The sequence below is a fragment of the Actinomadura citrea genome, assembly GCF_013409045.1.
Taxonomy (GTDB): Bacteria; Actinomycetota; Actinomycetes; order Streptosporangiales; family Streptosporangiaceae; genus Spirillospora; species Spirillospora citrea.
This window is the reverse complement of the sequence record NZ_JACCBT010000001.1, coordinates 6438359-6494653: the sequence shown is the minus strand read 5'-3', so window position 1 is coordinate 6494653 and position 56295 is coordinate 6438359. Positions and strand designations below refer to the sequence as shown.

Below are 56295 nucleotides of genomic sequence, written 5' to 3'. Positions count from 1 at the left end.
GACGCCGGAGGACGTCACCCGGTACCGGATCGGATCGGTCCTGTCGAGCGGAGGGTCGGCGCCCAGCCCGAACACGCCGGAGAGCTGGGCGGACATGTACGACGGTCTCCAGCGGGCCGCGCTCGCCGCGCCGCTGCGCGTCCCGATGATGTACGGGGTGGACGCGGTGCACGGCCACGGCAACGTGGTCGGTGCGACGATCTTCCCGCACGACATCGGGCTCGGCGCGGCCCGCGACCCGGCCCTCGTCCGCAGGATCGGCGCGGCGACCGCGGCGGAGATGACGGGGACGGGAGTGGACTGGAACTTCGCGCCCTGCCTTTGCGTGGCCCGCGACGACCGCTGGGGCCGGACGTACGAGTCGTTCGGCGAGGTGCCCGAGCTGCCCGCGACCATGACGACGCTCATCGACGGACTGCAGGGGGACGAGCTGGGCGGCCCCACGTCCGTCCTGGCCACGGCGAAGCACTACCTCGGGGACGGCGGCACGGAGCGCGGCGACGACCGCGGCGACACCAAGGTCTCGGAGAAGGAGCTGCGCGCGGTCCACCTGCCGCCGTTCCGGGAGGCCGTGAGGCGCGGCGTCGGCGCGGTGATGGTCTCCTACAGCTCGTGGAACGGGCTGAAGATGCATCAGAACACCTACCTGATCAGCGACGTCCTCAAGCGTGAGCTGGGCTTCACCGGCTTCGTCGTGTCCGACTACAACGGCATCGACCAGATCGACGGCGAGCGGGGGTTCACCAAGGACGAGGTCGCGGCCGCGGTCAACGCCGGGATCGACATGGTCATGGTGCCGACCGAGTGGCGCCGGTTCATCGACCACCTGCGCGACGCGGTGAAGGACGGCGCCGTCCCGATGTCCCGCGTCGACGACGCGAACCGCCGCATCCTGACCAGGAAGTTCCAGCTGGGCCTGTTCGAGCGGCCGATGGCCGACCGTACGTACCTGAGGACGGTCGGGAGCGCCGAGCACCGCGCGCTCGCCCGGCGCGCGGCCGCCGAGTCGCAGGTGCTGCTGAAGAACGCGGACGGCGTCCTGCCGCTGGACGGCGGCGACAAGGTCTTCGTCGCGGGCCGCAGCGCCGACGACATAGGCATGCAGTCCGGCGGCTGGACGATCAGCTGGCAGGGCGCGCCGGGCCCGACCACGAAGGGCACCACGATCCTGCAGGGCATCCGCAAGGCCGCGGAGCCGTCCGCGACCGTCACCTACGACAGGGACGGGACGGGCATCGACAGGTCCTACGACGCGGCGATCGCGGTCGTCGGCGAAAAGCCGTACGCCGAGTACCACGGCGACCTCACCGGTGACATGGGCCTCGACGAGGCCGACCTGAAGACCATCGAGCGGTTGCGGGCGTCCCGGGTCCCGGTGGTGGTGGTGCTGGTGTCGGGACGGCCGCTGGACATCGCCTCGGAGCTGCCCGGGTGGAGCGCGCTCGTCGAGGCGTGGCTGCCGGGCAGCGAGGGGGCGGGCGTCGCCGACGTCCTGTACGGGGCCACCGCCCCCACCGGCAGGCTCCCGGTGACGTGGATGCGCTCGGCCTCCCAGCAGCCCATCAACAGGGGTGACGGCAAGAAGCCGCTGTTCCCCTTCGGATACGGCCTCACCTACGAGTGAGCGGCCTCCCGGAGAGCCTTCAGTCGGCCAGCGCCGCCAGCGCTTTCTGGAGGTCCTCGGCCGCGCGGTCCACCGGCTTCCTCCCGGTTAGCGCCGCAGTGACGTGCTCCTGCACTGCGGCGCTGACCTCGTTGTACCGCACGACAACGGGGCGCGGCCGCGCCTTGTCCATGCCCTGCCTGAGCACCGGCAGGTAGGGGTACCGCTTGATCATTTCAGGGTCGCCGTAGAGGGCGGCGAGGGACAGCGGGAACGACTGTGCGCGGCCGTACTCGTGCTGGACGGCCGGGCCGACGATGTGGGCGATGAAGTCGCGGGCGGTGGCCTGGTGCTTGGAGAACGCCGACACGGCCAGGTTGTTTCCGCCGAGGGTGCCGGAGCCCGGCCCTCCCTCGCCCGGGATCGGCGCGACGCCGAACTTCCCGGCCACCTTCGAGCCGTCCTTCTCGGCGGCGAGCGCGTAGGCATAGGCCCAGTTGCGGTGGAAGACGAGGTGCCCCTCCTGGAAGGCGCGGCGGCCCTCCTCCTCCTTGAACGTGATGGCCTTCTGCGGGATGGTGCCGTTCTCGAACGCGTCCACGAGGAACCTGAGCCCGGCCTTGGCCTGCGGGGTGTTCACCCGCGGCCTGCCCGAGGAGTCGAAGACCTCGCCGCCCGCGGACTGGACGGCCTCGGAGTAGTTGACCGTGAGCCCCTCGTACTTGCCGTACTGGCCCGCGTAGCAGTCGACGCCCTCGCCGTCCGCTGTCCGGCGGACCTTCGCGCAGGCGTCGCGCAGCTCGGCCCACGTCTTCGGCGGGCTCTTCACCCCGGCCTTGGCGAGGAGGTCCTCGCGGTAGTAGAGGACGCCGGTCCCGGTCAGCCACGGCGCCGCGTACAGCCTGCCGCGGTACTTGCCGGTCTCCAGGGCCGCCGGGACGAACGAGGAGGCGTCCACCAGCCCGTCCGGCAGCGGCAGGATCCAGCGGCGCGCGGCGAACTCCGCCGTCCACACCGCGTCCAGCCGGACGACGTCGTAGGCGTCCGACTTGATCTGCATGTTCTGGACGAGCTGCTGCCGCGCCTGGTCGCCGTCCTCGGGCAGCTCGACGAGCCGGACCCTCTCCTTCGGATGGCCGTCGTTCCACGCGGCGACGAGCCGCTGCACGGTCTGGGTGAGGTCCTTGCCGGTGGCGACGGTGACGGGCCCCCGGCCGTCGTTGCCGGCGGGCGACGACGGCCCGCCGGACGAGTCGCCGCAGGCGGCCGACGCGAGGAGCAGGGACAGCGCGGCGGCGGCCGGCAGGAGTCTGATGGTCACGGGCGCACCGTGCCTTTCGCCAGAAGTGACTGCGGGTCCAGGTCGATGACGGTGCCGTCCAGCCGGGCCCGTTCGGCGGCCCACACGACGCGGTGCGAGGCCAGGCTCTCCCTGGGGCCGGAGCTGAGCGGGGCGGGGTCGCCCGCGGCAAGCGCAGCGACGAAGGCGTCGGCCAGCGCGTCGTCGGCGTGGTCGTGGCGACCGTCGGACGCGCCCCCGGGAGGGACGGCGCCGGGCTCGACGGTCTCGGTCTCGCCGGTGACGAAGTCGCGGACCGTGATGCGGACGCCGTCGCCCTCCAGGCAGCCCGACGTCCCGAAGACGCGCGTCTGGCGCGGGGCGGCCGCCGCGAACGCGGTCATGGTGAACACGCCGGTCGCGCCGGACGGGAACTCCATGTTCACGACCTGGTGGTCGACCACGTCGTTGTCGCACGCGTAGACGCAGCGGCCGTACGGACCCTCGCGCAGCGCCCGCAGGACGCCCGCCTCGGTGCGGTCGTCGGTGACCGCGCCGAGCGGCCACCTCTCGCGGCCGGGATCGCCGAGGCACGACAGGTACAGCCGGGTCGCGGAGTAGGGGCAGCGGGCCTCCACGGCGCAGTCGACGCAGCGGTCGGCGGCGCCGGGCGGCCGCTCCTGCGGGCGGAAGTGCGACAGCCGCCCGAACGAGGACACCCGCGCGGGGGCCTCGCCCATCACGTGGATCAGCCAGTCGACGTCGTGGCACGACTTCGTCATCAGCATCGGGCCGGACTCGTCCGCCCGCCGCCAGTTGCCGCGCACGTAGGAATGGGCGTGGTGCCACCAGCCGACCGGTTCGAGGTGCTGGACGCTGACCGGCGCGCCGATCCGGCCGTCCTCGATCAGCCTCCGGAAAGCGCGGGTGTACTCGGTGTAGCGCATCACATGGCAGACGGCGAGCATCACCCCGGCCCGCTCGACGGCGTCCACGATGCGCAGCGCGTCCGCCTCGGACGTCGCCATCGGCTTCTCCAGCAGGATGTGGCAGCCGAGGCCGGCGAACCGGACCGCGGGCTCGGCGTGCTCGGCGTCCTGCGTCGCGATGATCACCCCGTCGGCGGGGCGGCCCCGCGCGGCCATCTCGCGCCAGCCGGAGAACGTCCGCTCCGGCGGAAGGCCGTGCTCGGCCGCGAACCGGGCGCGCCGCGCCGGGTCGGGCTCGGCGACCGCGACGATCCGGCCGGCCCCGGCCTCCCGGATCCGCGCGGCGTAGCCCCGACCGCGCAGCCCCGCCCCGGCCACGGCGATCGTTGGCCCCGTCCGCTGCATCGCGCACCCTTCCGACCTGGCCGTCCGCCCCGCCCCGGAACCGGCGGCCGATTTATGCAAGGTGTTTTCATAAGTAGTCTGGCAATAATGTCGTCCGTCCGCCGAACGCTGTCAAGGGGTACCCGTGCCGCACCACTCTCTCCACGGAGGCGACCCCTCGGTGCTCCGCCGGCTCAACTCCGCCGCGACGCTGCGCGCACTGCGCGACGGCGGCGAGGCCACGCTGTCGGAGCTGGCCCGGCGCGTCGGGCTGTCCCGGCCCACCACCGAGGGCGTGCTGGGCGAGCTGATCGACCGCGGCCTGGCCGCCGAGGACGCGCCGCGCCCTGGCGGCGGGCTCGGCCGGCCCGCACGCCGCTACCGGTTCCGCGCGGAGGCCGGCCACGCCCTCGGCATCGACGTCGACGCGCACCGGGTGAGGCTGCTCGTCGCCGACCTCGCCGGCGAGGTCGTCGGCGGGCACCGCGCCGCCCTCGCCGGCCGCGCCGCCCCCGGCGAGCGGATCACGGCGGTGCGCGCCGCGGTCAGGGCGTGCCTGGCCGGGGCGGGCGTCGTCCGGCGGTCGCTGCGGGCCGTCGCGGCCGGCACCCCCGGCGTCGTCGCCCCGGACGGGACGGTCACGTCCTGCACGGTCGTGCCCGGGTGGGAGGGCGTCCATCTGGCGCGCGAGCTGGGCCGCTCGTTCTCCTGCCCCGTCCTCGTCGAGAACGACGCCAACCTCGCCGCCATGGCCGAGCGGTGGCGCGGCGCCGCCCGCGACGCCGACGACGTCGTCTGCGTCCACGCCGCCCTGCACACCGGCATGGGCGCGATCATCGGCGGCCGCCTGCACCGGGGCCGCTGGGGGGCCGCGGGCGAGATCGGCATGCTGGACGAGCTGGGCCTGCGGGACACGACCGCCTCCCTGGTGCCGGAGGCCGGTTCCGGCCCCCTCTTCGAGGAGGCGGAACGCGTCCTGGACGCGGCCGGGCGCGGGTCCGCCGAGGCGCGGGACCGGGTGGAGCGGCTCGCCGCCCGGATGGCGCGCGGCGTCGCGGCGATGGCCCTCGCCCTCGACCCGGAGATGATCGTGGTCGGCGGCCCCCTGGTCGGGAGCGGCGCGCCGCTGGTCGCCGCGCTGCGCGAACACGTCGCGCCGCTGTCCCTGAGCCCCGTCCGGATCGAGGGATCCGAACTCGGAGAGGAGTCGGTCGCCCTCGGCGCCGTGCGGCTCGCCCTCGACCGGATCGACGAGGACCTGTTCCGCCTCGACCAGCCGGCCGGGCGCCCGCTCCTCACCGGGCCGGCCGAGCAGCATCGAGGACGCCCGCCCGCATCGGCTTGAAGCCTCACATTCTCAGCTCGCTGGCGCGGGTGAAATGGGGACACGCCCGACCCTGTCCGAAGGCCAATCCGTCGCGGAACGCACTTGTGCCTTCACAAGGCCTTTGTGGCCCCTGGTCCGGAGGTCATCAATACGCTGCGTGCCGCCAAATGGCCCTCTGTGCTGTCTGTGGGGCCCGGTATGGTCTCGTTGCACGGACGAGAGGGGACCGAACCAGACGGACGGGAGCGACATGAGCGCACAACCGCTAGAACCACTCCTCCCGGGGCAGGTCCACCGGGTCCCAAGGACGATCAAGGGCATCGCCGACTGGCTGACGGAGGAGAAGCGCACCAGGTTCCTCGAAGAGGTCATGGCGGCCAAGGAAGAGGACGACTACAGGCGGGTCATGGACGACTGGTGGGCCGAGGCCCATCTGGCCCAGATCCCCGACCGCGCGGAGCGACGTGCCAGGGCGCGCAGGGCGGACCGGAGCGAGCTGGTCTCGCTCGAAGAGCTCAAACGGCGGTTCCTGTCGGAGGAAGACGCGGAGAAGTGACCGCGGGCCGGAGCGGCTGGACGGTCTTCTGCGAGAAAGAGGCCTCCGACGTGATCGAGGCCATGCCCCCGGCGCTGAAGAACTCGGTGATCCGCTTCTTCTGCGACTTCGCGGTGGCGGGCGGGCTGGCCATCGACACCGGAGGCGGTCCCCCCGGAAGGCCTTTGGATGACGCCGATCTCGAATTTCGTCTGGTGGTCGACGGCACCTCGATGTTCTTCGACTACCTCGTCCTTGCCGACATCAAGGAGTTCCGCGTGACGAACATGATCTGGCTGGGCTGACCCGGGCGGCCGGGGCTAGGGGGTCAGCGGGGTGCTGAAGTGCCAGCCCTCGGCCAGCAGGGCGTCGGTCGCCTCGACGGCGGCGGCCAGGCGCCGCTCGTGGGGGCCCGTCACGGTGAGGTGCGGAAGACCCTGCTTCTCCAGTTCCTCCCGGAAGCGTCCCGACATCCACGACCTGATCAGCTCGCCGTCGCGCCAGCCGTCCTGCTCGAAGGGGACGCCCTCGGGATCGGTCAGGATCCACAGATGGTGCGGGGTCCGCCCGTGGACGGCCTCGACCTCGGGGGCCGGTGCGCCGAGGTAGCGCTCGTGCCAGATCGCCGTGGCGAACGCGTCGGTGTCGCAGACCAGCAGCGGCGAGCCCGAGCGGGCCGCCGCGTCCTCCAGCGCCGCGTGGCGTTCGGCGATCTCGGTGAACTCGGCCGACTCCCACACCAGGTCGTCCAGCCACAGGGACGGGTCGCCCGCCCGCCGCCGCGCGGCGGCCAGCTTCTCCTCGGTGAACGTCCGCCCGTACTCCGGGACCCACCGGGTCGCCTCCCACACTCCGGCCCGCCGGGCGTAGTGGGCGGCGAGCGCGCGGGCCAGCGTGGTCGTGCCGGTCGACTCGGCGCCGACGACCACGACTCGTCGCGCCAGGTACGCCCGAACGGGCGGCGAGAGGTGCTCCCAGTTCCCCACGGGGTCCTCGCGCACGGCGGTGCCGCTCACCGGGAAGCGCTCGCGCGGCGGGTCGACCGGGACGTGCACGGCCGAGAAGCGCTCCGCCAGCTCCGGCCCGTACGCCTCCGAGCTGAACACCGCGTCCACCGGCGGGACGGACGCGCCGAGCCCCGACCGCATCGCCAGGCCCGCCCGGAACGCCGCGACGTGCGCCGACCAGACCTCGTCGGACTCGTAGTCGATCTCCACGTCGTCCACCACCGGGACGATCTCCACGTGCGGCTGCCGGTGCGCCTCGCGCAGCCACGCCGTCCGCAGCGCGAGCGGGATGCTCTCCGCGGTGGACGCCGCGACGACGACGCTCACCCGGGCGCAGGACGCGGCGGCCGTGTCGATCAGATGGCGGTGCCCGGCGTGCGGCGGATAGAACTTGCCGATGACCAGGCCGTGCTCGTGCGTCATACGGCCGCCGCCGGGGCGAGGGGCCGCGCGCGCAGATCGCGGCGCCAGGCCAGCAGCCCGGACACGCACAGCGCCAGGAAGACGAGGTAGAGGGCGCTGGTGAGCTTGAGGTCCTTGGCGAAGTACAGCGGGATGTAGACGAGGTCGGCGGTGATCCACAGCCACCACGACTCCAGCAGCTTGCGCGACTGCCCGTAGGTCGCCATGAGGGAAAGCGCGGTGGTGAGGGCGTCCCAGAACGGCACGGTCGAGTCCGTCCACGCCGACAGCGCCCAGGTCAGCAGGGCGGTGCCGGCGGCGCCCGCGGTGATCAGGGCCGCCCACTCGGCGCCCCGCGTGCGCCGCACCGGGAGTCGGTCGCGGCCGTCCCCGCCGTACAGCCACACCCACCAGCCGTAGAGCTGGAGCGCGACGTAGACGACCTGGAGTCCGGCGTCGGCGTAGAGGCCGCCGTCCAGGAACACCAGGCCGAGCAGGATCACGTTCGCGATGCCGATCGGCCAGTTGGCGATGTTCTGCCGGACGACGAGCCACACGTTGACCGCGCCGGTCGCGAAGCCGAGCAGCTCCGCCCACGTGGTGGGGACCGACCCGAGATGGAAGGCGGGGTCGAGCAGCGGGCCGAGCGGGACGTTCACCGACATGCCCGCAATGATCACATATCGTCAGTCAGACGACAAGTGGATCAGGTGACGTCCAGCAGGACGAGCGGCGACGTCGTCGGACGCGCGGACCCGCCGGCGGGCTCCACGGTCACGCCGACCTTGTCCCGCGGCCGCCACGTCCCGGCGACGACCGGGCGATCCGGGTCGCCGGGCAGCAGGCCCGCCGAGCGGGGGCCGTCCGCGCCGATCAGCCACAGCTGGTAGGCCTTCGAGGACGGCAGCGCCCGCAGCCCGGACGAGGCCACGACCACCCCGCCGCGCGACGCGGACACGACGATCGTGACCGTCCCGCCGCCCGCGGCGCGCCCCGTCGCTGAGCGCGCGTCCGGCGCCGACAGTACCGACGCCACGTCCCGGTAGGCGGTCTCCGCGCGCTCCACGCGCTGCCGTTCGTGGACGGCCACTCCGACGGAGGCGGCCGTCACGAGGCACGCGGCCGCGGCAAGCCCTGCCGCGGCGGCGCGCCGCCACCGCCTCGGCCGGATCGGCCGCACGTCCGCGTCCCGGCCCGGGGGCGCGGGCGGCAGCTGCCGGACGTTCCGGACGTCGGCCAGCACCCGGGCGCGCAGCCGCGGCGGCGGGGCCTCGGCGACCGCCATGCCCAGCCGGGCCGTCGTCGCCCGGAACTCGCGCAGCTCGGTCGCGCACGTCTCGCACCCCGCCAGATGCTCTTCGAACGACCGCCGCTCCCCGGCGTCGTCGATCGCGTCCAGCGCGTACGCGCCGGCGAGGGCGTGCAGATCGTTCGTCACCGTTCCACCCCCAGGCAGTCGCGCAGCCGGATGATGCCGTCGCGCATCCGGGTCCGCACCGTGTTCGGCGGCGCGCCCACCAGCGCGGCCACCTCACGATAGGAGTGCCCGCCGTAGTAGGCGAGCGTCACCGACTCGTGCTGCAGGTGCGTGAGCGTCCCGAGGCAGCGCCGCACCCGCTCGTGCTCCAGCCGGGCCTCGACCCGCTCGCCCACCGGGTCGTGCGCGCCGCCCGCCCCGGGGTGGACGGTTCTCGCCTCGCGCTCGCCCGCGGCCTGCTCGCGCCGGACGCGGTCCACGGCCCGGCGGTGCGCGATCGTCAGGATCCACGCCATCGCGCCGCCGCGGCCCGGGTCGTAGCGGGCGGCGGACCGCCACACCTCGATCATCACCTCCTGCGTCACCTCCTCCGCCATCGCCGGATCGCGGACGACCCGTCGCACCAGCCCGTGCACGGGCGCCGCGGTCACGTCGTACAGCAGCTCGAACGCGCGCTCGTCGCCGCGCGCCGTCCGGCCGAGCAGCGCGTCCGCGTCATGCCCGGACACCGTGCCGCCGTGCGGCGGTCCCGTCTCTGCCGGCATGCCGCGCTCCCCTCCGTGGGCCGTCCATACGGCACTACGCATCCGGGAGCGCCCAGGGTCGGAACTCACAGGACCAGGCTCCGCAACGTGAGCCCCAGCCCGAGGGCGACCACCGTCGCGGACGTCCCTATCGGCATCATTCCGCCGGGAAGCCGGATCCGCATGGCCGGAATGCGCCGCGCCAGGGCGCGCGCGGAGCCGGCGACGAGGAGGCCGGCCGCCATGAGCGCGGCGGCGAGGCCGAGCCCGTAGGCCAGGACGAGCACGACCCCGAACCAGGCACGGCCGATCGCCGCGCCCCCGACCAGCACCACGACCGCCGACGGGCTCGGCACCATGCCGCCCGCCAGCCCCATCAGCACGACCCCGCCGCGCCGCGAACGCACGGGCCCGTGTCCGTCTCCGTGCCCGTGGCCGTGGCCGTGCCCGTGCCCGTGCCCGTGGCCGTGACCGTGGTGCCGGTTGCGCAGGGCGCGCCGCAGCAGCAGCGCCCCCGCCGCCGTCACGAGGACGCCGCCCGCCGCGCCGAGCCAGGGGAACAGCGCCTCGGGCGCCAGCAGGGCCCCGGACGTCACGAGGAGGCCGAGGGCCAGGACGCCGGCCGTGTGGGTGAGGGTGACCGTCAGGCCGAGCGCGAGGACGTCCCGCGTCCGGCGCCGCGCGTCCCCCATCGCGTGCGCCGCCATGATCGTCTTGCCGTGGCCGGGGGCGAGCGCGTGCAGGGCGCCGAGCAGCAGCGCGATCAGGAACGCCAGGGCCGCGAAGCCGGGAGTGAGGTCGTGCCGCGCGACCAGCGACGTGAACTTCTGCGTCAGCCCGTCGGCGCCGCGCGGCAGCAGCGCTCCGGGCCCGCCGACGGGCGCGGGGGCCGCGAGCGGCGGCCCGCCCGCCCGCACGTCGAGGGACGCCGACCGCTGGTCGAGCGGGGAGGCGAGCATGTCCGCCGGGTAGGCGGTGAGGCGGCGGCTGCGCGACGACCCGGGCACGTCGGACGCGGCGAGCGTCATCCGGTCGCCCCGCGCGCTGACCTCCCGCCAGCCGATCCGGCCGTCGGCGTCGCCGGCCCGGAAGGAGACGCTCCCCGGCCCGGCGGGTGCGGTGATCCGGCATTCGAGCCGCAGCGTCGGCAGTCCCGCCTGCCCGCGCGGAGCCGACGCCGCGGCGGAGGCGACCGTCGCGGTGACGGGGCGCCCGCCCACCGTGATGCGCAAGGACGAGGCCGCCCGCGCACAGGCCCCGCCCGCCCAGGTCGCGAGCTCGCCGCCCGACGGGCGCCCGTCGTGGTCGGCGTCGAGCCCCGGCATCGCCTGCGCGGCGGGGATCTCGGCGAGGTCCTCGACGTGGTCGATCCGCAGCTCGTGCGGCGCCGCGACCAGCCCGTCGTAGTGGTTGACGGTGAAGTTGCCCAGGGGATGCGCGGCGAGCATCCCGGCGGCGAGGGCGAGAACGATCACGACGCACCTTCCAGGTCGTCCAGGGCCGCCTTGGCGCGCGGCGCCCACAGCGGTGAGAAGCCCGGGTTGCGGCGCAGCGACCCGGCCAGGTCGCGCCGCGCCGCGGCCCGCTCGCCGAGGGCCTTCTCGATGACGCCGAGATGGAACCGGAAGGACGCGCGGCGGTATCCGGTGGCCGTCGCCTGCCGGGCGTAGCGGAGGGCCTCGCCGTCCCGCCCGTTGACGTGCAGCGCCCAGGCCAGGGCGTCGGCCGCGTGCACGCCGCACTGCCGCACGCCCGCGCCCGGGCAGCGCCGCCGGTACTCGGCCCGCGCCGCCCGCAGCGCGTCCCCGGCGTCGCCGTGGTCGCTCTCGGACAGCGCGGTCTCCAGGTCGGCGTCGACTCCGTTGGCCCTGGCGATCCGCGCCCACGCCGCCGCGACCGCGTACTGCCGTCCCGCCTCGTCCCGGCGTCCGGCCGACTCCAGCAGCTCCCCGTACTCGGTGAGGTACTGCGGCAGCGGGAGCCGCCGGACGATCTCGGCCCGCTCGGCGAGCGCCCCGGCCGTGTCGCCCCGCGCGGCCCTGACGCGGGCCTCGCCGTCCATGGCGGGCAGGTGGCCGGGGGACAGGCGCAGCGCCTCGGCGTACTCGCGCCGCGCCCGGCCGAGGTCGCCGTCGTTCCAGGCCAGCTCGCCGAGCTGCACCGCGATGTAGGCCAGGTCGCCGCGGTCGGTGGCCGAGGCCCGCGCGAGCCCCAGCACCCGGCGCGCCTCCGCGACCTCCCCGCGCAGCTCCCGCACGTACGCGAGCCGGGTGAAGACCGGGATCCCCGGGCGGACGGCGTCCGCCCGGCGGGCGGCGGCCAGGGCGCCGTCGTAGCGGCCGAGCTCCACCAGCGCGTCCACCCGGACGGCCGCGGCGCGCTGCCCGTAGGGGTTCGCCTTGAGCGCCCCGTCCGCGTACCGCAGCGCCCCGTGGAAGTCGTGGCGCGCCGCCGCGAGTGCGCCGAGCCCCGCCAGCGCGCCGTCGTTCCCGGGCGCCTCCCGGAGGGACCGGTGGAGCACCTCGTCCGCCTTCGGGTAGTACGTCGGGTCCGCGGTCACCCGGGCCTGCTCCACGTACGCGATTCCGAGGGACGCCCAGCCCGCGGCGTCGCGGGGCTGCTCGCGCAGCCTCTTCTGCAGGCCGGCGATGCCCGGGGCCGGGGCCCCGGCCGGGGCCGCCGCGGCGCGCTCCCCGGACGGGCGGCCGAACGCGACCGCCGATCCGAGGGTGAGCGCCGCGACGAGCCCCGCCGCCGAGGCCCCGGTGATGAGGGGACGCATCAGTTCTCGTGCCGTCCCGTCTCGGGACGCCGGCGCCGCAGCCACAGCAGCCCGCCGACCAGCACGAACGCTCCCGCGCCCGCCACCGCCGCGACCGGTGCCAGCGGGATCGTCCCGCCCTCGCCGTCCGATGTGGTCTCCGTGGCGCCCGCGTTGAGGAAGTTCACGGGCCCGCCGTCGCCCTTGCCCGCCGCGCCCGCGGCCTTCGTCCCCGGCTTCGTCGCGCCGCGCACGTCCGACCCCGAGTGGGGCTGCGCGACGTACGGGAAGCTCTTGCCGAACCCGGCGTCGTTGACGTTGACCGCGTCGCCGAGGTCGTTCTTCTTGCCGAGCAGCTCGCCCTCGACGGCCTGCAGCTCGATGTCGACGACGTCGTCGGTGAGCCGTCGCCCGTTCGGGAAGCCCGCCTTGTCGCCGCCTAGCACACCCAGCCGGTCCGGGGTCGCGGTCGGCTTGACCGAGGTGTTCAGCCGCAGCAGCTCCGCCGGCCGCACGTGCGCCGGCTGGTTCAGCCCCGGCACCCCGGTGAGGAACGCCTGGACGAGGTCCTTGCGCGGCCCGGGCGGCGCCGGGATCTTGTAGATCTTCTCGATGAGCTTCGGCAGCTCGGGGTCGGTGACGAACCCGGCGAACTGTGCGTCCTGCCACGGGGTGGACGCGTTGAAGGCGTCCTTCCTGCCGCGCGGAATGACCACCTCGTTCACCAGCGGGCTCCCGAGCCGCGACACCTGCGCGTACGCGCCGGACGCGGAGAGCCGCGCCACGGTCGAGTTCACCCCGATCACCGGGTCGTGCCCCGTGACGAGGTGGCGCGTCGGGACCTGCAGCGCGACCGTGTTGACGTTGTAGCCGCTCAGCGTGTCGTTCCCGACCTCCTTCAGGTTCGCGCCGTACAGCAGGTCGAACACCCGCAGGTCGAGGAAGAACGGGTCGTCGGCCTGCCCGGCGAACGACGTCGTCCCGTCGCCGAGCGGCCTGACCGCCTGGGTGCGCAGCTTTGCGTAGTCCGGCATGGACGCCTTGCCCACGTTGGACGGCGCGACGGGCGCGTTCTCGGCGAGCGTGCGCACGCTCCGGACCTGGCCGTCGACCCGCCGGACCAGCGTCAGGTCGTAGGTCTGCGTGAAGTTGAGGTCGGGGTCGTCCAGGCCCGTCACCGGCCCGGTGTTGTAGAGGAAGGTGTTCGCGTTCTTCAGCCGGTCGTGGAAGCGGAACCGGTAGGTGAGGTCGGGCAGCGAGTCGCCGTCGTTGTCGACGTTGAGGTCGTACCTGGCGTCCCGCGCGAACTTGTAGAAGTTCGGCCCGCCCGCCGGGTCCTGGAACGGAACGAAGTTCGCGATCAGTGTGGTGGTGTCCGGCCTGTCCGGACTGACGAACGCGTACACGTCGGTGTTGTCGTACTGCGGCTGCCCCGAGATGAGCGGCGCCTCGCGGTGGCTGGACGCGGTGCCCTGCCGCGGCGCGAGTCCGGCGAACCCGCCCGCGAGAAGCAGGCCCCCGGCGGCGACCATCGCGACGACCCGCGCCCTGGACGTTCCCCCGGCTGGATGGAGTGTCGGCATCGTGGAACCCTCGCCGGTCTCCGGGTGCTCGCCGCGGCGGCGCCGTTCCGTGGCGCTGGGCTACGTTGCCGCGACGCCGGATCGACCGGTCTCTTCGCCATGCCCGCGGATACTTCGCGGCCCCCGCCGGATCTGATTGGTCGAACCCGGCCGGTGGCCGGATACGGCCACCACCGCGCCGCTCCCGCTTGACAATGAGTGAGCGCTCACTCAGAATCAGGAAGGCAGGCACCTGACCAGGAGGCATTGATGTATTCCGAGCTCAACGGCATGGTCGCGGTCATCACCGGCGGCTCGCGCGGCATCGGCGCCGCCACGGCACGCGCGTTCGCCGCCGAGGGCGCCAGGGTCGCCGTCATCGGACGCGACCGGGCGGCGCTCGACCAGGTGGCCGGGGAGACCGGCGGGATCGGCGTCGCGGCCGACGTCACCGACCTGGCCGCCGTCGAGTCCGCGCGCCTGCGGATCGAGGACGAGCTCGGCCCGGCCAGCGTCCTGTGCGCCTTCGCCGGCGGCGGGATCGCGCGGCCCGGCCCGACCGCGGCCATGACCGAGCAGGAGTGGCGGTCGGTCCTCGACGGCAACCTCACCGCGACCTTCCTCACCCTGAAGGCGTTCCTGCCCGGCATGCAGGAGCGGAAGGCCGGATCGATCATCACGATGTCGTCGTCGGCCGGGCGCCTGCCGACGAACCTGCCGGGGGGCGGCGGCCGGGAACTGGGCAACCCGTGGGGCGCCCCCGTCGCCTACGAGGCCGCCAAGGCGGGCGTCCAGGCCCTCACCCGCCACGCCGCCGCCGAGGCCGGACAGGACGGGGTCCGCGTCAACTGCGTCGCCCCCGGCACGATCCGCACCGAGCGCACCGCCCGGTTCATGCCGCCGGAGACCCAGGACGCCGTGGCCGCCTCCCACCCGCTCGCCCGTCTCGGCGAACCGGGCGACGTGGCGGCCGCCGCGCTCTTCCTGGCCTCGTCCCAGTCCACCTGGCTGACGGGCCTCACCCTCGACGTCACCGGCGGCCGCGTCATGCTCTGAACCCCTGACGGAACGCGGAAGGGCCCTCGCCGCCGGCGGCGAGGGCCCTTCCGCGTTCCGTGCGGGGGTTCCGTGCGGGGCTACGCGACGATGAGCAGCGGGTTCTGCAGCAGCTCGGCGAGGCGGGCCAGGAACTTCGCGGCCGTCGCGCCGTCGGTGGCGCGGTGGTCGACCGAGAGGGTGACCGTCATGCGCTTGCCGGGGACGACCTGGCCGTCGCGGACGACGGGTTCCTCGCGGACGGCGCCCACGGCGAGGATGGCGGCCTCCGGCGGGTTGATCACCGCGGAGAACGAGTCCACGCCGAACATGCCGAGGTTGCTGACGCTGAACGTGCCGCCGCTCATCTCCCGGGCGGACAGCTTGCCGTCGCGGGCCTTGGCGGCGAGCTCGCGGGTCTCCCGGCCGATCTGCGAGACGCTCATGCGGTCGGCGTCGCGGACGACCGGGACGACGAGGCCGTCCTCGACCGCCACCGCCACGCCGACGTGCACCCGCTTGTGGAAGAGCAGGTTCTCCTCGGTGTAGGAGACGTTCACCGCCGGGTGCTCGCGCAGCGCCGTCGCCACCGCCTTCACGACCAGGTCGTTCACGCTGACCTTCGCCGGGGCGAGGGCCTCGTTGAGCGTCGCGCGGAACGCCAGCAGGGCGCCCGCGTCCACCTCGCGGTTCAGGTAGAAGTGCGGTGCCTCGCGCTTGCTCTCGGTCAGCCGCCTGGCCGCGACCTTGCGGAAGCGGTTGAGCGGGACGGCCTCCACGTCCGGGTCGTCGGCCCGGGCCTGGACGGCGGGCGCCGACGGTGCGGAGGCCCCGTTGACGGCGGCGCGAGCGGTGGCGGCCTCGGCGGCGGCCGGGGCGGGCGTCGCCGGGCCGGCGGCGCGCACGGCGGCCTCGATGTCGGCGCGGACGATGCGCCCGCCCGGGCCGGAGCCGGTGAGGGCGGCCAGGTCGATGCCGTGGTCGCGGGCCAGCCGGCGCGCCAGCGGCGACGACGGCGGGCGGGAGGCGGTCGGGCGTCCCGCGGCCCGCGGGGCGGCCGTGGCGACCGGCGCCGCCTCGGGCGCGGCCTCGGGCTCGGGCGAGGCCTTGGCGGCGGGCGCCTGCTCCGGCTCGGCCGCGGGCCGCGCCTCGGCGGCGGGCGCGGGCTCGGGACGGGCGCCGCCGGCGGGGGCGATCACCGCGATCGGGGCGCCGATCGCGGCGGTCTCGCCCTCGGCGACGAGGATCTTCTCCAGCACGCCGGCCTCGTAGGCCTCGTACTCCATGACCGCCTTGTCGGTCTCGATGTCGACGATGACGTCGCCGACCGCGACCTCGTCTCCCGGCTGCTTCTGCCAGGAGCTGATGACGCCCTCCTCCATCGTGTCGGAGAGGCGGGGCATGAGGATCTCGGTCATCGCACGGGCTCCAGAGCGGGTCGCGGGGACGTGGCGTCCGTCCCCGGCGTGATGCGGCCGGTCGCGCGGAGCGTGGCGCGCACGGCGGTCAGCAGGGACTCGGCGGACGGCAGCGCCGCCGTCTCCAGGGACTTGGCGTAGGGGAGCGGCACCTCGGCCATCGCGACGCGCCGGACCGGGGCGTCCAGCCAGTCGAACGCCCCCTCCTGGATCGTCGCGGCGATCTCGGCGCCGATGCCGTAGGTCAGCCAGTCGTCCTCGGCCACGACGGCGCAGCCGGTCCGGCGGACGGAGTCGACGACGGTCTGCCGGTCGAGCGGGCGCAGGCTGCGCAGGTCCACGACCTCGGCGGAGACGCCCTCCGCGGCGAGGGTCTCGGCCACCTCCGAGGCGACGCGGGCCATCCGGGAGTAGCCGATGATCGTGATGTCGGTGCCCGGACGGGTCACGGCGGCGCGGCCGATCTCGGCGGGCTCGACGTCCTCGACCGCGGCGGGCAGTTCGCCCTTGGTGTTGTAGAGGGCGAGGTTCTCCAGGAACAGCACCGGGTCGTCGTCGCGGATCGCGGCCTTCAGCATCGCCGACGCCTCGGCGGGCGTGCTCGGCGCGAGCACCTTCAGGCCGGGGATGAACGAGTAGAACAGCTCGACGTTCTGCGAGTGGGTGGCGCCGAGCTGCTGGCCGCCGCCGCCCGGCGTGCGGATCACCATCGGCACGCTGGCCTGCCCGCCGAACATGCCGTAGATCTTCGCGGCGTGGTTGACGATCTGGTCCAGCGCCAGCAGCGAGAAGTTGATCGTCATGATCTCCACGACGGGGCGCAGGCCGAGCATCGCGGCACCGATCGCGGCGCCGACGAAGCCCTCCTCGGCGATCGGGGTGTCGCGTACGCGGCGCGGCCCGAACTCCTTCAGCAGCCCCTCGGTGATCTTGTAGGAGCCCTCGAAGAGCCCGATCTCCTCGCCCATCAGGAAGACGTTCTCGTCGCGGAGCATCTCGGCGCGGAGCGTGTCCCGGAGGGCCTGGCGGTAGGTCACGGTTGCCATGGGTGCCTCTCAGGAACCGAATACGGGGTCGGCGGGGAGCCGGCGCAGCTCGCCCGGGACCGGGGTGGCGTAGGTGTAGTCGAACAGCGTGGACACGTCGGGCGCGGGGCTGTCGTCGGCGAACGCGGCGGCGGCATCGATCTCCGCCGTCACCTCGGCGTCCAGCCGGTCGCGGTCGTCGGCGGACAGGATCCCGGCGTCCTCCAGGTCCAGCGCCATCCGGGCGAGGGGGTCGGCGGCCTTCAGGGCCTCCTTCTCCTCCTTGGACCGGTAGCGGGCGGGGTCGACGACCGAGTGGCCCTTCAGCCGGGGGCTGACGGTCTCCAGCAGGTACGGCCTGCTCTCGGCGCGGGCGCGCTCGACGGCGGTACGCGCGGCGTCGCGCACCGCGAGCACGTCGGTGCCGTCCACCCGCAGGCTCTCCGTCCGGTACGCGGCGCCGCGCCGGTACAGCTCCGGCTCGGCCGCGGAGTTCTCCACGGTGGTGCCCATGCCGAGACCGTTGTTGATCACGACGAAGACGACCGGGAGGTTCCAGAGGGCGGCGATGTTCAGCGACTCGTGGAACGCTCCGATCGCGGTCGTCCCGTCGCCCATCTGGCACATGACGACCTCGTCGCCGCCCTTGTAGGAGACGGCGAGCGCCGCGCCGGCCGCGAGGGGCACCTGCCCGCCGACGATCCCGTACCCGCCGAGCAGCCGGGCCTCGGCGTCGAACAGGTGCATCGACCCGCCCCAGCCCTTGGACACGCCCGTGGACCGCCCGTACAACTCGGCCATGACGCGCTCCGCGCCGATGCCCTTGGCGAGGGCGTAGCCGTGCTCGCGGTAGTTGGTGAACAGGTAGTCGGTGGGGCGCAGCGCGGCCATCAGCCCGACGACCGTGGCCTCCTCGCCGAGGTTCAGGTGGCAGTAGCCGCCGATCTTGGCCTCGGTGTAGGCGCGGGCGGCCCGCTCCTCGAACCGCCTGATCAGCAGCATCTGCCGGTAGTAGCCGACGAGAGTGCCGGCGTCGGCCGCCGGGGACGCCGCCTCCGGCGCCGCCGCGTCGGTCTTCGGCCCGGGAGCCTTGGCGCCGCGCGCCCGCCGGCTCCGCGCCGGTGCGGCCTGAACGGTCTCAGCCATCGGCGACCTTCCTCTGTCCGGGGCAGCGCCGTAGGATCGCCACGACACTCCCGATCATCATTGATCTATGATCGATCATATTGTATCTCGCACGAACCGCTCACCCGTCAAGAGGCACTTACCGGCCGTGGCGCTACGATCCAGTTTCGTGAAGACCTCCGACCAGCTGCTCCGCACCGGGCTCGCCGACCAGATCCGCGAGTTCATCGTGGAGGGCATCAGCTCCGGGCGATGGGAGCCGGGGGAGCGCATCGTCGAGCGCCGCATCGCGACCGAGCTGGGCGTGAGCCAGGGGCCCGTCCGGGAGGCGCTGCGCCAGCTGGAGGCGCAGCGGCTGATCGAGACGCTGCCGAACCGGGGCGCCCGGGTCCGCGACTTCACCGAGCAGGACCTGGCCGAGATCTTCCCCGTCCGCGCCGGCCTGGAGCGGACGGCCGTGGAGCTGGCGCTGCCCCGGCTCGCCGACTGCCTGGACGCGCTGGAGGCGCACAACCGCCGGCTCGGCGAGGCCGCCCGGGAAGGCGACCTGCACGAGCAGATGCGGCTGAGCATCGCCTTCCACCGCGAGATCGTCGAGACGGCCGGCAACCGGCTGCTCGTCTCGGTGTGGGAGGGGCTCGGCATCGAGCTGTGGACGACACTGTCCCTGCGCCTGCACCACACGGAGATCTACTCCAAGTCGGCCGAGCACGCCGAGCTGATCGAGGCGTTCCGCCGCGCCGACCCGGCCGCGCCGCAGCTGCTGCACGACCACGTCATGAACTACGCCCCGTGACCCCGCCTCCTCAGGGGGCCTCCGCGCGATACGCGTTCGTGAGCTGCTTCTCGGCGTCGTCGAGGTAGGAGCGCAGCTCCCGCTCCGCCCCGGCGAGGTCGCCGCCCGCCATCAGGTCGTGGATCCGCCGGTTGCGGGCCAGGTAGGGCTCGTGGAACTTGCGCGGCGAGCCCATCTCGTGGAAGACCAGGCGCATCTCGGCCAGCAGGTGCTGGATCATCTCGTCCACCCGCGGGCTGCCCACCAGTGCGGCGATGGCCTGGTGGAAGCGTATGTCGGCGGTGCCGACGTCCGGCCAGCGCCCGGCGGCGGCGGCGCGCTCGCCGTCCAGGACCGCGGCCTCCACCCGGCCGAACGACCCCGCGGGGGCCTCCCGCGCGCACCGTACGCCCTCGCACTCCAGGATCCGACGGACCCGGTAGAGGTCGGCGAGGCCGTCGGCGGTGACCCGGCGCACGAACACGCCCCGGTTGAACTCGTGGACGAGCAGCCGCTCCTGCGCGAGCAGCCGGAACGCCTCGCGCACGGTGTTGCGCGAGACCTTCAGGGCCTCGCCCAGCTCCTCCTCGCGGACGCGCTCGCCGGGGGCGAGCCGCCCGTCGGTGATCTGCTCGCGCAGCAGGCCGGCGATCCGCGCGGCGGTGCTGGTGCGGTCGAGGTCGTGCCGGGCGGCCGCGATGCCGGCCAGCCACGAGCCCTGCGCCGGCACGGGCATCAGCCACCTTCCGGGGGTAGGCGCGGGAGGACGCGCGAAGGTTCGGGGAGGCCAGCCTATCCCCGAGGACGGGAGAATGCATCAACAGGTCTCTTGATGGATTGTTGAACAATCCCTACGCTTGCGGAAAGTCGAACCCCCTGGAAGGGCCCCGCCATGACGGACCCAGCGACCCTCGACACCACCACGGAACCGGCCGCCCGCTCGCGTCGCGCCGCGCTCACCGGCGCCATGTTCCTGATGGCGACCAGCGCCATCGGACCCGGCTTCATCACCCAGACCACCGTCTTCACCGCCGAGCTCGGCGCCGCGTTCGCGTTCGCGATCCTCGTGTCCGTGCTGGTGGACGTCGCGATCCAGTTGAACGTGTGGCGCGTCGTCGGCGTCTCGAGGATGCGCGCCCAGGAGCTCGGCAACCGCGTCCTGCCCGGCGCCGGGTACGGCCTCGCCGCGCTGGACGTGTTCGGCGGGCTGGTGTTCAACATCGGCAACGTCGCCGGCGCCGCGCTCGGGCTGAACGCGCTGCTCGGCCTGGACGTCAAGATCGGCGGCACGCTCTCCGCGCTGGCCGCCATCGCGATCTTCCTGGTCCGGCGGGCCGGCGTCGCCATGGACCGGATCGTCGTCGTGCTCGGCGCCGTGATGATCCTGCTGACCCTGTACGTGGCGTTCGTGTCCGAGCCGCCCGTCGGGGACGCGCTCCGGCAGAGCGTGGCGCCGGAGACCGTCGACTTCCTGGTCATCACCACGCTCATCGGCGGGACGGTCGGCGGCTACATCACCTACGCGGGCGCGCACCGCATGATCGAGTCCGGGGTGACCGGACCGGACAACGTCAAGGAGATCAACCGCAGCGCCGTCACCGGCGTCCTCGTCACCGGCCTCATGCGCGTGCTGCTGTTCCTCGCCGTCCTCGGCGTCGTCGCCGGCGGGGTGACCCTCGCCAAGGAGAACGCCCCCGCCTCGGCCTTCGAGAACGCTGCGGGAGAGGCCGGCCTGCGCGTCTTCGGCCTGATCATGTGGTCGGCCGCGATCACCTCGGTCATCGGCGCGTCCTACACCTCGGTGTCCTTCCTCGTGTCGTTCTCCTCCTTCGTCGAGCGGCACCGCAACCGGCTGGTCGTCGCGTTCATCCTCGTCTCCGCCGCCATCTACCTCGTGATCGGCACCGCCCCGGCGAAGCTGCTCGTCCTCGCGGGCGCGCTGAACGGGCTGATCCTGCCGTTCGGGCTCGCCGTGCTGCTGTGGGCGGCCGCCCGCCGCCGGGACCTGCTCGGCGGCCACCGCTACCCGGTCTGGCTCCTCGCCATCGGCGTGGCGGCCTGGCTGCTGTCGCTCTACCTGGGCTGGAACAGCCTGTCCGGGCTCGACGACCTCTGGAAGTGAGGGCGGGGTGCGGATCCTCCCGAACGGCGACGCGGCGCTGCTGGTCGAACTGCCGGACCTGCCGGAGATGCTCGGCCTGTACGCGGCGCTCGCCGCGTCCCCGCCGCCCGGCGTCGCCGACCTCGTCCCGGCGGCCCGCACCCTGACCCTGCTGCTGGACCCGTCCGCCGACCCGGCCGCGGTTGCCGCCGCGGTGCGCGCCACCCGGCCGGGCACTGCGGACGGAGGCGCCGGCGAGGCCGAGATCCCCGTCGTCTACGACGGCGACGACCTCGCCGAGGTCGCCCGCCTCACCGGGCTCGCCCCGGACGAGGTCGTCGCCGCGCACACCGGGACCCCGTGGCGGGTCGCGTTCACCGGGTTCGCGCCCGGGTTCGGCTACCTGGAGGGCGGTGACCCGCGTTTGGACGTCCCGCGCCGCGCGACGCCCCGCGTCCGCGTCCCCGCGGGCGCGGTCGGTCTCGCCGGGCGCTTCAGCGGCGTCTACCCGGTCGAGTCCCCCGGCGGCTGGCGCCTCATCGGACGCACGGAGGCCGTCCTGTGGGACCTCGAACGCGATCCGCCCGCCCTGCTCCGCCCGGGGACCCGGGTCCGCTTCGTCCGGAGGGAACTGTGAGGCGCCGTCTGGACGTTCTCCGCACAGGACCCCTGGCGACAGTCCAGGACCTGGGCCGCTCGGGTCACGCGGCGCTCGGCGTGGGGGTGTCGGGCGCCGCGGACCCGGGCTCGTTCCGACTCGCCAACCGGCTGCTCGGCAACCCCGAGGAGGAGGCCGCGGTCGAGGTCACCTTCGGCGGCCTGCACGTGCGCTGCCGCGGCGGCGTGTTCGCCGCGGTGACCGGTGCGCCCGCCCCGCTGCTCGTGGAGGGCCGCTCCGAGGCCCCCTACTCGGTCCTCCACGTCCCGGACGGCGCCGAACTGCGGATGGGCGCCCCGCCCTCCGGACTGCGCAGCTACCTGGCCGTGCGCGGCGGCGTCGCCGTCCCGCCCGTCCTCGGGTCCCGCTCCACCGACACCCTCTCCGGCCTCGGCCCGGCCCCGCTCGAACCCGGCGACCTGCTTCCCGTCGGCGCGCCGCCCGCCGCCGCGCCGCTCCTGGACGCCGCGCCCGTCCGCGCGCCGGGCGGCGGCGACATCGAGCTGCGCGCGATGCCCGGCCCCCGCCACGACCGGTTCGCCCCCGGCGCGCTGGACGCCCTCTTCTCCGCCGCCTACACGGTGACCAGCGAGATCGACCGCGTCGGCATGCGCCTGGACGGGCCGGGACTGGAGCACGCCGGGCGCGGCGAGCTGCCCAGCGAGGGGACGGTCACCGGGGCGCTGCAGGTCCCGCCGTCCGGGCGGCCGGTGCTGTTCCTCGCCGACCACCCGCTCACCGGCGGCTACCCCGTGATCGCGGTGGTCGCCTCCGCCGACATCGGACGCGCCGCCCAGGCCCGTCCCGGGCAGCGGCTCCGGTTCCGGCCGCACCCCGCACCGAACCTCCGGGAGGACAGACCATGACCGCACCCCTCGACCCGGGCGCGCTCTCGCCGGACCAGGCGAGGTCCCTGTTCCGGGCCGGCCTGCGCGTTCCCACGTCCGGCTGGTGCTCCGGCTGGACGCAGGCGAACCTCATCGCCGTCCCGCGCGAGTACGCCTTCGACCTGCTGCTGTTCGCGCAGCGCAACCCCGGGCCGTGCCCCGTCCTGGACGTCACCGAGCCCGGCGAGACAGCCGCCCCGCTGTTCGCCGGGGACCTGCGCACCGACCTGCCCGGCTACGTCGTCTACGAGCACGGGGAGCCAGTCGCCGAGGTGGGCGACGTGACCGCCTACTGGCGCGAGGACCTCGTCTCGTTCCTCATCGGGTGCAGCTTCACCTTCGAGGACGCGCTCCGCGAGGCCGGCGTCCCCGTCCGGCACATCGAGCAGGGCTGCAACGTCCCGATGTACCGGACGAACCGGATGTGCCGCCGCGCGGGCGAGTTCGGCGGCCCGCTCGTCGTCTCGATGCGCCCGATCCCGGCGGCGCAGGTGGCCGACGCCGTGCGCGTGACGGCCCGGTACCCCTCCGTCCACGGCGCGCCCGTGCACGTCGGCGACCCCGTCGAGCTCGGCATCGACGACCTGTCCGCCCCGGACTTCGGCGACCCGGTCGAGATCCGGGTCGACGAGATCCCGGTGTTCTGGGCCTGCGGCGTGACCCCGCAGGCGGCGGTGATGGCCTCCCGCCCCAAGCTCGCCATCGGGCACGCCCCCGGACACATGGCGATCACCGACGCCCGCGACAGCCGGTACCTCGTTCCCTGAGTCCGGCATAGAGTTCGTCCATGCCCGAGATCATCGCCCCGGGCGAACGCCTCGGGGGGCGCTACCGCATCGAGCGGCCTCTCGGCGCCGGCGGCATGGCGACCGTCTGGCGCGCGGTCGACACCGTGCTCGACCGCGCCGTCGCGGTCAAGGTCCCCAAGGACGGCGGGCCCGAGGAGTTCGCGCGGCGCCTGCGCCAGGAGGCTCAGGCCGCCGCGGCCCTCACCCACCCCGGCATCACCGGCGTCTACGACTACGGCGAGCACCGGATCGGCTCGCAGGGGTCCGCGCGGCGCGAGTCCCGCCGGATCCCGTACGTGGTCATGGAGTTGCTGGACGGCGAGAGCCTGGCCGTGCGCCTGTCGCGCGGCCCGCTGCCCTGGCGCGAGGCGGCCGGAATCTGCGCCCAGGTCGCCGACGCCCTGTCCGCGGCCCACGACGCCGGCATCGTGCACCGCGACATCAAGCCCGGGAACGTCTACCTCACCCCGGTCGAGGTGAAGGTCCTCGACTTCGGCATCGCGTTCACCGGCACGACGGGCGGACCGGTGATGGGCACGCCCGCCTACATGGCGCCCGAACTGGTGAGCGGGACGCCCCCGACACCGGCGGCCGACGTCTACTCCCTGGGCGTCGTCCTGCACGAGTGCCTGACCGGTGCCCCGCCCACGCCCTCGTCGGCCTTCCGGAAGGACACGCCGGACGAGGTCGCCGCCCTCTGCCGCGACTGCCTGTCCCCGGACCCGGGCGCGCGCCCCACCGCCGCCGGAGCGGCCCGCCTCCTGGCCGGCGCCGCGGGCGTCCAGCTCCACGTCCCCGGCGCCGCCGCGCCCGCCGGCCTTCCGCCTCCGGATCGGCCCCGCAACCCGACCCGCGTCCTGGACGACCCCGGGCCTCACCGGCGAGGGGCCGGGCGGCGCCCGCTGCTGATCGCCGGGGTCGCGGCCGGGGCCCTGGTCGCGCTGGCCGCGCTGCTGGCCGCCCTCGCGCCCGACTCCTCCGATCAGGCCGGCGCGAAACCGCCGGCGCCGTCCCCGCCGGCGGGCCGGACGACGGCCGCGGCGGCCGCGTGCTCGGTGTCGTACCGCGTCGACGGGACGTGGCCGCGGGGCTTCCAGGCGACCGTCCGCATCACCAACCTCGGAAACGGCGCGATCGACGGCTGGACGCTGGGCTTCGCGTTCCCCGACGGGCAGGCGATCACCCAGCTGTGGAACGGCGGCCGATCGCAGGACGGGGCGTCCGTCACGGTGACGGCGGCGGAGTGGAACCGGTCGATCCCGCCGCACGGGACGGCCGAGTTCGGGTTCCTCGGGAGCCAGGACGGCGCCAACGGCGCGCCCTCGCGGTTCACGCTGAACGGCACGGAGTGCAGCCGCTGAGCCTGCTCATGGGAGCGCTCCCAGATGATCGTCGCAGGTCAGCGGGCTCGTGGCCTAATTGAGGTGGGTCGTCCTATTGTGTCGCGCCTGATCGAGGGCTTAGCATCCCGGCAATCGAAGCGCTTCGACAGGCGCTCGGTCCCACCCCGGAGGAAGACCCATGATCAAGGCAGGCAGGAGCGCGGCGGTGCTCGCCGCCCTTGCCGCGGCGGCGCTGTCGCTCACGGCGTGCGGCGGCGACGACGGCGGTTCCGGCGGCAAGGAGCTGAAGCTCTGGCACTACGAGGCCCCCGACAGCGCCATGGGCAAGGCGTGGGACGAGGCGATCAAGGAGTTCGAGGCCACCCACCCCGGCGTCAAGGTGACGTTCGAGGAGAAGGGCTTCGAGCAGATCCAGAAGACTGCGCCCATGGTGCTGAACTCCAAGGACGCCCCCGACGTCATGGAGTACAACAAGGGCAACGCGACCGCCGGCATGCTCTCCAGGCAGGGCCTGCTCACCGATCTCACCCCCGAGGTCACCAAGCGGGGCTGGGACAAGCTGATCAGCCCGAACGTCCAGGTCACCGCCAAGTACGACGCCAAGGGCACGATGGGCGGTGACACATGGTACGGCGTCCCTGACTATGCGGAGTACCTGCAGGTCTACTACAACAAGGACCTGTTCGAGAAGAACGACGTCAAGATCCCGACGACGTTCGCCGAGCTGACCGCCGCGATGGACGCGTTCGTCGCCAAGGGCGTCACGCCGCTGACCAACGCGGGCGCCGAGTACATGGCGCACCAGTTCGTCTACCAGCTCGCCCTGGACAAGGCCGACCGCGCCTGGGTGGACGCCTTCCAGCGCTACACCGGCAAGACGAACTTCAACGACGCCGCATGGACCTACGGGGCGACCACCTTCGCCGACTGGGTGAAGAAGGGCTACATCGCCAAGAAGTCCGTCAGCCTCAAGGCGGAGGACGCCGGCGTCGCGTTCATGAGCGGCAAGTTCCCCATGATGTTCTCCGGGAGCTGGTGGTTCGGCCGGGTCGCCGCGGAGGCGAAGTTCGACTGGGAGACGGCCGTCTGGCCCGGCGCCAAGATGACGCTCGGCTCGGGCGGGAACCTCTGGGTCGTCCCCAAGGGGTCGGAGAACAAGCAGCTCGCCTACGACTTCATCGACATCACGATGAAGAAGCAGGCGCAGGCCACGCTCGGCAACGCGGGAGGCGTGCCGGTCGCGGCGGACCCGTCCGCGATCACCGATGCCAAGGCCAAGAAGCTCATCGCCGACTTCGACGGGCTGACCCGGTCCGACGGGCTCGCCTACTACCCCGACTGGCCGGTCGCCGGCTTCTACGACGCCTGGGTGGCGCAGACGCAGAAGCTCATGAACGGCACCGCGCCGGGTGAGGTCCTCGGCGGCATCCAGAAGACCTACGACGGCGGCCTGCCGAAGTGACGACGCCAGGCCGCGGCCGGTCGCGGGAGCAGTGGGGCTACCTGCCCTACCTGCTCCCCGGCCTGCTCCTCTTCACCGCCGTCATCGGGGTGCCGTTCCTGATGAACATCGGGACGAGCTTCACCGAGTGGACGGGCGTCGGCGCCCCCGAGTGGATCGGGCTCGGCAACTACCGCGAGCTCGTCCGGGACGGGGAGTTCTGGGCCTCGTTCCGGCACAACGTCCTGATCATCTTCGGGATGGCGATCGTCCCGACGATGATCGGGCTGGTGCTGGCCGCGGCACTGACCGACCTGGTCGACCGGCACTTCGGCCCGCGCACCGCGAGCGTCCTGCGCGCCTGCGTCTACCTGCCGCAGGTGCTGCCGGTCGTCATCGCGGGCGTGGTGTGGAGCTGGCTGCTGGCCCCGGAGAACGGCGCGGTCAACGCGCTCCTGGACGCCGTGGGCCTCGGCTCCCTCGCGCACGACTGGCTCGGCGACCCGGCCACCGCCCTGTGGAGCGTCGTCGGCGTCATGGTCTGGATGCAGATCGGCTTCCCGTTGGTGATCTTCATGTCGGGGCTGCAGCGGGTCGACCCGTCGCTGTACGAGGCGGCGGAGATCGACGGCGCCTCGTGGGGCCGCCGGTTCCGGCACGTCACCGTCCCGCAGATCCGGCCGGAGATCTTCGTCGTGCTGCTGTGGACGACGATCGCCGCGCTGAAGGCCTTCCCGCAGATCTTCGTGCTCACCAAGGGCGGCCCGGGCGGGGCGACGAACGTGCCGTCCTACTACTCCTGGGTCAACTTCTTCGAGAAGTCCGACGTCGGCTACGGCTCGGCGATCGCGACCGTGCTGACGCTGGTCATCCTCGCGCTGACCGTCGTCTTCCTGCGCCTGCAGGCACGCGACCTGGAGGAGGGGCGATGACCGCGACGCTGACGAGGAAGGCGGGCGCGCCGCCGCGCGACCGCCGGGGCGCGGCCCGCCGCGCCCGCCGCCGCGGCCCGTCCGCCTACGCGGTGCTGGTGGCGCTGGTCGCGCTCGCCGGCGTGATGCTGCTCCCGTTCGTCGTGGTGGTCTTCAACGCGCTGAAGACGCCGCAGGAGTACTCCTCGAACGGCCCATTGTCGCCGCCGGACGGGTTCCACCTGGACGGCGTCCGGCAGTTCTGGGAGCGCGTCGACTTCGGGCACGTCCTGCTGAACAGCGCGATCGTCAGCGGCTCCGTCGCCGTCCTCGCCGTGCTGCTGTCGGTGCTCAACGCCTACGCGCTCGGCATCGGCCGGATCAAGGGGCGGATGTGGGTGCTCGCCCTGCTCCTCCTGGCGAACACGCTGCCGCAGGAGGCGCTCGTCTACCCGCTGTACTACATGGCGAAGCAGGTCGGCCTGTACGACACCAGGATCAGCGTGATCATCGTGTTCACGGTCATCCAGAGCGCGTTCGGCACCTACCTGCTGTCGTCGGTGATGGCGGCGTTCCCGCGCCCGCTGCTGGAGGCGGCGCGGATCGACGGCGCCGGCCGGTGGCAGGTGCTGTGGCGGGTCGTCGTCCCGGTCGTCCGGCCGACGCTGTCGGTCCTGCTCGTGTTCTTCTTCGTGTGGACCTGGAACGAGTTCCTGATCCCCATGGTCTTCCTCATCTCCAACGAGAACCAGACGGTCTCGGTCGCCCTCGGCGTCCTGCAGGGCCAGCGCCTCATGGACGCCACCATGTCCAGCGCCGCGTCGCTCCTCGGCCTCCTGCCGACCGTCGCGTTCTTCCTCATCTTCCAGCGCACCCTTGCGCGCGGACTCACGGCGGGGGCAATCAAGTAATGAAGTTCAGTGACGGCTACTGGATGCTGCGCGAGGGTGTGCGGGCGTCGCATCCGGTGGAGGTCCTCGACGTGGACGCCGGGCCGGGCGCTTTCACGGTGCACGCGCCGGTGCAGCGGATCCGGCACCGGGGCGACCTGCTCAAGGGTCCGGTGGTGACGGTGACGTGCGAGTCGCCGATGCCGGACGTCATCGGCGTCACCCTCACCCATTTCGCGGGGGAGCGGCGGCGCGGTCCCGATTTCGAGCTGGCCGCCGACCCGACGGGGGAGGTGTCCGTGGACGAGGAGGCGGCGACGCTGACGTCAGGCGCCCTGTCGGTCCGGGTCGGGCGCGAGGGGGAGTGGGGCCTGGACTTCCTCGCGGGCGGGCGCCGTCTGACCGGGAGCGCGCCCAAGGCGCAGGCCGTCATCGACACCGACGACGGCCGCCACTACGTGCGGGAACAGCTCGACCTCGGCGTCGACCACTTCGTCTACGGGCTCGGTGAACGGTTCGGGCCGCTGGTGAAGAACGGCCAGGCCGTGGACGTGTGGAACGCCGACGGCGGAACGGCGAGCGAGCAGGCGTACAAGAACGTGCCGTTCTACCTGACCAACGCGGGCTACGGCGTTTTCGTCGACCATCCCGGGCGGGTCTCGTTCGAGGTGGCGTCGGAGGCCGTCGCCCGGACGCAGTTCAGCGTCGAGGGCCAGTCGATGCGGTACTTCGTCATCTACGGGCCGTCTCCGAAGGAGATCCTCCGCAAGTACACGGCGCTCACCGGACGGCCCGCGCGGCTGCCCGACTGGTCTTTCGGGCTGTGGCTGTCCACCTCCTTCACGACGTCCTATGACGAGGAGACCGTCACCTCGTTCATCGAGGGGATGGCGTCGCGCGACCTGCCGCTCAGCGTCTTCCATTTCGACTGCTTCTGGATGCGCGAGTTCCAGTGGTGCGATTTCGAGTGGGACCCGCGGGTGTTCCCCGACCCGGAGGGGATGCTGCGCCGGCTGCGGGACCGCGGGCTGCGGGTCTGCGTCTGGATCAACCCCTACATCGGGCAGCGCTCGCCGCTGTTCGAGGAGGGGCGTTCGCGCGGCTACCTGCTGAACCGGCCGGACGGGGACGTGTGGCAGTGGGACAAGTGGCAGCCCGGCCTGGCCGTCGTCGACTTCACCAATCCCGAGGCGCGGGAATGGTATGCGGCGAAGCTGGAAGCGCTGCTCGACATGGGCGTGGACTGCTTCAAGACCGACTTCGGCGAACGCATCCCCACCGACGTCGTCTACCACGACGGTTCGGACCCGGACCGGGCGCACAACTACTACACCTTCCTCTACAACCAGACCGTCTTCGACCTGCTCCGCAAGAAGCGCGGTGAGGGCGAGGCGGTGGTCTTCGCCCGGTCCGCCACGACCGGCGGGCAGCGCTTTCCCGTGCACTGGGGAGGCGACGCCGAATCGAGCTTCGAGGCGATGGGGGAGAGCCTTCGCGGCGGCCTCTCCCTGGGCATGTCAGGGTTCGGCTACTGGAGCCACGACATCGGCGGTTTCGAGGGCACGCCCGATCCGGCGCTGTTCAAGCGGTGGATCGCGTTCGGTCTGCTGTCCTCGCACAGCCGCCTGCACGGCAGCCATTCCTACCGGGTGCCGTGGCTGTTCGACGAAGAGTCGGTGGACGTCCTGCGGCACTTCACCCGCCTGAAGATGCGCCTGATGCCCTATCTGGCCGGCGCGGCCCGCCAGGCGTACGGGGAAGGGCTGCCGATGATGCGCGCGATGGTCGTCGACTTCCCGGACGACCCCGCCTGCACGCATCTGGAACGCCAGTACATGCTGGGCGACGACCTGCTCGTCGCGCCGGTGTTCTCGTCCGGCGGGGAGGTCGCCTACTACGTGCCGGAGGGCGTGTGGACGCACTACCTCACCGGCGAGCGGGTCGAGGGCGGCCGTTGGGTTCGTGAACGGCACGGGTTCGACGGCGTGCCGCTGCTCGTCCGCCCAGGTGCGGTCCTTCCGGAGGGCGCGGTGGACGACCGTCCCGACTACGACCATGCCGACGGCGTCACGTTGCGCGTGTACGAGCCCGCAGACGGCACCACCGTCGTCACCCAGGTCGGTGACAGCACATTCACGACGGTGAGAAATGGTGAAAACCTGCGCGTGACAGGCGAGGGGAACTGGAACGTCCTCTTCGTCAACGCGCGCGTGGCCGCGGTCGAGGGCGGAGAGCCGTCAGACCATCCGTACGGTGTCCTCGTCAAGGCGACCAGTGGCGAAGTGGTCGTCACCATGGAAGAGGAGAGCTGATGGGGTTCCCGGAAGGTTTCCTGTGGGGAGCGGCCACCGCCGCCTACCAGATCGAGGGCGCGGCCCAGGACGACGGTCGCGCACCGTCCATCTGGGACACCTTCAGCCACACCCCCGGCAAGGTCCTGAACGGCGACACCGGCGACGTCGCCACGGACCACTACCACCGCTGGGAGGAGGACGTCGCGACGATGGCCGAGCTCGGTCTCGGCGCCTACCGGTTCTCCATCTCATGGTCGCGGGTCATGCCGGACGGGGCGCCCAGCCCCAAGGGCATGGACTTCTACTCCCGCCTGGTCGACGGGCTGCTCGACCACGGCATCGCCCCGGTCGCGACGCTCTACCACTGGGACCTGCCGCAGGCGCTGGAGGACGCCGGCGGCTGGCCGGACCGCGACACGCCCCGCCGGTTCGCCGACTACGCCGAGCGCGTCGGGCGCGTCCTCGGCGACCGAGTCCACACCTGGACGACGCTGAACGAGCCGTGGTGCTCGGCGTTCCTCGGCCACGCGTCCGGCGTGCACGCCCCCGGGCGCGCCGACCCGGTCGCCGCGCTCACCGCCGCGCACCACCTGAACCTCGCGCACGGCCTGGCGGTCCGCGCGCTGCGCGGCGTGGTGTCGCCGTCCGCGCGGCACTCGGTCACGCTCAACCTGCACCACCTGCGCGGCGACGCGGAGGCGGTCCGGCGGGTGGACGCCGTCGCCAACCGCGTGTTCCTCGACCCGATGGTCGGCAACGGCTACCCCGCCGACCTCCTGGAGGACACGGCGCACCTCACCGACTGGGGCTTCCTGCGCGACGGGGACGCGGACATCATCGCCGCGCCGCTCGACGTCCTGGGCGTCAACTACTACTCGCCCACCCTCGTCCGGGACTGGGACGGCGCCACCCCGCGCGCCCACGCGGACGGCCACCGCAGGGGCGCGGCCAGTCCGTTCGTCGGCTGCGACGCCGTCGAGTTCGCCGGGCAGCCCGGCCCCCGCACCGAGATGGGCTGGCCGATCGACGCCACCGGCATGGAGGAGCTCCTCCTGCGGCTGCACCGCGAGTACCCGGACACGCCGCTCATGGTCACCGAGAACGGCGCCGCGTTCGCCGACGCGGTGGACGCCGACGGCCGCGTCCGGGACGAGCGGCGCATCGCCTACCTGCGCGACCACATCGCCGCCGTCGAGCGGGCGTGCGAGGCGGGGGCCGACGTCCGCGGCTACTTCGCCTGGTCGCTGCTCGACAACTTCGAATGGGCCTACGGCTACTCCAAGCGGTTCGGCCTCGTCCGCGTCGACTACGCCACCGGCGACCGCACCTGGAAGGACAGCGCCCACTGGTACCGCGACGCCATCGCCGGCGGCCCGTCGTGACGCCCGCGCGCGGGGTTACGATCATTCGCACTCTCCACCGCTTCGAGGACGACGGGACGGTCCGTGGTCAAGATCACTGATGTGGCACGGCACGCGGGGGTGTCGCCGAGCACGGTCTCCTACGTGCTGAGCGGGAAGCGCTCGATCTCCGAGGAGACCCGGCGGCGCGTCCGGGCGAGCATCCGCGAGCTCGGCTACCGGCCGCACGCGGGCGCCCGCGCGCTCGCCAGCAGCCGCTCCAACGTGCTGGCGCTGATGATCCCGCTGCGCTCCGGCATCGCCGTGCCCGTGGTCATGCAGTTCGCCGTCTCCGTCGTCACCGCCGCGCGCCGCCACGACCACGACGTCCTGCTGCTCACCCAGGAGGAGGGCGAGGACGGCCTGCGGCGCGTGGCCGACAGCGCCCTGGTCGACGCGCTGATCGTCATGGACGTCCAGATGAGGGATCCGCGGCTGCCGCTGCTGCGCTCCCTGGACCGGCCGAGCGTGCTCATCGGCTTCCCCGCCGACGCGGGCGACCTCACCTGCATCGACCTCGACTTCCACGCCGCCGGCGCGGTCTGCGTCCAGCACCTCGCCGGGCTCGGCCACCGGGAGATCGCGCTGATCGGCTCGCCGCCCGAGGTGTACGCGCGGCAGACCGGCTACGCCCAGCGGGTCGCCGACGGGTTCGCCGCCGCGGTCGGCGCGCACGGCCTGGCCGGGGAGGTCCACCCGTGCGAGGCGACCGCGGACGCGGCCCGCGCTCTCGTCGCCCGGCTGCTCGCCGAGCGTCCCGGCCTCACCGGCGTCCTCGTCCACAACGAGCCGGTCGTCGGCCCCGTGGTGCGGGCTCTGCGCGCCGCCGGCCGGCGCGTCCCCGAGGACGTGTCCGTCGTCGCGCTGTGCCCGGACGAGATGGCCGAGCACGCCGAGCCGCCCCTGACGTCGGTGGCGATCCCCGCCGAGGAGGTCGGCGGCCGCGCCGTGGAACTGCTGATGTCCAAGCTCGACGGCGTGCCCGTGCCCGCCGCGACCCTGCTCCCGCCCACGCTGACCCGGCGCGCCAGCAGCGCGCCCGCGCCCAGCTGAGAGGCCGGTCCCCCACACCGACGAAGGAGGAGAGGGGCCCTTCCCGCCCGTTATCGAAGCGCTTCGACACACGATTGCTCGGGGGACGTTCCAGAAGGAGAACCGTTGCACAGAACCCGTCGCGACCCCCGTTCCCCCGGCCGGCGCAGCCGGTCGCTGACCCTCGTCCTCGCCGCCGCGCTGGCGGCCCCCCTCGCGTGGACGGCGCCCGCCGCCGCCCGCGAGGCCCACCCGTTCCGCGACCCGCGGCTGCCCGTCCAGGCCCGGGTGGACGACCTCGTCGGACGCCTCACGCTCGACGAGAAGATCTCGCTGCTGCACCAGTACCAGCCCGCGATCCCGCGGCTCGGCATCGGCCGGTTCAAGACCGGAACCGAAGCGCTGCACGGGGTCGCCTGGTCCACCGACGTCCACAACGGCGGCGCCGTCGTGACCGCGAAGGGGACGGTGTTCCCGCAGTCGGTCGGGCTCGGCGCGACCTGGGACCCGGCCCTGATGAAGAGGATCGGCTCGGCCGTCGGCGACGAGGCCCGCGGTTACAACAGCGAGAACCCCGACGTCTGGGGCCTGCAGCTGTGGGCTCCGGTCGTGAACCTGCTCCGCGACCCGCGCTGGGGGCGCAACGAGGAGGGCTACTCCGAGGACCCGCTGCTCACCGGCCTGCTCGCCACCGCCTACGGCCGCGGCATGCAGGGCGACGACCCCGAGCGGCTCAAGGCGGCGCCGGTCCTCAAGCACTACATGGCCAACAACAACGAGATCCGCCGCGACCAGACGTCCTCCAGCCTGCGGCCCCGGGTGCGCGAGGAGTACGACGAGGTCCCGTTCCGGATGCCGCTCGCCCGCGACGCCGCGACCGGGATCATGACGTCCTACAACCTCGTCAACGGCCGTCCCGCCACGGTCACCCCCGACGCCGGCGGGCTCGTCCGCTCCTGGTCGGACCGGACGCTGTTCAACGTCACCGACGCGGGCGCCCCCAACAACCTCGTCGGCTCCCAGAAGTACCACCCCGACCTCCCCACCGGCGACGCGGCGATCCTCAAGGCGGGCGTGGACAGCTTCACCACCGACGACACGAACTCCTCCATCACCGTGAACGCTGTCAAGGAGGCGCTGTCGCGCGGGCTGCTCGCCGTGTCCGACATCGACCGGGCGGTGGGGCACATCATGAGCGTGCGGGTGCGGCTCGGCGAGTTCGACCCGGGCGGCGGCCCCTACGGCAAGATCACCAAGGACGCGGTGGACAGCCCCGCGCACCGCGCCCTGGCCCGCACGGCCGCGGCGGAGCAGATGGTGCTGCTGAAGAACCGGCGCGGAACCCTGCCGCTCTCGCACCAGAAGGTCGCGGTCGTGGGACCGCTGTCCGACACCCTCTACACCGACTGGTACTCCGGCTCGCTGCCCTACGCGGTCACGCCGCTGGACGGCATCAGGAAGCGCGCCGGCGCGGTGGCCTCCAGCGAGGGCGTCGACCGCATCGCGCTCAAGGACGTGAAGACCGGCAGGTACATCGCCGGCGGAACGGGCCCCGGCGCGGTTCTGAAGACCGGACCCGCCTCGTCCTCCGACGCCACGACGCAGTTCGACGTGTTCGACTGGGGCCAGGGCATCGTGACCTTGCGCAGCGCCGCCAACGGAAAGACGGTCGGCCGCTACAACTGGGGCGACACCTTCGCCAATGACCAGGACCAGCCGAACGGCTGGTTCGTCCAGCAGATGTTCGGGCTGGAGAAGCAGGACGGCGGCGACTACCTGCTCCGCTACGCCGGTTACGAGAAGGCCTACGACTGGGCCGACCCGGCGAAGACCTATGTGAAGGCGCAGGACGACGGAACGCTCGCCCTCACCACGAAGGCCGAGGCGTCGCGTTTCTCCAAGGACGTCGTCAGCAGCGGCGTGGATTCCGCGGTCAAGGCCGTGACCGGCGCCGGCGCCGCCGTCGTCGTGGTCGGCAGCATGCCGTTCATCAACGGCCGCGAGGACCACGACCGCACCACGATGGCGCTCGCCGAAGGGCAGTCGGAACTCGTCGAGGCCGTCCGCAAGGCGAACCCGAACACGGTCGTCGTGGTGGAGAACAGCTACCCCACCACGCTCGGCCGGGAGCAGGAGAACGTCCCGGCGATCCTGTGGACGAGCCACGCCGGAGCCGAGACGGGCAACGCCCTGGCGTCCCTGCTGTTCGGCGACGAGAGCCCCTCGGGCAAGCTGCCGCAGACCTGGTACCGCTCCGACGCCGACCTGCCCGACATCCTCGACTACGACATCATCAAGTCGGACCGGACGTACCAGTACTTCAAGGGCAAGCCGCTCTACCCGTTCGGGCACGGCCTCTCCTACACCACGTTCCGGTACGGCAAGCCGCGGCTCAGCGCCCGTTCCATCGGACGCGACGGGACGGTCACCGTGTCGGTCCCGGTGACCAACACCGGTGAGAGGGCCGGGGACGAGGTCGTCCAGCTCTACACCCACCAGCAGAAGTCGAGGGTGAAGCAGCCGGCGAAGAGGCTGCGCGCCTTCGCCAAGGTTCACGTGGCCCCCGGGCGGACGGTGACGGCGAACCTCCGGCTGAACGCGTCGGACCTCGCCTTCTGGGACGTCACGCGCAACCGGTGGGCGGTCGAGAAGTCGAAGCACGACCTGCTCATCGGCTCCTCGTCCACCGACATCCGGCAGCGCGCGGCCCTCGACGTTCGCGGCGAGACGATCCCCGCCCGCGACCTCGCGAAGCCGACCCGCGCCGCCGACTTCGACGACCAGAACGGCATCCGGCTGGTCGACGAGACGAAGACGTCCGGTGACGCGGTGACCGGTGCGCCCGGCTCCTGGCTGAAGTTCGCCGACGCCGCCCTCGGCTCGTCCACCGGCAGGATCACCGCTCGCGTCGCGGGCACGTCCGCGACCACCGTCGAAGTCCGCCTGGACCGTCCGGACGGCCCCCGCGCCGGAACCCTCACCGTCCCGCCCACCGCCGACGACTACACCTACAAGGAGATCACCGCGCCACTGGCCGGAACCCACGGCGACCACGACGTCTACCTGGTCTTCAAGGGCGAGACCCGCCTGAGCACCTTCTCCCTGTCCCACTGACCTTCCGGGCCGAGGGGCGCGGCCTCACAGGTTCGCGCCCCTCAGCGCCTGGAGCGCGTCGGAGGTGGGGGACCCGGGGGCCGCGGTGTAGAAGACGGTCCACTGGTCGCGGGCTGGGTCGTGCAGGGCCTCGCACTGGAGGTCGAGCAGGCCCGCGACCGGGTGCCGGATGAGCTTGCGCGTCGAGCGCCGGAGGCGGACGTCGCCGTCGGCCCACAGCGTCCGGAACTCGGGGCTCGCGGCCAGCAGCCGCTCGACGAGGGAGCGGACGCCGGGGTCGCGCGGGTACCGGGCGGTCACCGCGCGCAGGTCGGCCACGGCCTCGCGAGCGAACCGGCGGGCGTCGCCGGGATCGAGGCGGTCACGGGCCTGCGGCCGGGCGAAGAAGCGCCAGACGACGTTGCGCTCGTCCTCGGGAACGGCGGAGAAGTCCCCGAACAGGGCGGCGGCCATGGGGTTCCAGGCGAGGACGTCGTACTTGGCGTCGCAGACGAGCGCGGGAGTGTCGACGAGCCTCTCCAGCAGGTGCAGGAGGCCCGGCCGCACCTCGCGCACCGGCGCCGCCGGCGGCGCGGGCACCTCCCCGGCCAGGTAGTGGAGATGGGACCGCTCGTCGTCGGTCAACCGCAGCGCCCGCCCGAGCGCGGCGAGCGTCTGCCGCGACGGCCGCGGCCCCCGGCCCTGTTCGAGCCGGACGTAGTAGTCCACCGACATCCCGGCGAGGGTCGCGACCTCCTGGCGGCGAAGGCCGGGCGTGCGGCGTCGTCCCCGCTCCAGCCCGACCTCGGACGGCTGCACCCGCGCCCGCCATCGCCGCAGGAAGGCGGCAAGTTCCGCCCGGTCCCCGTGCTGCATGGCTCCAGTGTGACCGCCCGGCCGCGCGGCCACCATGGGACCGCCGGTACCAGCCTCGGCAGTGCTCTCCCGCCCGCGTGGCCGAGCGGGCAGGGTTCCGTCCCATGACAACGAAGCTGATCGTTCTCATCACGGGCGCCAACAAGGGCATCGGCCTGGCGACGGCCCGCGCCATGGCGCGGGCCGGACACACGGTGCTGCTCGGTGCGAGGGACCCGGGCCGCGGGACGGCCGCCGCCGCGAGCCTGGCCGAGCAGGGGCTGGACGTCCGGTTCGTCAGGCTGGACGTGACGGATCCGGCGACGATCGCGGCCGCCGCCGAGCTGGTCGACGCCGACTACGGCCGCCTCGACGTCCTGGTGAACAACGCGGTCACCACCCGGGACGGGTCGCGGCCGCCGGGCGAGATGCCCGTCGACGACCTGCGCGCGGTCTACGAGACCAACGTGTTCGGCGTCGTCGCCGTCACCAACGCCATGCTGCCGCTGTTGCGCAGGTCGCCGTCCGGCTACGTCGGGAACGTCTCCAGCGGGCTCGGGACCTTCGCCTTCCTGAGCGATCCGGACGCGGAGTTCGCCCGGTTCGCGACCCTGCTGGGCTACAACTCGTCGAAGGCGGCGCTCAACGCCGTCACGCTCATCTACGCCAACGCCCTCCGGGACTCCGGTATCCGGGTCAACGCGCTGTCGCCCGGCTTCTGCGCCACCGACCTCAACGGTCACACCGGCGTCCTGAGCGCTGATGAGGGCGGAGCCCACATAGCCAGGCAGCTCGCCGAGGACGCGACCGGGGTCTTCCTCAACGAGAACGGCGGCACCTACCCCTGGTGAGGTGACGGCGCGCGGGGCGGGAGGTTCTCGGGGCGGCGGAGGTGGTGGGTCAGGTCGCCGGCCAGGTCGAGGGTGATGCGGCGTGCGGGGTCCCGGTGGACGGGACGACGCGAATAGCACAGTCGGCGGGCAATTCGCCACATATTGGCATTGCACATTCGGGTAGATGTGATTTAAGAATGAACGGGTGGCCGACTTGGGACGAATAATGGCCTTGTTTGGGGCAGTTTGTGGCACCTAATGTCTGGATGCGGCGGGACATCCACCACCATCGGGTGCCCCGCCGGCCATTGCCGCAGATCGCGGCGGGCGATCCAGGGAGGAAGACATGCACATGTCGCGTGCCCGTTTCCGGTGGGCGGCCGTTCTGGCCGGAATGGCGATGCTCGCCCCGGCGGTGCCGGCCCGGGCGGACGGCCCGGTCGGCGCCTACCTGCTCACGGTGATACCGCAGAACGGTCCCGCCACCACGCGGACCCTGTGGTGCGACCCGGACGGAGGGGCGCACGGTGCCGCGTCCCGGGCCTGTGACCAGCTCGAAGCCGCCGGCGGCGAGGTCGGGCGCGTCCCCGCGCGGCCGGAGCCGTGCACGCTGGAGCACGCGCCCGTCACGGTGATCGCCAACGGCGTCTGGCGCGGAACCGCCCGGCATTTCGCGCGGACGTATCCGAACCGGTGCGTCGCCGTGCGCGCCACCGGCGGAATCATTTTCGGCGAGTAACCCACGATCTGCGGGCCGCCGGAATGGGGAGCGGGGTGCTGTCCGGCGGCCCGCGCACAAAGGAGATGCCATGCTCGCTTACACCGGACCGGATGTGCTGGTCACCTACGAGCGTTCCGGGGGATTCGCCGGAATTCACCAGAAGGTGGCCGTGGATGTGTCGGGAACGGCGCTCGTCAATGACGAGAAGGTCGCGCTCGGCGCGCAGGAGATGCGCGGCCTGAAGGACGCGCTGAGCCGCGTCGTCACCACCGGGTCCTCGTCCGAGGGCTGCCAGGTGGCCGACCACTTCACCTACACGCTCACCTACCGCGGGCACCGGGCGACCCGGTGCTGGCTGCCGTCCGACTGGCGCGACGCCGTCGAGCGGCTGGAGGCGCTGACCGGGAGGTGAGCCCCGGACCCGCCGCCCTCAGGCGCCGGCGCGCGTGTGCAGCTCGCGCATCGTCGCTTCGAGGGCGGCGACCGGGCCGTCCACCGGGACGCCCGGCGCCACCTCCTGGATCGGAATGGCGCGCACCGGCCCGGCAGGGGAGCCCAGTTCGGTGCGCAGGGCCACGAGCTGCCGGGAGGACATGATGTACACGATCCGGCCGAGGCCGACCCAGCCGTGCGCGGCCGAGCACATGGGGCAGTGCTCGCCGGAGGTGAACACGGTGGCCGAGGCGCGCTCGTCCGGCGTCATGTTGACCGCCGCCCACCGCGCGATCTCGAACTCGGGGTGGCGGGTCTGGTCGCCGTCCGCCGTGCGGTTGCGGTCCTCGAACAGGACCTTGCCGGACGCCGACACCAGCACGGACCCGAACGGCTCGTCGGCCGACTCCAGCGCCTCCCTCGCGAGCTCGACGCAGCGGTCGAGGAAGACGCGCTCGGCGGCGGTCGGTTCGTAGGCCATGGCTCAGCTCCTTGCCGCGGGACGACTCGAATGATCATATGCGCGGGCCGTCCTCACGCGGAGTCGCGCAGCACCAGGTGGGGGCGCAGGATGACGACCGGGTCCGCGACGGTCTCGCCGCGGATCCGCGAGACCAGCAGCCGGGCCATCTCCCGGCCCATCTCCTCCGGCGACTGGTGGACGGTGCTGAGCGGCGGGTCGGCCAGCGGCGCGGCGGCCGAGTCGTCGAAGCCGATCACCGCGACGTCGTCGGGGACGCAGCGCCCGCTGCGGTGCAGCACCCGCAGCGCGCCGAGCGCCATCGGGTCGTCGGCGGCGAACACCGCGTCCAGGGACGGCTCGGCGGTCAGCAGCCGCTCCGCGGCGGTGATGCCGCTGGCCTCGCCGAAGTCGCCGTACTCGACGTACTCGGGCAGCCCCGCCTCGGCGAGCGCCTCCCGGTAGCCGGCCAGCCGGTCGATGCCGACCCCCATGTCCTGCGGGCCGGCGATGGTCGCGATGCGCCGCCGGCCGCCCGCGATCAGGTGGCCGACGGCCTCGCGGGCGCCGCTGCGGTTGTCGACGTCGACGTAGCTGACCGGGTGCAGGCCGGGCGGACGGCCGCCGAGGACGGTCGGCACCCCGTTGGCCTCCAGCTTCGCGGGCAGCGGGTCCTCGGCGTGCAGGGAGGTGAGGAGCACCCCGTCCACGTGCTGGGTGGTGAGGTAGTCCTCCAGCCGGCCGTACTCGGCGGGGGAACGGGCGAGGGCGAGCAGGAGCTGCAGGCCGGTGTCGCCGAGGCCGTTGCTGATCCCGCGGATGATCCCGGCGAAGTACGGCTCGCCGAACAGCCGCTGGTCGGACTCGGCGACGACCAGGGCCACGGTGTCGGTGCGGCGGGTGACGAGGGTGCGGGCCGCGCGGTTCGGCACGTACCCGAGCTCCTCGATCGCCTTGCGCACCGCCTCGCGGGCCTGCGGGCTGACCCGCGGCGAGCCGTTGACCACCCGGGACACCGTGCCGCGGCCCACGCCGGCCCGCGCCGCGACCTCCTCCAGGGTCGGGCGCGTGCTCCTGCCCGTCATCTGGCCCCCCTTCGTCCGTGCCGTCGCCCCGGGTCAGCCCCGCTCGGGCAGCCCGCCCCGCCGGATCACTCCGGCGTACCACCGTGCGCTGGCCTTGGGCACCCGGCGCTGCGTGGCGTAATCGACGTGGACCAGCCCGAAACGCTTGGAGTAGCCCCAAGCCCATTCGAAATTATCCAGCAGTGACCATGTGAAATAGCCGTGCAGCGGGACCCCTTCGGAAATGGCGTCGTGGCAGGCCCGCAGGTGCGCGTCGAGGTAGGCGATGCGGCCCGCGTCTTGGACCGTGCCATCCCCGTCAGGGACCTCGTCGTAGCCGGCGCCGTTCTCGGTGATGTACAGCGGGACGGACGGGTACTCGCGGTGCAGCCGGGTCAGCACCTCGTGCAGGCCGCTCTCGTCGATCTCCCAGCCCATCCCGGTGACCGGGCGCCCGGCCGGCACGAACCGGACGTGGCCGCTGCCGGGCCAGGGGGAGTTCGTCGCGAACGGCGACGACGCGGTCTGCGCCGCCTCGCCGGGCGTCCCCGCGACGGTGTGCCGCGAGTAGTAGTTGATGCCCAGCTGGTCGAGCGGCTGGTTGATGACCGCGAGGTCCGCGTCGGGCGGGGTGAACCCGTAGCGGGAGGTGTCGGCGAGGACGTCCTCGGGGTAGCGGCCGAGCAGCAGCGGGTCGAGGAACAGCCGGTTCTGCAGCCCGTCGATCCGGCGCGCAGCGTCGGCGTCGGCGGGGTCGCCGGTCGCGGGGGAGACCGCGTAGAGGTTGACGGCGGCGCCGAAGCGGTTGTCCGGGCGGCGGGCGCGCATCGCCTCGACGGCCAGGCCGTGGCCGAGCATCAGGTGGTGCGCGGCCAGCAGGGACCCCGGCGGGTCGACGCGCCCGGGGGCGTGGTCGCCGGAGGCGTAGCCGAGGAACGCCGCGCACCACGGCTCGTTCACCGTCATCCAGTGCGCGACGCGGTCGCCGAGCGCGGCGTGCACGTGGTCGGCGTACTCGGCGAACCGGTGGGCGGTCTCCCGCTCGGGCCAGCCGCCCTTGTCCTCCAGCGGCTGCGGGAGGTCCCAGTGGTAGAGCGTCGGCCACGGCTCGATGCCCGCCTCCAGCAGCGCGTCCACCAGCCGCCGGTAGAAGTCGAGGCCCTCGGTGTTGAAGGCCCCGGCCCCGGCCGGCTGCACCCGCGGCCAGGAGATCGAGAACCGGTACGCGGTGAGCCCGAGGTCGGCCATGAGCGCCACGTCCTCGGGGAAGCGGTGGTAGTGGTCCACCGCGACGTCGCCCGTCTCGCCGCGCAGGACCTTGCCCGGCGTGCGGCAGAAGGTGTCCCAGATGGACGGTCCGCGCCCGTCCTCGCCCGCGGCGCCCTCGATCTGGTAGGCGGCGGTGGCGGCCCCCCAGCGGAACCCGGTCGGGAAGGGTGCGGCGGGAGCCGCGCTGGTGTCGTCCTTGAGGGAGGTCACGCCTTCACTGCACCTTCCATGATCCCGCCGATGATCTGGCGGCCGAAAACGATGAACACCACGAGCAGTGGCAGGATCGCCACGCTGGTCCCGGCGAACATGAGCGTGTAGTCCTTGAAGTAGGCGTTCGCCAGGTTGTTGATGGACAGCTGCACCGTCGGGTTGTCCGGGCTCAGCACCGCCAGCGGCCACATGAACTCGTTCCAGGTCTGCATGAACGTGAACAGCCCGAGGACGCCCGCGGCGGGGCGCAGCGCGGGGAGCACGACCCGCCAGTAGATGCCGAACGTGGTGCACCCGTCGACGCGGGCCGCCTCGATCAGCTCGTCCGGGACGGCCTGGTCGGCGTACTGCCGCATCATGAACACCCCGAACCCGGTGACCAGGAACGGGACGATGACCGCCTGCAGGTGGTTCTGCCAGCCCAGCTTCACCATGATCATGTAGAGCGGGATGATGCCCATCTGCACCGGGATCATCATCGTGGCGATGATGGTGAGCAGCAGCCCGTTCTTGCCGCGGAAGCGCAGCTTGGCGAACGCGAACCCGGCCAGCGAGGCGAAGAACACCGTGGAGACCGTCACCGCCGCGGAGGCGAGCGCCGAGTTCAGCAGGCCCTTGGCGAAGTAGGCCTCCGGGTTGTCGAACAGCCGGCCGACGTTGTCGCCGCCGTGGCCGCCCGGCAGCAGCGGCGGCGGGACGTCGGCGACCACGCTGTTCGTGCGGGTCGCCACGATGATCATCCAGTAGATCGGGAAGACCGACAGGGCCAGCGCGACGACCAGCGTGAGGTAGGTCAGCGGGCTGGCGTTCCACAGGCCGCGGTAGCGCCCGGGGTGCGCGGCGGCGCGCCTGCCGCCGGGGTTCCGGCCGCCGGGGCCGGCGAGGAGCGTGGTCACTTGGTGCCTCCCGTGCGGCGCACGGCCAGGAAGTTGATCAGGGAGAACACGATGATCATCACGAACAGCGCCCAGGCGACCGTCGCGCCGTAGCCGTAGCGGTCATGGCCGAACGCGTTGTCGTACATGTACATCGTGATCGTCTGGAACTGGTGCATCGGGCCGCCGTCCATCTTGTTCGGCGTGCCGACGCTGAACAGCACGGGCTCGGTGAACAGCTGGAGCCCGCCGATCGTCGAGATGATCACGGTGAAGATGATGGTGGGGCGCAGCATCGGCACCGTGATCTGCCAGAACTGCCGGATCCGGGACGCGCCGTCGATCGCGGCGGCCTCGTAGAGGTCCTTCGGGATCGCCTGCATGGCGGCCAGGTAGATGAGCGCGTTGTAGCCGGTCCAGCGCCAGTCCACCATCATCGCGATGGCGACCCAGGACCAGCCGCGGCTGCTCGACCAGTGGATCGGGTCGATGCCGACCAGCCCGATCGCCCAGTTGACCATGCCCCAGTCCTTGTCGAACATCTGGGTGAACACGATCGCGACGGCGGCGGTCGAGGTGACCAGCGGGGCGACCATCCCGATCCGGAACAGCGTCGGCAGCCGCATCCGGCGGTTCAGGGTGTTGGCGATCAGCAGCGCGACCAGCAGTTGCGGGACGGTCGAGACGGCGAAGATCCCGAGGGTGTTGACCGTCGCGTGCCAGAAGTCGGCGTCGGTCAGCAGGTAGTCGTAGTTGTCGAGCCCCACGAACTCGCGCGTCCCCGACGCCAGCTCCCAGTCGTGCAGGGAGACCCAGAGCGTGTAGACGAGGGGGAACGCGCCGAAGACCAGGAAGACGAGGTAGAACGGCGAGATGAAGGCGTAGGGCGCGCCCTTCACGTCGAGCCGGGCCAGCCGGGCGCGCCAGGTGCGGCGCGGATCCGGCCGCGCCGCCGCGGGCGAGGCCGGCGGCGGGCCGTTCCGGCTGGGGCGCAGATCGGTGGTCACGTCGTGCGCCTCCTTTCCGAGGACGGGACGAAGCGGGGAGAGGGACGGCGGCGGCGCCGGCGGGGAGGTACGGCACGGCGCCGCCGCCGCGGTCGGGGGCCGCCGGCTACCTGGCGGCCTTCTTCGCCTCGTCGACGGACTTCGTCCAGGCCTGGTCGGGCTTCTGCTTGCCCTGGCCCACGGAGATCAGGACGTTCTCCACCGCGGCGCGCACGTCCTCGTTCTTCGGCCCGAGGTGCACCGGCTTCACCGCGGCGACCAGCTGCCCGAAGATCTGCCCGATCGGGGCGTCGTTGAAGTACGCGCTCTTGGCGCCCGCGACCGCCGGGTCCTGGGCGGCCTGCGGCGAGGACGGGAAGACGTTCGCGGCCTTGAACGCGCCGACCTGGCCCTCGGGGGAGGTCAGGTACTTGGCGAGCTCGGCGGCGGCCTTGGCGTGCTTGGTCTGCTTGGGCACCGCGAGCCACGAGCCGCCCCAGTAGCCGGAGCCGCCGGGCGTGGTCGCCACGTCCCACTTGCCCTTGCCGGCCTTGCCGGAGAACTCCTCGATCCCGCCGAGCATCCAGGACGGGCACGGCAGGGTCGCGAAGGTGTCCCGCTTGAGGGCGGTCTGCCACGGCGGCGTGAAGATCGACATATCGGCGGTGAGCTTGCTCTGCTCGAACTTCATCGTCGTGTCGAACGCCTGCCGGACCGGCGGGTTGCTGTCGAAGACGAGGTTGTCGCTCTTGTCGAAGAAGCTGTAGCCCGGGCCGCTGCCGGCATTCTGCAGGACGGTGGCGCGGAAGACGGCGGTGGGGCCGTCCAGCCACTTGCTGCCGGGCACCTTGTCCTGGAACTTCTGGCCCGTGGACAGGAACGCGTCCCACGTCGGCCAGAGCTTGCCGACCTCGGCGCGGTCGGTGGGCAGGCCGGCCTTCTTGAACAGGTCCGTGCGGTAGCACATGGCGAGGGGGCCGACGTCGGTGCCGAGGCCGATGAGCTGCTTGCCGTCCGCGGTGAGGCCCGCCTGCCACTTCCACGGCAGGAAGTTCTTCTCCAGGTCCTTGCCGCCGTAGTCGAACAGGTCGAGGAACTTGGCCTTCTGCTGCATGTAGAGCGGCAGGATGCCCTCCTCCAGCATGACGACGTCGCCCGCGCCGCTGCCGGTGGCCATCCACTGCTGGATGCGCGGCTTGTACTCGTCCAGGGTGGAGACCTTGCGCTGCTTGATCTTCACGTTGGGGTGGGACTGCTCGTACTGCTTGTAGAGCGCGTCGTAACCCGGCTCGCCGAAGACGTCGACGGTCAGCTCGACCGGCCCGTTGTCGGAGCCCCCCTTGTCGTCGCCGTCGTCGCCGCCGCACGCGACGGCGAGGCCGCCGACGAGTACCGCCGCCATCGCCGTACTCAGTCCGCGCCGCATGATGGCCCTCATGGCGGACCCCTCTCAGGTTGTGGTGGTGCATCGGTGTGGGAGCGCTCCCACGGATGAAAGACCGTGACCCGGCTCACTGTCAATGTGCCGAAACACAACCGTTACAAGAACCTGGCCGCCGCGCCGGCGGGTCAGGCCTGGTCCGACACCCCGTCAGGGCGGGGTCAGCCCTCCCTTGACGCGGGTCAGCCGGGCCGCCGCCGGGGCCGGGGCCGTGGACCGCCGGACGACGAGTTCGGGCCGGTAGAGCAGCTCGGTGCGGGGCGCGCGGGTGCCGCGGATCTCGTCCAGGACGGTGCTCACCGCGGCCATCGACATCTCCCGCACCGACTGCCGGACCGTGGTCAGCGGGGGGTCGAGGTAGGCCGTGAGCAGCGAGTCGTCCATGCCGGTCACCGAAACGTCATCGGGGACCTGGAGGCCGCGCGCCCGGGCGGCCCGGATCGCGCCGAGCGCCATGATGTCGTTGCCGCCGCAGATCGCCGTGCAGCCCGCGTCGAGCAGCTTTGCGGCCGCCGCCTGCCCGCCCTCGACCGTGTACATGGTGTTGACGACCAGCTCGTCCACCTCGTCCGGGGCGAGCCCGGTGTGCGCGGCCATCCCGCGCCGGAACCCCTCGGTCTTGCGCCGCGTCGGTACGTACACGTCCTGGCCGATCGCGAGGCCGATCCGGCGGTGGCCCATTGCGGCCAGGTGCGCGACCACCGCCTCCATCGACGCCACGTCGTCGTTGGAGACGTACGGCGCGTCGATGTCGGGACGGTGGCCGTTGACCAGGACGATCGGCAGGGCCTGTTCGAGCAGCCGCGCGTAGCGGGCCCGGTCGGAGTTGGCGTTGGCGTGCAGGCCGTTGACGAAGATGATCCCGGCGACGCCGCGCTCCAGCAGCATCTCGATGTAGTCGTCCTCCGCGACGCCGCCCGGCGCCTGCGAGCACAGCACCGCCATGTACCCGTGCCGGGCCAGCGCGCTCTCGATGACCTCGGCGAACGCCGGGAAGATCGGGTTGGTCAGCTCGGGGATGATCAGCCCGATCAGCCCGGCCCGCTGCTGGCGCAGCCGGGCCGGGCGCTCGTATCCGAGCACGTCCAGGGCGGTCAGCACCGCCTGGCGCGTGGTCGGGGACACGCCCGGCTTGCCGTTGAGCACGCGGCTCACCGTCGCCTCGCTCACCCCGGCGTGTGCCGCGATGTCCGCCAGGCGCGTCGTCATAGGTTTCAAGTCATCCCTCCTCGACGTCCCACCACAGTGCGGTGTCCGGGGGCAGGTCGACGTCTCCGCCGTTCACGGAGCCGTCGGCGCGGACCGGCCCGCTCGCCAGGAGCGGGGTCCCCCGCACGCGGACGCGCGCGGTGGCGTCGCCCATGTTGACCGCGCACGCGAGCCGCCCGTTCCCGCCCCCGGCCGCACGCACGAAGACCAGTGTGCCGGGTGGACCCGCGATCCAGGACAAATCTCCGTCGCCGAGCGCCGGATGCTCGCGGCGGACGCGCAGTGCCTCACGGTAGAGAGCCAGCATGGAGCCGGGGTCGCCGTCCTGCGCGGCGACGGTCAGGTCGCGCCACGCGGTGGGGATCGGGAGCCAGGACGCGGTGCCCGCGCCGAACCCGAACGGGGGCTCCTCGCCCTCCCACGGCATCGGGACGCGGCAGCCGTCGCGGCCCGCGCCCTCGCCGCGCAGCCGCTGCGGGTCCTGCTGGAACTCCTCCGGGAGGTCCAGGACCTCCGGCAGGCCGAGCTCCTCGCCCTGGTAGACGTAGGACGAGCCGGGCAGTGCGAGCGTCAGCAGCGCGGCCGCGCGGGCGCGCCGCAGGCCGGTCTCGCCGTCGCCGTACCGGGTGACGTGGCGTTTCACGTCGTGGTTGGACAGCACCCAGGTCGCGGGTGCGCCGACGCCCCCGGCGGTGCGCAGCGACTCCTCGATCACCCTCCGCATCCCGGCCGCCTCCCAGGGCGCGGTCAGGTAGTGGAAGTTGAACGCCTGGTGCAGCTCGTCGGGACGGGTGTAGTCGGCGAGTCGCTGCGGCGTGGGGGCCCACGCCTCGGCGACGGCGATCCGCTCCGCGCCGTAGGAGTCGAGCAGGCGGCGCCACGCGCGGTGGATGTCGTGGACGGCGTCCTGGTCGAAGTAGGGCAGGACGGCCGTGCCGAGCATCTCCGTCTGGTTCGGGTGGCCCACGTCGGGCAGGCCCGGCGCCTTGGCCATGCCGTGTGCGACGTCCACGCGGAAACCGTCCACCCCGAGGTCCAGCCAGAACCTCAGGACGTCGGCGAACTCGGCGTGGACCTCGGGGTTCTCCCAGTCGAGGTCGGGCTGCTCGGACGCGAAGAGGTGCAGGTACCACTGGCCGTCCGGTGCCCGCGTCCAGGCGGGGCCACCGAACACCGACTCCCAGTCGTTCGGGGGTTCGACGCCGCCCGGTCCCCTCCCGTCCCGGAAGATGTAGCGGTCGCGCTCGGCGGATCCGGGGGCCGCGGCGAGCGCGGTCCGGAACCAGGCGTGCCGGTCGGAGGTGTGGTTCGGCACGACGTCCACGATGATCCGCAGCCCGTGCGCGTGTGCGTCCGCGATGAGGTCGCGGGCGTCGGCGAGGGTGCCGAACAGCGGGTCGACGTCGCGGTAGTCCGCCACGTCGTAGCCGAAGTCCGCCATCGGCGAGACGTAGAACGGCGTCAGCCACAGGGCGTCGACGCCGAGGCCGGCCAGGTAGGGCAGCCGGGACCGGATGCCCGGGAGGTCGCCGACACCGTCGCCGTCGGAGTCGGCGAAGCTGCGCACGTACACCTGGTAGATGACGGCGTCGCGCCACCAGCCTCCGCCCTCGGCGCGGTCGCCGGCGGTGTGGACGAGCAGGGTGTCCTGGGTCATGAACATCCTTCTTGTCGGGAGCTGTCGGGTGCTACTTGACGCCGCCGGCGGTGAGCCCGGCGACGATCCGGCGCTGGAAGACCAGCACCACGGCGATGAGCGGGACGGTCACGACCACCCCGGCCGCCATCTGGGTGCCGAACGGCTGGTCGAACCCGGAGACGCCGGTGAACTTGGAGATCGCGACGGTCGCGGTCTGCATCTCCTTCTTGTTGACCATGGACAGTGCGATGAGGAACTCGTTCCACGCGGCGATGAAGGTCAGGATCGCCGTGGTGAACACCCCGGGCGCCGCCAGCGGGATGATGATCTTGCGGAACGCCTGGCCGCGGGTGCAGCCGTCCACCATCGCCGCCTGCTCCAGCTCGAACGGCAGCTGCCGGAAGAACGCGGTGAGCAGCCACACCGACAGCGGCAGCGCGAACCCGAGGCTGGGCAGCACCATCGCCTGGTAGGTGTTGATCCACTTGATGTCGGTGAAGAGCTTCAGCAACGGGACCAGCTGCGAGATTCCCGGGAACATCGTCGTCGCGACGATCAGTCCGAGCACCGCGTTCTTGAACCGGAAGTCCAGCCGGGCCAGCGCGTACGCGGTGAACGTGCCGATCAGCAGGGTGAGCACGGTGGTGGCGCCCGCCACGATGACGCTGTTCAGCAGGGCCCGGCCGAATCCGTTGTCGCCGGAGAACACCGCGGAGAAGTTCTCCCACGACCACCGCGAAGGGACGAGCGTGTTGTCGAACTGGTCCTGCGGGCGGCGGAACGCCGAGATCGCCATCCAGTAGAACGGCGCGAGGCAGTACACCGCGACGGCGGCGAACCCGAGGGTGGACAGTGCCCGCTTCACCGCTGAGCCGGTCATGCCGCCGCCCTCCTTCTGCCGCGCGCCGTCCGTACGGGGCGTGCGCGCCTGGTGCGCCCGCGGGCCTCGCCGATGATGTCGGCGCCGAGCAGCTTCACGAACAGGTACGCGATCAGCGCGACGTACAGGAACAGGACGGTCGCGTACGCCGCCGCCGACCCGTACCGCAGGTTGGACGCCTCGAACCAGGCGATCATCGTCAGCGTCTCCACGGACCTCTGGTTGACGCCGATCAGCACGGCGGGCAGGTCGAACATCCGCAGCACGTCCAGCATCCGGAACAGCACGGCGACCAGCAGCGCGGGCTTGACCAGCGGCAGCGTGATGCGGAAGAACTGCTGGACCGGGCCGGCTCCGTCCACCCGGGCGGCCTCGTAGACGTCCCGGGGGATCATCTGCAGCCCGGCGAGGACGAGCAGCCCGATGAACGGGGAGGTCTTCCACACCTCGGCGATGACGACGGCCGCCTTGGCGGGGAAGCCGTCGGCGGTCCACAGGATCTCCTGGCGCAGCACCGCGTTCGCGGCGCCGTCGGCCTGGAAGATCCACCGCCACAGCAGCCCGGAGATCGCGGTCGGGATCGCCCACGGGACGAGGATGCTCGCGCGCACCAGCGCCCGCCCGCGGAACGCCTGCTGCATGATCAGCGCCATCGCGACGCCGATCACCGTCTCCAGGACGACCGTGGTGAGGGTGAAGAACGTGGTGTTGGAGAAGGCGTTCCAGAAGGCGTCGGCGCGGTCGCCCTGGAAGATCGCGGTGTAGTTGTCGAGGCCGACGAAGCGGTCGCCCTCCACGACGAACCCGTCGGCGTCCAGTCCCTCGCCGCGCGCGTACAGCGACTCGCGGAACCCGGCGAGGACCGGGTAGCCGATGACGAGGGCGAGCACGAGCAGGGTGGGCGACAGCAGGAGCGCCGCGAGCCGCCGCGTCCCCTGCACGTCGCCCTTCCCGCGTCCGCGGGGCGCGCCCGCCGCGGCGGTGCCGGCGGCGGGCGCGCTCTCGGTGGTGGTCATCCCGCTCACTGCGCGGTCAGCGGCTGGAGCTTGGACTGCAGGTCGGCCAGGGCCTGGTCGACGGGCTTCTTCCCGGTCACCGCGTCGTACATCTCGCCCTGGACGGCGGCGGTGACGTCGCCGTACTTGACCGCGACCGGGCGGGGCCTGGCGCCCGCGATGGCCTGCTTGAGGACGGGCAGGTACGGGAACTTCTTCACCATCTCGGGGTCGTCGTACAGCGCCGCGACCGTGGGCGCCTGCGAGGTCGCGAGGAGGTTGGCGCGCTGGGCCTGCTCGCCGGTGAGGTAGCGGATGAAGTCGAGCGAGGTCGCCTTGTTCTTGGCGAACGCGGAGATCGCGAGGTTGTGGCCGCCGAGGTTGGCGACGCCGGGGCCGTTCGGGCCGGGCAGCGGCGCGACCGCGAACCTGCCCGCCACCTTGGACGAGCCGTCGCCCGAGTCGGCCAGCCCGTACTGGTAGGGCCACTGCCGCTGGAAGATCAGCTTGCCGGACTGGAAGGAGCGGCGGCCGCCCTCGGTGTCGAGGGTGACGGCCTCCTTCGGCATGTGGTCCTTCTTGGCGGCGACGAGGAACTCGACGCCCTGCTTGGCCTGCGGGGTGTTCAGCGTGGGCCTGCCGTCGGGGCCGATGATGGAGCCGCCGGCGCTCTCGATCGCCTCGACCGCGCTGATCGTCATGCTCTCGGTCTTGTTGACCTCGGTGAAGAAGCAGTCGGCGTCCTTCGCCTCGGGCAGTTTCTTGACCTTCGCGCAGTCGTCCCACATCTCGGTGTAGGTCTTCGGCGGGCCGGTGATGCCGGCCTTCTCCAGCAGGTCCCTGCGGAAGTAGAGCATCCCGGCGTCGGACGTGGACGGCACGGCGTACAGCTTGTCGCGGTACTGCCCGGTGGTGATGGTCGCGGGCAGCATCTTCGAGAGGTCGATCTGGTCCTTGGGCAGCTGGGCCAGCCACCGGTTGGCGGCGAACTCGGCCGTCCACACCACGTCGAGGTTCAGCACCGCGTAGGCGTCGGACTTGGTCGTGGCGTTCTGGATCATCTGCTGCCGCTGGTCGTTCGGCTCGTCCGGCAGCTCGATGACGCGGACCTGCTCCTTCGGGTGCTCGGCGTTCCAGCCGTCGAGCTGCTTCTGCAGGTAGCCCGAGCGGTCCTTGCCGGTCACGAAGGTGATCGGACCGCGGCCCTGCAGGCTTGCCGCGCCCGCGCCGCCCTTCGAGCCGCCGTCGTCATCGCCGCCGCAGGCGGAGAGCGAGAGCGCGAGGGCGGCGCAGACGACGGTGCCGCCGATCAGGGGGGTGCGCCGCATGGTGTCCTCCTTCGCGGGACGTCCCTCGCCGGGGAGCCGTCCCGCAGGTCAAGAGATGGGGGTGGCTGGACGTTAGCAACGCGTTTCAGTCTCGTAAACCGCTTGCAGAAAGTTTCAGCAAGTCCGTGGCCGATCTGTAACCGTTTTCCACAAGTGGGACAATCCGGTCGACATGTCCGTCGACCCTGCGCCAGGCTTCCCGCGTGACGAAACCCGACTCCTCCGGCGCGCTCGACCTCGTCCGCGACCACACGATCCTGTCGGTCGTGGTCGGGTCGCGCGCCTACGGGCTGGCGACAGGCGAAAGCGACGTCGACCGGCGCGGCGTCTACGCGGCCCCCGCGCCCCTGTTCTGGCGTTTCGTGAAGCCGCCCACGCATCTGGACGGCCCGCTGCCCGAGCAGTTCTCCTGGGAGCTGGAGCGCTTCTGCGAACTGGCACTGAGCGCGAATCCGACCGTGCTCGAGTGCCTGTGGTCGCCGCTGGTCGAGCGGGTCACGCCGGTGGGAGAGGAGTTGCTGGCCGTGCGGCCTGCGTTCCTGTCCCGGCACGCGCACCGCACGTTCCTCCGTTACGCCGAAGCCCAGTTCCGCAAGCTGGACGGTGACTTGCGCAACGGCGGCGTGCCGCGCTGGAAGCACGTCATGCACATGCTGCGGCTCCTGGAGAGCGGCCTGCACCTGGTCCGGCACGGCGTGTTGCGGGTGGAGGTCGGCGACCTGCGCGAGCGGCTCCTCGCCGTCCGCCGCGGCGAGGTCGGCTGGGACGAGATCGGCGCGTGGCGCGCCTCCCTCGCGGCCGCGATGGAGGAGGCCCTGGACCGCAGCCCGCTGCCGCCCGAACCCGACCGCGCGGTGGTCGAGGAACTGCTGGTCTCCGTCCGGCGCAGGAGCGTGACCTGGTGAACCTCCCCGAGGGCATGGCCGACCGCCTCGCCGCCGACCACCCGTATCCCCGCGCGTTCCTCACCGTCAGCGGCGCGCACCTGTACGGGTTCCCCTCGCAGGACTCCGACGTCGACCTGCGGGGCGTCCACCTGCTGCCGCTGGAGGAGATCGTCGGTCTGGAGACGGGCGAGGAGACCGTCACGCTGATGTGGGACCACGCCGGAGTGGAGGCCGACGCGGTCACCCACGACCTGGCCAAGTTCTGCGCGCTGCTCCTGCGGCGCAACGGCTACGTCCTGGAGCAGGTCATGTCTCCGCTGGTCGTGGCCACCTCGCCCGTGCACGCCGAGCTGAAGTCACTCGTCCCCGGGTTGGTCACCTTCAACCACGCGCACCACTACCTGGGGTTCGCGCGGTCCCAGTGGAAGCTCTTCGCGCGGTCACGAGAGCTCAAACCGCTCCTCTACACCTTCCGGGTGCTGCTGACGGGCGTCCACCTGATGCGGACCGGCGAGGTCGAGGCCGACCTGGGACGGCTCGCCGGGGACGGGCCGTCCTACCTGCCCGACCTCATCGAGGCGAAGCGGGCCGCCGAGCACGGCGCGCTGCCCGAGGACGCGCCGGACACGTCCCGGCTCCAGGACGACATCGCCGCGCTCACCGTCCTTCTCGAGGGCGAACGCGAGCGCAGCGCCCTCCCCGAAGCGCCCGCGAACCGCCGCGCCCTCCACGACTTGGTGGTCCGCGTCCGACTGGGCTGAACCCTGAGGCGCCTCCCCTGCGTGCCATCGGTTGTACAGACCGTTTTGGGACACAACCACCTAGGGCGTTCGCGACGTATCAGGGGTGGTTGTGCAGCCAGGGAAGGGGAGCGATGGACGAGGGCATCGACCAGAAGGACATCGCGGAGGCGGACCTCAGGACCCGGCGCGGCGTGTTCCGCGCCGTCGCGTTCCGGGACCCGGTCGACGGGCACGAGCACTTGGCGCTGGTGCGGGGCGACGTGCGCGGACGTGACGACGTCCTCGTCCGGATGCACTCCGAGTGCATGACGGGCGACATCTTCGGCGCGACGCGCTGCGAGTGCGGGGACCAGCTCGGCGCCGCCCTGGACGCCATCGCCCGCGAGGGCGCCGGCGTGCTGGTCTACCTGCGCGGCCACGAGGGCCGCGGGATCGGCCTGGTGGCGAAGGTCCGGACCCACATCCTGCAGGACGACCAGGGTCTGGACACCGTCGACTCCGCCACGGCCATCGGGCTGCCGGTGGACGTGCGCGACTACGGCCCGGCCGCCCGGATCCTGCGGCATCTCGGCGTCCGGTCGGTGCGGTTGATGTCCAACAACCCGGTCAAGGTCAGCGCGCTGGAGTCCTACGGCGTCGCCGTCGCGGCACGCGTCCCGCTGCTGGTCCCGGTCAGCGCCGACAACGTCCGCTACCTCACCGCCAAGCGCGACCGGCTCGGCCACGACCTCCCGCAGCTCGACCCGCCCGCCGGGGCGCTCGGCGAGGCGCCGTTCCGGGAGGCCCACCGATGACAAGGCCGATGACGCTCCCGCGGCCGGCGCCGGTACGGCTCCCGGCGCCGCGCCGCCCCCGCCTGACGAGGGGCCCGGAGCTGGCCGCGGCCGTCGCGGTCCAGCTCGCACTGCTGGCGCTGCTCCGTCCCGGCCACGCGGGCCTGGCCGTGGGCGTGGGGTACGCGCTGGCCTCGTGGGCACTGCTGACCGCCGCGTTCCGGCGGCGGCGGGCGCTGGGGCCGGCCGATCACGTGACGCTGGCGCGCGTGGTGCTCACCGGGGGTGCCGCGGCGCTGGTCGCGGGGCATCTCACCGGTGACGGCCGCGTCTGGCCGCTCGTCGCGGCCGCGTCGGCGGCCCTCGTCCTGGACGGCGTGGACGGGAAGGTCGCCCGGCGCACCGGGACGGTGTCCAGGCTCGGGGCGCGGTTCGACATGGAGACCGACGCGGTGCTGGTGATGGTGCTGAGCGTCGAGGTCGCGCGGTCGGCGGGCCTGTGGGTGCTGGCGATCGGGGCGATGCGGTACGCGTTCGGCGCGGCGGCCTGGGCGGCGCCGTGGCTCCGCGCCGACCTGCGGCCGAGCGTCGCGCGCAAGGCCGTCGCCGTGGTGCAGGGAGTGGCGCTGGTCGTCGCGGCTTCGGGCCTCGTCCCGCATCCGGGTGCGCTCGTGGCGGCGGCGCTCGCGCTTCTGGTGTGGTCGTTCGGACGGGACGTGGTGTGGCTGGCGAGGCGGCGGCACACGGACCGCCGTGGGGCCCATGGGACCGGTGAGGCCGAAGGTGCTCAGGGGATTCGGGGGAGGGGCACGGATGGAGCGCGACGCGCGCGCCTTCTGGATCCGGTCGCCAGGTGAGGGCGAGATCCGCGATGTCGTCCTTCCCGAGCCGGGACCGGGGGAGGTGCTCGTCCGGACGCTGTTCTCGGGCGTGAGCCGCGGCACCGAGGCGATCGTGTTCCGCGGCGGCGTCCCGCCGAACCAGCACGCCATCATGCGGGCGCCGTTCCAGGACGGGGCGTTCCCCGGGCCCGTCAAGTACGGGTACCTGAACGTCGGCGTGGTCGAGCACGGCCCCGCCGAGCTGGCCGGGCGCACGGTGTTCTGCCTCTACCCGCACCAGACCCGCTACGTCGTCCCGGCGAGCGCGGTCAGCGCCGTCCCGGAGGACGTGCCGCCGGAGCGGGCGATCCTCGCCGGGACGGTGGAGACGGCCGTGAACGCGCTGTGGGACGCGGCGCCGCTCGTCGGCGACCGCATCGCGGTGGTCGGAGGCGGGATGGTCGGCTGCTCGGTCGCGGGCGTCCTCGCGGGGTTCCCGGGGTGCCGCGTCCAGCTGGTCGACACCGACCCGTCCCGCGCGGACGTCGCGCGGGCGCTCGGCGTCGGGTTCGCCCATCCCGACCAGGCCGAGGGCGGCTGCGACCTCGTCGTCCACGCGAGCGCGTCCGAGGCCGGGCTCGCCCGGTCGCTGGAGCTGCTCGCACCGGAGGGGGAGGTGATCGAGCTGAGCTGGTACGGCGACCGGCAGGTCCGCGTCCCGCTGGGGGAGTTCTTCCACTCGCGGCGCCTGACCATCCGGGGCAGCCAGGTCGGCGCCGTTCCGCCGTCCCGCCGGTCGCGCCGCGGCTTCGCCGACCGGATCGCGCTCGCGCTGCGGCTGCTCGCCGACCCCGCGTTCGGCGAGCTGATCACCGGGGAGAGCCCGTTCGCCGAGCTGCCGCGGCTGATGCCGCGCCTCGCGGGCGGCGCGTTGCCCGCCCTGTGCCATCGGATCGCCTACTGAGGCGTAACGCCCACTGAGATCCCTACTGAGGAGGACGTTCGTTGTTCGCCATCACCGTCCGCGACCACGTCATGATCGCGCACAGCTTCCGCGGCGAGGTCTTCGGACCCGCGCAGCACCTGCACGGCGCGACGTTCGTGGTGGACGCGACGTTCCGCCGGGCGGACCTCGACCCGGACGGCATCGTCGTCGACATCGGGCTCGCCACCCGCGAGCTCGGCGAGGTCCTGGGCGCGCTGAACTACCGCAACCTGGACGAGGAGCCGGACTTCGCCGGGGTCAACACCTCGACGGAGTTCCTCGCCAAGGTCATCGCCGACCGGCTCGCGGACCGGGTGCGCGCCGGGGCGCTCGGCGCGAACGCCGCCGGCCTGGCCGGCATCACGGTGACGCTGCACGAGTCGCACGTCGCCTGGGCCAGTTACGAGCGTGAGCTGTGACCTCCCGCGAGGTGTGGGTGGTCGTCCCGGACGGTGTCGACGACGCCGCCGCCCCGAGCGGAGGCAACCGGTACGACCGGCGGCTGTGCGAGGAGCTCGCGGCGGCCGGGCGTCCCGTCCGGGAGCTGGCGGTGGCCGGCGCGTGGCCGCGGCCGGGCGAGGCGGCCCGCGCCGAGCTGGGACGCGCGCTGGCCGCGCTGCCCGGCGGGTCCGTCGTCCTGATGGACGGCCTGGTGGCGTGCGGCGTCCCGGAGATCGTCGTCCCGGAGGCGGGGCGGCTGCGGCTCGCCGTCCTCGTCCACCTCCCACTGGCGGACGAACCCGGACAGGCCGACCTGAACGCGGGCGAACGCAAGGTACTGGAGGCGGCCGGGGCCGTCGTCGCGACGAGCCCGTGGGCCCGGGACCACCTGATCGCCCACCACGGCCTGGAGCCGTCCCGCGTCCACGCCGTCGCCCCC

53 protein-coding genes (2 of these 53 only partly in view) are annotated in these 56295 nt (G+C 72.8%); 28 read left to right on the top strand and 25 right to left on the bottom strand.

Features of this window, described 5'->3' with window-relative positions:
* Positions 1-1624, top strand: partial view of a glycoside hydrolase family 3 protein gene (locus tag BJ999_RS29850; protein ID WP_179836344.1) — the 3' portion only. 224 nt of this gene lie to the left of the window's left edge; 1624 of the gene's 1848 nt are visible here — the last part of the coding sequence; its start codon lies beyond the left edge, outside the window; it ends in the stop codon at positions 1622-1624.
* A 19-nt stretch (positions 1625-1643) separates the two neighbouring features.
* Here BJ999_RS29850 and BJ999_RS29845 read toward each other — a convergent pair whose 3' ends face one another.
* Both BJ999_RS29845 and BJ999_RS29840 read right to left on the bottom strand, forming a co-directional pair.
* Entirely contained in the window at positions 1644-2924 is a 1281-nt protein-coding gene (locus BJ999_RS29845; RefSeq protein ID WP_179836343.1) for an ABC transporter substrate-binding protein, read from the bottom strand.
* Positions 2921-4216 (bottom strand): Gfo/Idh/MocA family protein, encoded by a 1296-nt coding sequence (locus BJ999_RS29840; RefSeq protein ID WP_179836342.1) that lies wholly within the window; start codon positions 4214-4216, stop codon positions 2921-2923. Before BJ999_RS29840 ends, BJ999_RS29845 begins: the two co-directional genes overlap by 4 nt.
* Positions 4217-4340: 124 nt before the next feature.
* Here BJ999_RS29840 and BJ999_RS29835 point away from each other — a divergent pair, with 124 nt between their 5' ends.
* From BJ999_RS29835 to BJ999_RS29825, 3 genes are all read left to right on the top strand, one after another.
* Positions 4341-5540 (top strand): ROK family transcriptional regulator, encoded by a 1200-nt coding sequence (locus BJ999_RS29835; protein WP_179836341.1) that lies wholly within the window; start codon positions 4341-4343, stop codon positions 5538-5540.
* Between the two features lie 232 nt (positions 5541-5772).
* On the top strand, positions 5773-6078 hold the full coding sequence (locus BJ999_RS29830) for a hypothetical protein (protein WP_179836340.1): 306 nt from the start codon (positions 5773-5775) through the stop codon (positions 6076-6078).
* Positions 6075-6362, top strand: coding sequence for a hypothetical protein (locus BJ999_RS29825; protein WP_179836339.1), 288 nt, complete (start codon positions 6075-6077; stop codon positions 6360-6362). The genes BJ999_RS29830 and BJ999_RS29825 overlap by 4 nt, the downstream gene beginning before the upstream one ends.
* A gap of 15 nt (positions 6363-6377) precedes the next feature.
* Here BJ999_RS29825 and BJ999_RS29820 read toward each other — a convergent pair whose 3' ends face one another.
* The 7 genes from BJ999_RS29820 to BJ999_RS29790 all read right to left on the bottom strand — a co-directional run bounded on the left by BJ999_RS29820 (position 6378) and on the right by BJ999_RS29790 (position 13811).
* Positions 6378-7487, bottom strand: coding sequence for an AAA family ATPase (locus tag BJ999_RS29820; RefSeq protein ID WP_179836338.1), 1110 nt, complete (start codon positions 7485-7487; stop codon positions 6378-6380).
* Positions 7484-8131 carry a nicotinamide riboside transporter PnuC gene (gene pnuC, locus BJ999_RS29815; protein WP_179836337.1) on the bottom strand — a complete coding sequence of 216 codons (648 nt, stop codon included), beginning with the start codon at positions 8129-8131 and terminating at the stop codon, positions 7484-7486. The genes BJ999_RS29820 and pnuC overlap by 4 nt, the downstream gene beginning before the upstream one ends.
* Before the next feature lie 41 nt (positions 8132-8172).
* Positions 8173-8904 carry an anti-sigma factor gene (locus BJ999_RS29810; protein ID WP_179836336.1) on the bottom strand — a complete coding sequence of 244 codons (732 nt, stop codon included), beginning with the start codon at positions 8902-8904 and terminating at the stop codon, positions 8173-8175.
* Complete coding sequence (sigK, locus tag BJ999_RS29805; RefSeq protein ID WP_179836335.1) at positions 8901-9488, bottom strand: ECF RNA polymerase sigma factor SigK; 588 nt, start codon at positions 9486-9488, stop codon at positions 8901-8903. The genes BJ999_RS29810 and sigK overlap by 4 nt, the downstream gene beginning before the upstream one ends.
* 65 nt (positions 9489-9553) lie before the next feature.
* Positions 9554-10942, bottom strand: coding sequence for a sulfite exporter TauE/SafE family protein (locus tag BJ999_RS29800; RefSeq protein WP_218935292.1), 1389 nt, complete (start codon positions 10940-10942; stop codon positions 9554-9556).
* Positions 10939-12249 (bottom strand): tetratricopeptide repeat protein, encoded by a 1311-nt coding sequence (locus BJ999_RS29795; RefSeq protein ID WP_179836334.1) that lies wholly within the window; start codon positions 12247-12249, stop codon positions 10939-10941. The genes BJ999_RS29800 and BJ999_RS29795 overlap by 4 nt, the downstream gene beginning before the upstream one ends.
* Entirely contained in the window at positions 12249-13811 is a 1563-nt protein-coding gene (locus BJ999_RS29790; protein ID WP_179836333.1) for a DUF4331 domain-containing protein, read from the bottom strand. The genes BJ999_RS29795 and BJ999_RS29790 overlap by 1 nt, the downstream gene beginning before the upstream one ends.
* A gap of 249 nt (positions 13812-14060) precedes the next feature.
* Between BJ999_RS29790 and BJ999_RS29785 the strand changes: the two genes are divergently transcribed.
* Positions 14061-14846, top strand: coding sequence for an SDR family NAD(P)-dependent oxidoreductase (locus BJ999_RS29785; RefSeq protein ID WP_179836332.1), 786 nt, complete (start codon positions 14061-14063; stop codon positions 14844-14846).
* A gap of 80 nt (positions 14847-14926) precedes the next feature.
* Here the strand turns inward: BJ999_RS29785 and BJ999_RS29780 are convergent, their stop codons facing one another.
* Genes BJ999_RS29780 through pdhA form a run of 3 tightly spaced genes read right to left on the bottom strand, consistent with a single transcriptional unit; the run spans position 14927 to position 18414 of the window.
* Positions 14927-16243: a dihydrolipoamide acetyltransferase family protein gene (locus BJ999_RS29780; protein ID WP_179836331.1), complete on the bottom strand. Its 1317-nt coding sequence runs from the start codon at positions 16241-16243 to the stop codon at positions 14927-14929.
* Complete coding sequence (locus BJ999_RS29775) at positions 16240-17289, bottom strand: alpha-ketoacid dehydrogenase subunit beta (RefSeq protein ID WP_179836330.1); 1050 nt, start codon at positions 17287-17289, stop codon at positions 16240-16242. Before BJ999_RS29775 ends, BJ999_RS29780 begins: the two co-directional genes overlap by 4 nt.
* A 9-nt stretch (positions 17290-17298) precedes the next feature.
* A complete protein-coding gene (gene pdhA / locus BJ999_RS29770; RefSeq protein WP_179836329.1) occupies positions 17299-18414 on the bottom strand; it encodes a pyruvate dehydrogenase (acetyl-transferring) E1 component subunit alpha in 1116 nt (371 codons plus the stop codon).
* Between the two features lie 148 nt (positions 18415-18562).
* On the opposite strand from pdhA, the gene BJ999_RS29765 reads away from it, so the two are divergent.
* A complete protein-coding gene (locus BJ999_RS29765) occupies positions 18563-19189 on the top strand; it encodes a GntR family transcriptional regulator (protein WP_229810123.1) in 627 nt (208 codons plus the stop codon).
* A gap of 10 nt (positions 19190-19199) precedes the next feature.
* On the opposite strand, the gene BJ999_RS29760 is transcribed toward BJ999_RS29765, so the two are convergent.
* Positions 19200-19904: a GntR family transcriptional regulator gene (locus tag BJ999_RS29760; RefSeq protein WP_179836327.1), complete on the bottom strand. Its 705-nt coding sequence runs from the start codon at positions 19902-19904 to the stop codon at positions 19200-19202.
* A 156-nt stretch (positions 19905-20060) separates the two neighbouring features.
* Here BJ999_RS29760 and BJ999_RS29755 point away from each other — a divergent pair, with 156 nt between their 5' ends.
* From BJ999_RS29755 to BJ999_RS29700, 12 genes are all read left to right on the top strand, one after another.
* The gene (locus BJ999_RS29755; RefSeq protein ID WP_179836326.1) at positions 20061-21290 is read left to right on the top strand and encodes an NRAMP family divalent metal transporter; all 1230 of its coding nucleotides are present in this window, start codon (positions 20061-20063) and stop codon (positions 21288-21290) included.
* 7 nt (positions 21291-21297) lie between these two features.
* Positions 21298-21906: a 5-oxoprolinase subunit B family protein gene (locus BJ999_RS29750; protein ID WP_179836325.1), complete on the top strand. Its 609-nt coding sequence runs from the start codon at positions 21298-21300 to the stop codon at positions 21904-21906.
* The gene (locus BJ999_RS29745; RefSeq protein ID WP_179836324.1) at positions 21903-22793 is read left to right on the top strand and encodes a 5-oxoprolinase subunit C family protein; all 891 of its coding nucleotides are present in this window, start codon (positions 21903-21905) and stop codon (positions 22791-22793) included. The genes BJ999_RS29750 and BJ999_RS29745 overlap by 4 nt, the downstream gene beginning before the upstream one ends.
* The gene (locus BJ999_RS29740) at positions 22790-23581 is read left to right on the top strand and encodes a putative hydro-lyase (protein ID WP_179836323.1); all 792 of its coding nucleotides are present in this window, start codon (positions 22790-22792) and stop codon (positions 23579-23581) included. Before BJ999_RS29745 ends, BJ999_RS29740 begins: the two co-directional genes overlap by 4 nt.
* A gap of 20 nt (positions 23582-23601) precedes the next feature.
* Complete coding sequence (locus BJ999_RS29735; RefSeq protein WP_179836322.1) at positions 23602-24963, top strand: protein kinase domain-containing protein; 1362 nt, start codon at positions 23602-23604, stop codon at positions 24961-24963.
* A gap of 160 nt (positions 24964-25123) precedes the next feature.
* Positions 25124-26407 (top strand): ABC transporter substrate-binding protein, encoded by a 1284-nt coding sequence (locus tag BJ999_RS29730; RefSeq protein ID WP_179836321.1) that lies wholly within the window; start codon positions 25124-25126, stop codon positions 26405-26407.
* Complete coding sequence (locus BJ999_RS29725; RefSeq protein ID WP_179836320.1) at positions 26404-27318, top strand: carbohydrate ABC transporter permease; 915 nt, start codon at positions 26404-26406, stop codon at positions 27316-27318. Before BJ999_RS29730 ends, BJ999_RS29725 begins: the two co-directional genes overlap by 4 nt.
* Complete coding sequence (locus BJ999_RS29720; protein ID WP_179836319.1) at positions 27315-28208, top strand: carbohydrate ABC transporter permease; 894 nt, start codon at positions 27315-27317, stop codon at positions 28206-28208. The genes BJ999_RS29725 and BJ999_RS29720 overlap by 4 nt, the downstream gene beginning before the upstream one ends.
* Positions 28208-30499, top strand: coding sequence for an alpha-xylosidase (gene yicI / locus BJ999_RS29715; protein ID WP_179836318.1), 2292 nt, complete (start codon positions 28208-28210; stop codon positions 30497-30499). The genes BJ999_RS29720 and yicI overlap by 1 nt, the downstream gene beginning before the upstream one ends.
* Positions 30499-31863: a GH1 family beta-glucosidase gene (locus tag BJ999_RS29710; RefSeq protein WP_179836317.1), complete on the top strand. Its 1365-nt coding sequence runs from the start codon at positions 30499-30501 to the stop codon at positions 31861-31863. The genes yicI and BJ999_RS29710 overlap by 1 nt, the downstream gene beginning before the upstream one ends.
* An 81-nt stretch (positions 31864-31944) precedes the next feature.
* Positions 31945-32934 carry a LacI family DNA-binding transcriptional regulator gene (locus tag BJ999_RS29705; protein WP_229810122.1) on the top strand — a complete coding sequence of 330 codons (990 nt, stop codon included), beginning with the start codon at positions 31945-31947 and terminating at the stop codon, positions 32932-32934.
* 105 nt (positions 32935-33039) lie between these two features.
* Complete coding sequence (locus tag BJ999_RS29700) at positions 33040-36027, top strand: glycoside hydrolase family 3 protein (RefSeq protein ID WP_229810121.1); 2988 nt, start codon at positions 33040-33042, stop codon at positions 36025-36027.
* A gap of 24 nt (positions 36028-36051) precedes the next feature.
* Here BJ999_RS29700 and BJ999_RS29695 read toward each other — a convergent pair whose 3' ends face one another.
* Positions 36052-36882, bottom strand: a complete 831-nt coding sequence (locus tag BJ999_RS29695) for a helix-turn-helix transcriptional regulator (RefSeq protein WP_179836315.1) — start codon at positions 36880-36882, stop codon at positions 36052-36054.
* A gap of 104 nt (positions 36883-36986) precedes the next feature.
* Between BJ999_RS29695 and BJ999_RS29690 the strand changes: the two genes are divergently transcribed.
* From BJ999_RS29690 to BJ999_RS29680, 3 genes are all read left to right on the top strand, one after another.
* Positions 36987-37712, top strand: a complete 726-nt coding sequence (locus BJ999_RS29690) for an SDR family NAD(P)-dependent oxidoreductase (RefSeq protein ID WP_179836314.1) — start codon at positions 36987-36989, stop codon at positions 37710-37712.
* A 328-nt stretch (positions 37713-38040) separates the two neighbouring features.
* Positions 38041-38433, top strand: a complete 393-nt coding sequence (locus BJ999_RS29685) for an SSI family serine proteinase inhibitor (RefSeq protein WP_179836313.1) — start codon at positions 38041-38043, stop codon at positions 38431-38433.
* Positions 38434-38503: 70 nt separating this feature from the next.
* The gene (locus BJ999_RS29680; RefSeq protein ID WP_179836312.1) at positions 38504-38827 is read left to right on the top strand and encodes a protealysin inhibitor emfourin; all 324 of its coding nucleotides are present in this window, start codon (positions 38504-38506) and stop codon (positions 38825-38827) included.
* Between the two features lie 18 nt (positions 38828-38845).
* Here the strand turns inward: BJ999_RS29680 and BJ999_RS29675 are convergent, their stop codons facing one another.
* From BJ999_RS29675 to BJ999_RS29625, 11 genes are all read right to left on the bottom strand, one after another.
* On the bottom strand, positions 38846-39328 hold the full coding sequence (locus BJ999_RS29675; protein ID WP_179836311.1) for a nucleoside deaminase: 483 nt from the start codon (positions 39326-39328) through the stop codon (positions 38846-38848).
* A 53-nt stretch (positions 39329-39381) separates the two neighbouring features.
* Entirely contained in the window at positions 39382-40392 is a 1011-nt protein-coding gene (locus BJ999_RS29670; protein WP_179836310.1) for a LacI family DNA-binding transcriptional regulator, read from the bottom strand.
* Positions 40393-40425: 33 nt separating this feature from the next.
* Positions 40426-41850: a GH1 family beta-glucosidase gene (locus BJ999_RS29665; RefSeq protein WP_179836309.1), complete on the bottom strand. Its 1425-nt coding sequence runs from the start codon at positions 41848-41850 to the stop codon at positions 40426-40428.
* On the bottom strand, positions 41847-42749 hold the full coding sequence (locus tag BJ999_RS29660; RefSeq protein WP_229810120.1) for a carbohydrate ABC transporter permease: 903 nt from the start codon (positions 42747-42749) through the stop codon (positions 41847-41849). Before BJ999_RS29660 ends, BJ999_RS29665 begins: the two co-directional genes overlap by 4 nt.
* Complete coding sequence (locus BJ999_RS29655) at positions 42746-43735, bottom strand: carbohydrate ABC transporter permease (RefSeq protein WP_373292699.1); 990 nt, start codon at positions 43733-43735, stop codon at positions 42746-42748. The genes BJ999_RS29660 and BJ999_RS29655 overlap by 4 nt, the downstream gene beginning before the upstream one ends.
* 106 nt (positions 43736-43841) lie before the next feature.
* The gene (locus BJ999_RS29650; RefSeq protein ID WP_229810119.1) at positions 43842-45140 is read right to left on the bottom strand and encodes an ABC transporter substrate-binding protein; all 1299 of its coding nucleotides are present in this window, start codon (positions 45138-45140) and stop codon (positions 43842-43844) included.
* A 165-nt stretch (positions 45141-45305) separates the two neighbouring features.
* Positions 45306-46364, bottom strand: coding sequence for a LacI family DNA-binding transcriptional regulator (locus tag BJ999_RS29645; RefSeq protein WP_179836307.1), 1059 nt, complete (start codon positions 46362-46364; stop codon positions 45306-45308).
* 10 nt (positions 46365-46374) lie between these two features.
* Positions 46375-48021 (bottom strand): glycoside hydrolase family 13 protein, encoded by a 1647-nt coding sequence (locus BJ999_RS29640; protein WP_179836306.1) that lies wholly within the window; start codon positions 48019-48021, stop codon positions 46375-46377.
* A gap of 31 nt (positions 48022-48052) precedes the next feature.
* Complete coding sequence (locus tag BJ999_RS29635; RefSeq protein ID WP_179836305.1) at positions 48053-48883, bottom strand: carbohydrate ABC transporter permease; 831 nt, start codon at positions 48881-48883, stop codon at positions 48053-48055.
* The gene (locus BJ999_RS29630; protein ID WP_179836304.1) at positions 48880-49899 is read right to left on the bottom strand and encodes a carbohydrate ABC transporter permease; all 1020 of its coding nucleotides are present in this window, start codon (positions 49897-49899) and stop codon (positions 48880-48882) included. The genes BJ999_RS29635 and BJ999_RS29630 overlap by 4 nt, the downstream gene beginning before the upstream one ends.
* Before the next feature lie 5 nt (positions 49900-49904).
* On the bottom strand, positions 49905-51206 hold the full coding sequence (locus tag BJ999_RS29625; RefSeq protein ID WP_179836303.1) for an ABC transporter substrate-binding protein: 1302 nt from the start codon (positions 51204-51206) through the stop codon (positions 49905-49907).
* Positions 51207-51409: 203 nt separating this feature from the next.
* Between BJ999_RS29625 and BJ999_RS29620 the strand changes: the two genes are divergently transcribed.
* The 7 genes from BJ999_RS29620 to BJ999_RS29590 form a co-directional block, all read left to right on the top strand.
* Positions 51410-52111: a nucleotidyltransferase domain-containing protein gene (locus BJ999_RS29620; RefSeq protein WP_179836302.1), complete on the top strand. Its 702-nt coding sequence runs from the start codon at positions 51410-51412 to the stop codon at positions 52109-52111.
* Positions 52108-52854 carry a nucleotidyltransferase domain-containing protein gene (locus BJ999_RS29615; RefSeq protein ID WP_229810118.1) on the top strand — a complete coding sequence of 249 codons (747 nt, stop codon included), beginning with the start codon at positions 52108-52110 and terminating at the stop codon, positions 52852-52854. The genes BJ999_RS29620 and BJ999_RS29615 overlap by 4 nt, the downstream gene beginning before the upstream one ends.
* A gap of 113 nt (positions 52855-52967) precedes the next feature.
* Complete coding sequence (gene ribA / locus BJ999_RS29610) at positions 52968-53630, top strand: GTP cyclohydrolase II (protein ID WP_179836301.1); 663 nt, start codon at positions 52968-52970, stop codon at positions 53628-53630.
* Positions 53627-54466 carry a CDP-alcohol phosphatidyltransferase family protein gene (locus BJ999_RS29605; protein ID WP_229810117.1) on the top strand — a complete coding sequence of 280 codons (840 nt, stop codon included), beginning with the start codon at positions 53627-53629 and terminating at the stop codon, positions 54464-54466. The genes ribA and BJ999_RS29605 overlap by 4 nt, the downstream gene beginning before the upstream one ends.
* Positions 54423-55394 (top strand): zinc-dependent alcohol dehydrogenase, encoded by a 972-nt coding sequence (locus BJ999_RS29600; RefSeq protein ID WP_179836300.1) that lies wholly within the window; start codon positions 54423-54425, stop codon positions 55392-55394. The genes BJ999_RS29605 and BJ999_RS29600 overlap by 44 nt, the downstream gene beginning before the upstream one ends.
* A 41-nt stretch (positions 55395-55435) precedes the next feature.
* Positions 55436-55834, top strand: a complete 399-nt coding sequence (locus tag BJ999_RS29595) for a 6-pyruvoyl trahydropterin synthase family protein (protein WP_179836299.1) — start codon at positions 55436-55438, stop codon at positions 55832-55834.
* Positions 55831-56295, top strand: the beginning of a protein-coding gene (locus BJ999_RS29590; protein WP_179836298.1) for a glycosyltransferase family 4 protein. The gene runs 609 nt beyond the window's last position; 465 of the gene's 1074 nt are visible here — the first part of the coding sequence; the start codon lies at positions 55831-55833; its stop codon lies beyond the right edge, outside the window. The genes BJ999_RS29595 and BJ999_RS29590 overlap by 4 nt, the downstream gene beginning before the upstream one ends.

Coding starts and splice junctions, on each gene's coding strand:
- BJ999_RS29840 (WP_179836342.1), bottom strand. CDS start 4,216: ATGCAGCGGACGGGGCCAACGATCGCCGTGGCCGGGGCGGGGCTGCGC.
- BJ999_RS29830 (WP_179836340.1), top strand. CDS start 5,773: ATGAGCGCACAACCGCTAGAACCACTCCTCCCGGGGCAGGTCCACCGG.
- BJ999_RS29820 (WP_179836338.1), bottom strand. CDS start 7,487: ATGACGCACGAGCACGGCCTGGTCATCGGCAAGTTCTATCCGCCGCAC.
- pnuC (WP_179836337.1), bottom strand. CDS start 8,131: ATGTCGGTGAACGTCCCGCTCGGCCCGCTGCTCGACCCCGCCTTCCAT.
- sigK (WP_179836335.1), bottom strand. CDS start 9,488: ATGCCGGCAGAGACGGGACCGCCGCACGGCGGCACGGTGTCCGGGCAT.
- BJ999_RS29795 (WP_179836334.1), bottom strand. CDS start 12,249: ATGCGTCCCCTCATCACCGGGGCCTCGGCGGCGGGGCTCGTCGCGGCG.
- BJ999_RS29790 (WP_179836333.1), bottom strand. CDS start 13,811: ATGCCGACACTCCATCCAGCCGGGGGAACGTCCAGGGCGCGGGTCGTC.
- BJ999_RS29785 (WP_179836332.1), top strand. CDS start 14,061: ATGTATTCCGAGCTCAACGGCATGGTCGCGGTCATCACCGGCGGCTCG.
- BJ999_RS29780 (WP_179836331.1), bottom strand. CDS start 16,243: ATGACCGAGATCCTCATGCCCCGCCTCTCCGACACGATGGAGGAGGGC.
- BJ999_RS29775 (WP_179836330.1), bottom strand. CDS start 17,289: ATGGCAACCGTGACCTACCGCCAGGCCCTCCGGGACACGCTCCGCGCC.
- pdhA (WP_179836329.1), bottom strand. CDS start 18,414: ATGGCTGAGACCGTTCAGGCCGCACCGGCGCGGAGCCGGCGGGCGCGC.
- BJ999_RS29760 (WP_179836327.1), bottom strand. CDS start 19,904: ATGCCCGTGCCGGCGCAGGGCTCGTGGCTGGCCGGCATCGCGGCCGCC.
- BJ999_RS29755 (WP_179836326.1), top strand. CDS start 20,061: ATGACGGACCCAGCGACCCTCGACACCACCACGGAACCGGCCGCCCGC.
- BJ999_RS29740 (WP_179836323.1), top strand. CDS start 22,790: ATGACCGCACCCCTCGACCCGGGCGCGCTCTCGCCGGACCAGGCGAGG.
- BJ999_RS29735 (WP_179836322.1), top strand. CDS start 23,602: ATGCCCGAGATCATCGCCCCGGGCGAACGCCTCGGGGGGCGCTACCGC.
- BJ999_RS29730 (WP_179836321.1), top strand. CDS start 25,124: ATGATCAAGGCAGGCAGGAGCGCGGCGGTGCTCGCCGCCCTTGCCGCG.
- BJ999_RS29720 (WP_179836319.1), top strand. CDS start 27,315: ATGACCGCGACGCTGACGAGGAAGGCGGGCGCGCCGCCGCGCGACCGC.
- yicI (WP_179836318.1), top strand. CDS start 28,208: ATGAAGTTCAGTGACGGCTACTGGATGCTGCGCGAGGGTGTGCGGGCG.
- BJ999_RS29710 (WP_179836317.1), top strand. CDS start 30,499: ATGGGGTTCCCGGAAGGTTTCCTGTGGGGAGCGGCCACCGCCGCCTAC.
- BJ999_RS29695 (WP_179836315.1), bottom strand. CDS start 36,882: ATGCAGCACGGGGACCGGGCGGAACTTGCCGCCTTCCTGCGGCGATGG.
- BJ999_RS29690 (WP_179836314.1), top strand. CDS start 36,987: ATGACAACGAAGCTGATCGTTCTCATCACGGGCGCCAACAAGGGCATC.
- BJ999_RS29685 (WP_179836313.1), top strand. CDS start 38,041: ATGCACATGTCGCGTGCCCGTTTCCGGTGGGCGGCCGTTCTGGCCGGA.
- BJ999_RS29680 (WP_179836312.1), top strand. CDS start 38,504: ATGCTCGCTTACACCGGACCGGATGTGCTGGTCACCTACGAGCGTTCC.
- BJ999_RS29675 (WP_179836311.1), bottom strand. CDS start 39,328: ATGGCCTACGAACCGACCGCCGCCGAGCGCGTCTTCCTCGACCGCTGC.
- BJ999_RS29670 (WP_179836310.1), bottom strand. CDS start 40,392: ATGACGGGCAGGAGCACGCGCCCGACCCTGGAGGAGGTCGCGGCGCGG.
- BJ999_RS29650 (WP_229810119.1), bottom strand. CDS start 45,140: ATGCGGCGCGGACTGAGTACGGCGATGGCGGCGGTACTCGTCGGCGGC.
- BJ999_RS29645 (WP_179836307.1), bottom strand. CDS start 46,364: ATGACGACGCGCCTGGCGGACATCGCGGCACACGCCGGGGTGAGCGAG.
- BJ999_RS29640 (WP_179836306.1), bottom strand. CDS start 48,021: ATGACCCAGGACACCCTGCTCGTCCACACCGCCGGCGACCGCGCCGAG.
- BJ999_RS29635 (WP_179836305.1), bottom strand. CDS start 48,883: ATGACCGGCTCAGCGGTGAAGCGGGCACTGTCCACCCTCGGGTTCGCC.
- BJ999_RS29630 (WP_179836304.1), bottom strand. CDS start 49,899: ATGACCACCACCGAGAGCGCGCCCGCCGCCGGCACCGCCGCGGCGGGC.
- BJ999_RS29625 (WP_179836303.1), bottom strand. CDS start 51,206: ATGCGGCGCACCCCCCTGATCGGCGGCACCGTCGTCTGCGCCGCCCTC.
- ribA (WP_179836301.1), top strand. CDS start 52,968: ATGGACGAGGGCATCGACCAGAAGGACATCGCGGAGGCGGACCTCAGG.
- BJ999_RS29605 (WP_229810117.1), top strand. CDS start 53,627: ATGACAAGGCCGATGACGCTCCCGCGGCCGGCGCCGGTACGGCTCCCG.
- BJ999_RS29600 (WP_179836300.1), top strand. CDS start 54,423: ATGGAGCGCGACGCGCGCGCCTTCTGGATCCGGTCGCCAGGTGAGGGC.